Annotated in this window: 61 protein-coding genes and 2 tRNA genes (1 of these 63 running past the window's edge); 25 read left to right on the top strand and 38 right to left on the bottom strand. The window is 36.6% G+C overall.

The window, feature by feature from the left end:
• Nucleotides 1-105: 105 nt before the first annotated feature.
• Nucleotides 106-681 carry a hypothetical protein gene (locus ACRXC1_RS06875; RefSeq protein WP_433657537.1) on the bottom strand — a complete coding sequence of 192 codons (576 nt, stop codon included), beginning with the start codon at nt 679-681 and terminating at the stop codon, nt 106-108.
• Between the two features lie 36 nt (nt 682-717).
• Nucleotides 718-1902 (bottom strand): hypothetical protein, encoded by a 1185-nt coding sequence (locus ACRXC1_RS06870; RefSeq protein WP_433657535.1) that lies wholly within the window; start codon nt 1900-1902, stop codon nt 718-720.
• Nucleotides 1903-2158: 256 nt separating this feature from the next.
• Between ACRXC1_RS06870 and ACRXC1_RS06865 the strand changes: the two genes are divergently transcribed.
• Complete coding sequence (locus tag ACRXC1_RS06865; RefSeq protein WP_433657533.1) at nt 2159-2608, top strand: hypothetical protein; 450 nt, start codon at nt 2159-2161, stop codon at nt 2606-2608.
• 187 nt (nt 2609-2795) lie between these two features.
• On the opposite strand, the gene ACRXC1_RS06860 is transcribed toward ACRXC1_RS06865, so the two are convergent.
• The 6 genes from ACRXC1_RS06860 to ACRXC1_RS06835 all read right to left on the bottom strand — a co-directional run bounded on the left by ACRXC1_RS06860 (nt 2796) and on the right by ACRXC1_RS06835 (nt 8486).
• Entirely contained in the window at nt 2796-3083 is a 288-nt protein-coding gene (locus tag ACRXC1_RS06860; protein ID WP_433657531.1) for a HipA domain-containing protein, read from the bottom strand.
• Between the two features lie 168 nt (nt 3084-3251).
• Nucleotides 3252-4631: a hypothetical protein gene (locus tag ACRXC1_RS06855; protein ID WP_433657529.1), complete on the bottom strand. Its 1380-nt coding sequence runs from the start codon at nt 4629-4631 to the stop codon at nt 3252-3254.
• Between the two features lie 406 nt (nt 4632-5037).
• Nucleotides 5038-6156: a Fic family protein gene (locus ACRXC1_RS06850; protein ID WP_433657527.1), complete on the bottom strand. Its 1119-nt coding sequence runs from the start codon at nt 6154-6156 to the stop codon at nt 5038-5040.
• Between the two features lie 211 nt (nt 6157-6367).
• Nucleotides 6368-7588 carry a S41 family peptidase gene (locus tag ACRXC1_RS06845; protein WP_433657525.1) on the bottom strand — a complete coding sequence of 407 codons (1221 nt, stop codon included), beginning with the start codon at nt 7586-7588 and terminating at the stop codon, nt 6368-6370.
• A 385-nt stretch (nt 7589-7973) separates the two neighbouring features.
• Nucleotides 7974-8050: transfer RNA gene (locus ACRXC1_RS06840), tRNA-Cys, on the bottom strand.
• A gap of 130 nt (nt 8051-8180) precedes the next feature.
• Nucleotides 8181-8486, bottom strand: coding sequence for an HU family DNA-binding protein (locus tag ACRXC1_RS06835; protein WP_021266755.1), 306 nt, complete (start codon nt 8484-8486; stop codon nt 8181-8183).
• 283 nt (nt 8487-8769) lie between these two features.
• Between ACRXC1_RS06835 and ACRXC1_RS06830 the strand changes: the two genes are divergently transcribed.
• The gene (locus tag ACRXC1_RS06830; protein WP_392908046.1) at nt 8770-10479 is read left to right on the top strand and encodes a hypothetical protein; all 1710 of its coding nucleotides are present in this window, start codon (nt 8770-8772) and stop codon (nt 10477-10479) included.
• 3 nt (nt 10480-10482) lie between these two features.
• Here ACRXC1_RS06830 and ACRXC1_RS06825 read toward each other — a convergent pair whose 3' ends face one another.
• The 7 genes from ACRXC1_RS06825 to queA form a co-directional block, all read right to left on the bottom strand.
• Nucleotides 10483-11172 (bottom strand): hypothetical protein, encoded by a 690-nt coding sequence (locus ACRXC1_RS06825; RefSeq protein ID WP_433657523.1) that lies wholly within the window; start codon nt 11170-11172, stop codon nt 10483-10485.
• Nucleotides 11159-12085, bottom strand: a complete 927-nt coding sequence (secF, locus tag ACRXC1_RS06820) for a protein translocase subunit SecF (protein WP_392908042.1) — start codon at nt 12083-12085, stop codon at nt 11159-11161. The genes ACRXC1_RS06825 and secF overlap by 14 nt, the downstream gene beginning before the upstream one ends.
• A gap of 15 nt (nt 12086-12100) precedes the next feature.
• Nucleotides 12101-13810: a protein translocase subunit SecD gene (gene secD / locus ACRXC1_RS06815; RefSeq protein WP_393061142.1), complete on the bottom strand. Its 1710-nt coding sequence runs from the start codon at nt 13808-13810 to the stop codon at nt 12101-12103.
• A gap of 122 nt (nt 13811-13932) precedes the next feature.
• Nucleotides 13933-14256 (bottom strand): twin-arginine translocase TatA/TatE family subunit, encoded by a 324-nt coding sequence (locus tag ACRXC1_RS06810; protein WP_392908037.1) that lies wholly within the window; start codon nt 14254-14256, stop codon nt 13933-13935.
• Nucleotides 14257-14258: 2 nt separating this feature from the next.
• A complete protein-coding gene (gene yajC / locus ACRXC1_RS06805) occupies nt 14259-14594 on the bottom strand; it encodes a preprotein translocase subunit YajC (RefSeq protein WP_433657520.1) in 336 nt (111 codons plus the stop codon).
• A 26-nt stretch (nt 14595-14620) separates the two neighbouring features.
• Nucleotides 14621-15739 (bottom strand): tRNA guanosine(34) transglycosylase Tgt, encoded by a 1119-nt coding sequence (tgt, locus tag ACRXC1_RS06800; protein WP_392860975.1) that lies wholly within the window; start codon nt 15737-15739, stop codon nt 14621-14623.
• A gap of 6 nt (nt 15740-15745) precedes the next feature.
• A complete protein-coding gene (queA, locus tag ACRXC1_RS06795) occupies nt 15746-16801 on the bottom strand; it encodes a tRNA preQ1(34) S-adenosylmethionine ribosyltransferase-isomerase QueA (RefSeq protein WP_392908032.1) in 1056 nt (351 codons plus the stop codon).
• Between the two features lie 123 nt (nt 16802-16924).
• Here queA and ACRXC1_RS06790 point away from each other — a divergent pair, with 123 nt between their 5' ends.
• The 6 genes from ACRXC1_RS06790 (at nt 16925) to ACRXC1_RS06765 (ending at nt 23044) form a co-directional block, all read left to right on the top strand.
• Nucleotides 16925-17965 carry a trypsin-like serine peptidase gene (locus ACRXC1_RS06790; RefSeq protein WP_433657517.1) on the top strand — a complete coding sequence of 347 codons (1041 nt, stop codon included), beginning with the start codon at nt 16925-16927 and terminating at the stop codon, nt 17963-17965.
• On the top strand, nt 17931-18542 hold the full coding sequence (locus tag ACRXC1_RS06785) for a 3'-5' exonuclease (RefSeq protein WP_433657515.1): 612 nt from the start codon (nt 17931-17933) through the stop codon (nt 18540-18542). The genes ACRXC1_RS06790 and ACRXC1_RS06785 overlap by 35 nt, the downstream gene beginning before the upstream one ends.
• A gap of 58 nt (nt 18543-18600) precedes the next feature.
• On the top strand, nt 18601-18873 hold the full coding sequence (locus ACRXC1_RS06780) for a hypothetical protein (RefSeq protein WP_392908025.1): 273 nt from the start codon (nt 18601-18603) through the stop codon (nt 18871-18873).
• Between the two features lie 72 nt (nt 18874-18945).
• Nucleotides 18946-20460 carry a hypothetical protein gene (locus ACRXC1_RS06775; RefSeq protein ID WP_433657513.1) on the top strand — a complete coding sequence of 505 codons (1515 nt, stop codon included), beginning with the start codon at nt 18946-18948 and terminating at the stop codon, nt 20458-20460.
• Between the two features lie 37 nt (nt 20461-20497).
• Nucleotides 20498-21892, top strand: coding sequence for an L-serine ammonia-lyase (locus tag ACRXC1_RS06770; RefSeq protein ID WP_433657511.1), 1395 nt, complete (start codon nt 20498-20500; stop codon nt 21890-21892).
• 111 nt (nt 21893-22003) lie between these two features.
• Nucleotides 22004-23044, top strand: coding sequence for a hypothetical protein (locus ACRXC1_RS06765; protein ID WP_433657509.1), 1041 nt, complete (start codon nt 22004-22006; stop codon nt 23042-23044).
• A 36-nt stretch (nt 23045-23080) separates the two neighbouring features.
• Here ACRXC1_RS06765 and ACRXC1_RS06760 read toward each other — a convergent pair whose 3' ends face one another.
• The 5 genes from ACRXC1_RS06760 to ACRXC1_RS06740 form a co-directional block, all read right to left on the bottom strand.
• Nucleotides 23081-24445 (bottom strand): hypothetical protein, encoded by a 1365-nt coding sequence (locus ACRXC1_RS06760; protein ID WP_433657507.1) that lies wholly within the window; start codon nt 24443-24445, stop codon nt 23081-23083.
• Nucleotides 24432-25094: an ABC transporter ATP-binding protein gene (locus tag ACRXC1_RS06755; RefSeq protein ID WP_433657505.1), complete on the bottom strand. Its 663-nt coding sequence runs from the start codon at nt 25092-25094 to the stop codon at nt 24432-24434. Before ACRXC1_RS06755 ends, ACRXC1_RS06760 begins: the two co-directional genes overlap by 14 nt.
• 101 nt (nt 25095-25195) lie before the next feature.
• Complete coding sequence (locus ACRXC1_RS06750) at nt 25196-25618, bottom strand: thioesterase family protein (RefSeq protein WP_433657503.1); 423 nt, start codon at nt 25616-25618, stop codon at nt 25196-25198.
• Nucleotides 25619-25667: 49 nt separating this feature from the next.
• Complete coding sequence (locus tag ACRXC1_RS06745) at nt 25668-26273, bottom strand: hypothetical protein (protein WP_392908015.1); 606 nt, start codon at nt 26271-26273, stop codon at nt 25668-25670.
• A gap of 152 nt (nt 26274-26425) precedes the next feature.
• Nucleotides 26426-27343 carry an alpha/beta hydrolase fold domain-containing protein gene (locus ACRXC1_RS06740; protein WP_433657501.1) on the bottom strand — a complete coding sequence of 306 codons (918 nt, stop codon included), beginning with the start codon at nt 27341-27343 and terminating at the stop codon, nt 26426-26428.
• Between the two features lie 123 nt (nt 27344-27466).
• On the opposite strand from ACRXC1_RS06740, the gene ACRXC1_RS06735 reads away from it, so the two are divergent.
• From ACRXC1_RS06735 to ACRXC1_RS06705, 7 genes are all read left to right on the top strand, one after another.
• On the top strand, nt 27467-27730 hold the full coding sequence (locus tag ACRXC1_RS06735) for a hypothetical protein (protein ID WP_433657499.1): 264 nt from the start codon (nt 27467-27469) through the stop codon (nt 27728-27730).
• A 107-nt stretch (nt 27731-27837) separates the two neighbouring features.
• On the top strand, nt 27838-28059 hold the full coding sequence (locus ACRXC1_RS06730) for a hypothetical protein (protein ID WP_433657497.1): 222 nt from the start codon (nt 27838-27840) through the stop codon (nt 28057-28059).
• A gap of 32 nt (nt 28060-28091) precedes the next feature.
• Complete coding sequence (locus tag ACRXC1_RS06725; protein ID WP_433657496.1) at nt 28092-28394, top strand: hypothetical protein; 303 nt, start codon at nt 28092-28094, stop codon at nt 28392-28394.
• A gap of 103 nt (nt 28395-28497) precedes the next feature.
• Nucleotides 28498-28974, top strand: a complete 477-nt coding sequence (locus tag ACRXC1_RS06720) for a glutathione peroxidase (RefSeq protein ID WP_433657494.1) — start codon at nt 28498-28500, stop codon at nt 28972-28974.
• Nucleotides 28974-29414 carry a MarR family winged helix-turn-helix transcriptional regulator gene (locus ACRXC1_RS06715; protein WP_392908002.1) on the top strand — a complete coding sequence of 147 codons (441 nt, stop codon included), beginning with the start codon at nt 28974-28976 and terminating at the stop codon, nt 29412-29414. The genes ACRXC1_RS06720 and ACRXC1_RS06715 overlap by 1 nt, the downstream gene beginning before the upstream one ends.
• A complete protein-coding gene (locus ACRXC1_RS06710) occupies nt 29404-30045 on the top strand; it encodes an NAD(P)H-dependent oxidoreductase (protein WP_392907999.1) in 642 nt (213 codons plus the stop codon). The genes ACRXC1_RS06715 and ACRXC1_RS06710 overlap by 11 nt, the downstream gene beginning before the upstream one ends.
• 54 nt (nt 30046-30099) lie before the next feature.
• Nucleotides 30100-30633, top strand: coding sequence for a zinc-dependent peptidase (locus tag ACRXC1_RS06705; RefSeq protein WP_433657491.1), 534 nt, complete (start codon nt 30100-30102; stop codon nt 30631-30633).
• Here the strand turns inward: ACRXC1_RS06705 and ACRXC1_RS06700 are convergent.
• On the bottom strand, nt 30630-31298 hold the full coding sequence (locus tag ACRXC1_RS06700) for a hypothetical protein (protein WP_433657489.1): 669 nt from the start codon (nt 31296-31298) through the stop codon (nt 30630-30632). The genes ACRXC1_RS06705 and ACRXC1_RS06700 overlap by 4 nt on opposite strands.
• 112 nt (nt 31299-31410) lie before the next feature.
• On the opposite strand from ACRXC1_RS06700, the gene ACRXC1_RS06695 reads away from it, so the two are divergent.
• Nucleotides 31411-31495: transfer RNA gene (locus ACRXC1_RS06695), tRNA-Leu, on the top strand.
• A gap of 667 nt (nt 31496-32162) precedes the next feature.
• The gene (locus ACRXC1_RS06690) at nt 32163-32492 is read left to right on the top strand and encodes a hypothetical protein (protein WP_433657487.1); all 330 of its coding nucleotides are present in this window, start codon (nt 32163-32165) and stop codon (nt 32490-32492) included.
• 70 nt (nt 32493-32562) lie between these two features.
• Here ACRXC1_RS06690 and ACRXC1_RS06685 read toward each other — a convergent pair whose 3' ends face one another.
• The 5 genes from ACRXC1_RS06685 to ACRXC1_RS06665 form a co-directional block, all read right to left on the bottom strand.
• The gene (locus ACRXC1_RS06685) at nt 32563-32733 is read right to left on the bottom strand and encodes a hypothetical protein (protein WP_433657485.1); all 171 of its coding nucleotides are present in this window, start codon (nt 32731-32733) and stop codon (nt 32563-32565) included.
• A 10-nt stretch (nt 32734-32743) separates the two neighbouring features.
• Complete coding sequence (locus ACRXC1_RS06680; protein ID WP_433657483.1) at nt 32744-32935, bottom strand: hypothetical protein; 192 nt, start codon at nt 32933-32935, stop codon at nt 32744-32746.
• A gap of 281 nt (nt 32936-33216) precedes the next feature.
• Entirely contained in the window at nt 33217-33909 is a 693-nt protein-coding gene (locus tag ACRXC1_RS06675) for an LrgB family protein (RefSeq protein WP_433657481.1), read from the bottom strand.
• Nucleotides 33906-34325 carry a CidA/LrgA family protein gene (locus tag ACRXC1_RS06670; RefSeq protein WP_433657479.1) on the bottom strand — a complete coding sequence of 140 codons (420 nt, stop codon included), beginning with the start codon at nt 34323-34325 and terminating at the stop codon, nt 33906-33908. The genes ACRXC1_RS06675 and ACRXC1_RS06670 overlap by 4 nt, the downstream gene beginning before the upstream one ends.
• Before the next feature lie 133 nt (nt 34326-34458).
• Nucleotides 34459-34788: a hypothetical protein gene (locus tag ACRXC1_RS06665; protein WP_392907987.1), complete on the bottom strand. Its 330-nt coding sequence runs from the start codon at nt 34786-34788 to the stop codon at nt 34459-34461.
• 245 nt (nt 34789-35033) lie between these two features.
• Here ACRXC1_RS06665 and ACRXC1_RS06660 point away from each other — a divergent pair, with 245 nt between their 5' ends.
• The 3 genes from ACRXC1_RS06660 to ACRXC1_RS06650 all read left to right on the top strand — a co-directional run bounded on the left by ACRXC1_RS06660 (nt 35034) and on the right by ACRXC1_RS06650 (nt 36588).
• Nucleotides 35034-35252: a hypothetical protein gene (locus ACRXC1_RS06660; RefSeq protein WP_199177525.1), complete on the top strand. Its 219-nt coding sequence runs from the start codon at nt 35034-35036 to the stop codon at nt 35250-35252.
• A 105-nt stretch (nt 35253-35357) separates the two neighbouring features.
• Nucleotides 35358-35906: a hypothetical protein gene (locus ACRXC1_RS06655; protein WP_433657476.1), complete on the top strand. Its 549-nt coding sequence runs from the start codon at nt 35358-35360 to the stop codon at nt 35904-35906.
• Between the two features lie 4 nt (nt 35907-35910).
• Nucleotides 35911-36588, top strand: a complete 678-nt coding sequence (locus tag ACRXC1_RS06650) for a Fic family protein (RefSeq protein WP_433657474.1) — start codon at nt 35911-35913, stop codon at nt 36586-36588.
• Here the strand turns inward: ACRXC1_RS06650 and mnmA are convergent.
• The 3 genes from mnmA to ACRXC1_RS06635 are packed head-to-tail and all read right to left on the bottom strand — an operon-like array spanning nt 36577 to nt 40270.
• On the bottom strand, nt 36577-37722 hold the full coding sequence (gene mnmA, locus ACRXC1_RS06645; RefSeq protein WP_433657472.1) for a tRNA 2-thiouridine(34) synthase MnmA: 1146 nt from the start codon (nt 37720-37722) through the stop codon (nt 36577-36579). The two genes, ACRXC1_RS06650 and mnmA, sit on opposite strands and share 12 nt — an antisense overlap.
• A gap of 25 nt (nt 37723-37747) precedes the next feature.
• A complete protein-coding gene (locus ACRXC1_RS06640) occupies nt 37748-38896 on the bottom strand; it encodes a M28 family metallopeptidase (protein WP_433657470.1) in 1149 nt (382 codons plus the stop codon).
• Nucleotides 38897-40270 (bottom strand): hypothetical protein, encoded by a 1374-nt coding sequence (locus ACRXC1_RS06635; protein WP_433657468.1) that lies wholly within the window; start codon nt 40268-40270, stop codon nt 38897-38899.
• A gap of 161 nt (nt 40271-40431) precedes the next feature.
• Here ACRXC1_RS06635 and ACRXC1_RS06630 point away from each other — a divergent pair, with 161 nt between their 5' ends.
• Together ACRXC1_RS06630 and ACRXC1_RS06625 are read left to right on the top strand one after the other, a co-directional pair.
• The gene (locus ACRXC1_RS06630; RefSeq protein WP_433657466.1) at nt 40432-41607 is read left to right on the top strand and encodes a DNA cytosine methyltransferase; all 1176 of its coding nucleotides are present in this window, start codon (nt 40432-40434) and stop codon (nt 41605-41607) included.
• Nucleotides 41594-42631 carry a Ppx/GppA phosphatase family protein gene (locus tag ACRXC1_RS06625; RefSeq protein WP_433657465.1) on the top strand — a complete coding sequence of 346 codons (1038 nt, stop codon included), beginning with the start codon at nt 41594-41596 and terminating at the stop codon, nt 42629-42631. The genes ACRXC1_RS06630 and ACRXC1_RS06625 overlap by 14 nt, the downstream gene beginning before the upstream one ends.
• Before the next feature lie 6 nt (nt 42632-42637).
• Here ACRXC1_RS06625 and ACRXC1_RS06620 read toward each other — a convergent pair whose 3' ends face one another.
• From ACRXC1_RS06620 to ACRXC1_RS06610, 3 genes are all read right to left on the bottom strand, one after another.
• A complete protein-coding gene (locus tag ACRXC1_RS06620) occupies nt 42638-43693 on the bottom strand; it encodes a methyltransferase domain-containing protein (protein ID WP_433657463.1) in 1056 nt (351 codons plus the stop codon).
• Between the two features lie 96 nt (nt 43694-43789).
• Nucleotides 43790-45595 (bottom strand): ABC transporter ATP-binding protein, encoded by a 1806-nt coding sequence (locus tag ACRXC1_RS06615; RefSeq protein ID WP_433657461.1) that lies wholly within the window; start codon nt 45593-45595, stop codon nt 43790-43792.
• Nucleotides 45595-47289 carry an ABC transporter ATP-binding protein gene (locus ACRXC1_RS06610; RefSeq protein ID WP_433657459.1) on the bottom strand — a complete coding sequence of 565 codons (1695 nt, stop codon included), beginning with the start codon at nt 47287-47289 and terminating at the stop codon, nt 45595-45597. Before ACRXC1_RS06610 ends, ACRXC1_RS06615 begins: the two co-directional genes overlap by 1 nt.
• Nucleotides 47290-47319: 30 nt before the next feature.
• Here ACRXC1_RS06610 and ACRXC1_RS06605 point away from each other — a divergent pair, with 30 nt between their 5' ends.
• Nucleotides 47320-47748 (top strand): hypothetical protein, encoded by a 429-nt coding sequence (locus tag ACRXC1_RS06605; RefSeq protein WP_433657457.1) that lies wholly within the window; start codon nt 47320-47322, stop codon nt 47746-47748.
• On the opposite strand, the gene ACRXC1_RS06600 is transcribed toward ACRXC1_RS06605, so the two are convergent.
• From ACRXC1_RS06600 to ACRXC1_RS06575, 6 genes are read right to left on the bottom strand one after another with little or no spacing between them, the layout of a single operon-like run.
• Complete coding sequence (locus ACRXC1_RS06600) at nt 47745-48899, bottom strand: hypothetical protein (protein ID WP_433657455.1); 1155 nt, start codon at nt 48897-48899, stop codon at nt 47745-47747. The two genes, ACRXC1_RS06605 and ACRXC1_RS06600, sit on opposite strands and share 4 nt — an antisense overlap.
• Before the next feature lie 42 nt (nt 48900-48941).
• Entirely contained in the window at nt 48942-49724 is a 783-nt protein-coding gene (locus tag ACRXC1_RS06595; RefSeq protein WP_433657453.1) for an enoyl-ACP reductase FabI, read from the bottom strand.
• Between the two features lie 9 nt (nt 49725-49733).
• A complete protein-coding gene (gene fabZ / locus ACRXC1_RS06590; RefSeq protein ID WP_392907953.1) occupies nt 49734-50144 on the bottom strand; it encodes a 3-hydroxyacyl-ACP dehydratase FabZ in 411 nt (136 codons plus the stop codon).
• Nucleotides 50144-50884: an SDR family oxidoreductase gene (locus ACRXC1_RS06585; RefSeq protein WP_392907950.1), complete on the bottom strand. Its 741-nt coding sequence runs from the start codon at nt 50882-50884 to the stop codon at nt 50144-50146. The genes fabZ and ACRXC1_RS06585 overlap by 1 nt, the downstream gene beginning before the upstream one ends.
• An 18-nt stretch (nt 50885-50902) precedes the next feature.
• Nucleotides 50903-52342 carry a phytoene desaturase family protein gene (locus tag ACRXC1_RS06580; RefSeq protein WP_433657451.1) on the bottom strand — a complete coding sequence of 480 codons (1440 nt, stop codon included), beginning with the start codon at nt 52340-52342 and terminating at the stop codon, nt 50903-50905.
• A 4-nt stretch (nt 52343-52346) separates the two neighbouring features.
• Nucleotides 52347-53501: a DUF7453 family protein gene (locus tag ACRXC1_RS06575; RefSeq protein WP_433657449.1), complete on the bottom strand. Its 1155-nt coding sequence runs from the start codon at nt 53499-53501 to the stop codon at nt 52347-52349.
• A gap of 131 nt (nt 53502-53632) precedes the next feature.
• Between ACRXC1_RS06575 and ACRXC1_RS06570 the strand changes: the two genes are divergently transcribed.
• Together ACRXC1_RS06570 and ACRXC1_RS06565 are read left to right on the top strand one after the other, a co-directional pair.
• On the top strand, nt 53633-55543 hold the full coding sequence (locus ACRXC1_RS06570) for an ABC-F family ATP-binding cassette domain-containing protein (RefSeq protein ID WP_433657447.1): 1911 nt from the start codon (nt 53633-53635) through the stop codon (nt 55541-55543).
• Nucleotides 55544-55779: 236 nt separating this feature from the next.
• On the top strand, nt 55780-57671 hold the 5' portion of the coding sequence (locus ACRXC1_RS06565; RefSeq protein WP_433657445.1) for a tandem-95 repeat protein. It continues 4888 nt past the right edge of the window; the window shows 1892 of its 6780 coding nt (coding positions 1-1892); its start codon is at nt 55780-55782; the stop codon falls past the right edge of the window.

Raw genomic sequence — 57671 nt, 5'->3', positions numbered from 1 at the left:
TTAAACTAAAGGCCAATATAAAGAGGTCATATTAGCAGAGTCAGATGACTTACAGGCGTCTACTGGAAGTTTACTTTATATGTATCGACGCTATTAATTAATAATTCACAGAATAAGAATATATTTTCCAGGTGATCGCTCTTTATATTTTAAAACTTGATGGTTTCTCACATCATCTGGAAGGCAGCCACCTAAAAAATCCTTATCTTGTAAAATCTTTGTTTGATCAATAACAAAAGCATAATCTCTTGCCTGCACAGAACATTCTAATGACTTGTATATTGTTTGTGCTAATAGCGATAAGTCGTCACACCTAATTTGCCTATTTACACTTTTAATTTTTTTATCACTAATTTCTTGATCGCATTTAGAGATTTCAAACGGACCTTCCCCAATACCTTCCTTTGGACATATTATTCGTGGAGCAAGTTTTCCAGACTTTGTAACTAGCACTTGAATATTAGTATTCTTAAGTTTTCCTCTTATTCTAACCATTGATCTTCTATAATACTCTGAGAGCTTATATTCGAAATCTGGAATAATTAACTTACTTACATTTTCAAACATATCCTCACGACATTTATCTGCCATTGTTTTATTAATGACTGGCAACGGAGTTGGCCCTGTCGTACATGAAGATATTACAATTGAGACTAAACCAAATAATATAATCCTCATCATTTAAGATTCCCCTAAAACAAGTATGTATGTACTAATTTACTTATTTTTAAAATACCAATAAGAAATAAACACATCACTACCTTTTTCAACGATAGTATTTACTTCAAGTCCAGTATCAGATGCCCCTGCATATAATTTACTTAAATCATATGGATGGACCTTTACTTCATTACTTGATTTCACAACAACGAAGAGTAACGTTTTCTCAATCACATGATTAAGGTTTAAAGGTATTGATAACCCACCATAGTCACCAGAATTAATCTTTTCATAGATGACCTTAGTTCCCGATTTATAAGTATAAGATTCACCTTGGATAGCAGGTGCTGAATCCAATGTATAATACTTCAACGTTTCGCTATAATCTTTATTCTTAAAAGTAAGCTTATGTAAATCAACAGCTTTACCATTTTTGACCTGTATAAACCTTCCTAACTGATCATCACCATCGATAAATATAAAATAGTTTCCATCAAATAAGTTTCTAACTTCACCATCAATAATTTTTTGAGAAACAGTTGTCCAACGTTCAATCTCTTCTTCAACAAAACTAATATATGCAGTCTTTCCTTCAAAATCTTTCGAAAGCTTGACTCTCCCATCTCCTCTTATATAAGTCATGTAAAGTTCAGATTTATAATCGCCTTCGCGGTAAACAAGCTTTACGTTAGCTTTATTTTCGATGCCGATTAAATCGAAAGTAACTTGATTACTCTGTATACTTACACCAGATTTATCTATCAATTTTTCTTCTAAATAAATTTCGACATTTGCCTTCTTAGTATCTAACGGATACTTTAACTCTATTGTTTCTTTGAATGACCGATTACGAAAGTAGACAACATTTGGAATATCTTTAAAACCATTTTTAAGATTTATTCCAATGTGCTTTTTATAGAAAATATAAGTTCGGCCTAAAACTATTTTATCACCAGTCTTCTTAAATAACTCTACCACATTCCTATCTTTTAAAGTGCTTACTTTAAAAACAGGCTTTTCTACGCTTTGATTATTTATCTTCCAAATTGCAGTTGAACCATCAAAGTACCCATCTCCAAAATATTCACATGTGATATCAGTAGCAGCATCCTCCACATTGCACTCTATAAAAACTTGCTGCAATTCAATTATTTTAGCATCATCAGGACCTTGGGAATTTATCTTGACGTTACCTGCACTAATCGAAGTACAAAAAATCATGAGAAATAGATATAGTTTCATATGTCCTCTCTTCGACATAGTATGACATAAAAATGAATATATTCAGGAACTTATGAATAAAATAAGTTACAAAGTACAACTTACTGAAATATGTAATACCCAATAGAAGAACTCCTACAAAGAAAGGACATGAGCTCTTCAGGAGCCTATCAACAGTGCAAGAGACGACTTGACGAGCTGGGTACATTTTTACAGACTCTAGTTCCTTACAGAGCATCTTAGTATATATTACATGCATATAACCTAAGGAAACGATATGAAAGCACTTGCTATAACTGCATTATTTCTAATGACAATGTCATCATATGCCGCTGTAATCTACTGCGGAAGAACTGACTTTCACATTAAAATCTATACTGATAAAAATGACGATATTTACCACTACGTTGATAATACAGACCTAAATGATCTTAAGTCATACCCATGTCAAGAGTTTAACGAATCTCTTCCATTCTATGACGAAGTTCAAAAAGAATTTATAAAAGCACAAGACAATATCAATGAAGCAACATACGGAAAGTGGTGGAAGGACCTTGATGGTGCAGCCACTGCAGTCAGAAGGCTTGAGAAGAATAAGAGATTCTACTGTGGAAATCCAAGATCAGGTGGACTCTATTTTGCTCGAACGAAACAATATGGTGAAGCACTCTATCTTTACGATATCGAAACAAAGAAATATGCAACATACGATTGTATGAATATCTAAGAAAGTAATTATTTAAAAATTATATTCGGTAATAAAAAAGAAAACCCAGGACAAGCCTGGGTTTTTCTTTTTGAATTTGGAGGATTCGATAGATTCTCCGATATTTCAACAAGTTAAGTGTTCAATCAAGCACATGTAAGCAAAGTCTTACATGATGATTTTTATCAATCTCAACCAACAATAATACTCATGAATTAGCGTGACTGTCATTATTTCCAATTAATAAATTAAAGCAAATCCAATCAATAAATCGAAATGAACTTTCAATTCTTTTTCTCGCAGTTACGTTCTCAAGCATCAGCTTATAAACTGTTGCTAAATCCGGGCCGCCTTCAGATTCATACTTTTCATCACTCGTTATACCAATGGCCTGACAAAAGTCCTGTTGATGAAGTCGCTTCACCTGATCACCATCTTTGTTGCGATCATATCTATTGATTGCACTAAAGGTTTTTCTAAGAAAATTGGAAAACACTACTATACTGTACTTCTTAAAGCTGGAGAGACAAAGCCCCTTGAAGTTTTCAGTCAGGAGGAATTAAAAATGGGAGAACAAGAAATCAAACTAAGAATCCTTGAAGGGATGCTGGTATCCCAATAAGGCTTGCTTGTCTAAAGAGGTAGGTCTACTCCCTCTTTATTATTATATCTTTTTTTGCTTAACGATTTTATTTACAGTTCTGATAAAAGATTTACTGTCTTTGTATTTTACCACCAAATGAAATTTATTATTCTTAAAAAAGTATACATAATCTTTTTTCACTATTTTTTTAACATCCTGATAAATTGATGGATATGCCTTTTTTACAGAGGTTAATGCTTTTTCACTCCAATCCCCTACTACCAATATTAGAGGCATAGACTTGTCTGTATAATCCTCTACCGTATAAGGGTGTGTAAATGGTGTTGAGTAATTCACGCCACTAGTTCTAAATGCATCCCTCAGTATAGGCTCTATCTCCTCTTTCTGTAATCTTCCAATGGTGGAAACCAGAGGCTTATTTAAAAGAGACTCAAACCTTTCATTTATATCAGGAAACCTTTTTTTGAAACTTGATATAGATTTTTGGTAAAAAGCATCATTAAGAGACTTTCCATTCTTAATATAATCTACAACCAGCGGATACATCTCTCTCGCAAACCCCTCAATATAAACATTGTTATACCAACTTTTATCAACTTTTCCGGTAAGTAAATTAAAGACGTACCCGTTTCCAATCGCTGTCGCTAACCCCTCATTTAAATATGTATATGCATGCTTTGCGAATGGGTCACTATGTTCATTGTAAAAGTTTTCCAGCTTTTGAAACTTACTAGCATCTTTATTGGCAAAGAATGAATGACTCATTTCATGAACAATAACACCCATCCTCCCATTAAAGTCTCCATTAACAACGATTGACGCCTCTTCAAACTGGTCAAATGACTGTGCACCACTTGCCTTTGTCCCCTCAGGTAGCAGGTAAATACCAACTGGGAAGTCTAAATCATCATCCCATTCTGCATTATAAAATTTCTTAATAGCCTGAATTGATTTCTTAAACTTTTTGTTCTCTCTTATAAGCCTGTCTGTTCTTTTTTTAAACTTATAAAGGTGTTTTTTATTTTCATTCCAAAATTTTGTGTAAAATGGTTCTATCTCAACTAAGATAGATGTTAATTTTTTCTGATTTTTTATTGTTAACAAACCAGTAACTCTGCTATTGAAGTCACCTATATCTACAGAGTTCATTGACTGCCACAAAATTAATGAATTTATACTTTGTCGTCCCGATTTATAATTTTTCTTATTTAGTGAAAAGCTAGAGAAAAAATATCTGTTTTTTAACTTGTAAAAATCATTTACAAGGACACCTACTTCTTTTTCTTTATCTTTAGGAATCAACTCCCAGTACTCTTTTTTATTTTCACCTAGTAAATCTAAAAACTTTATCAATCCATGTACTTTTGAAATTTTATAATCAATTAAAGCATAAGCATTCATAGTCATTAAGCTAATAAATACAATCATTATCTTTTTCATCAATTCCCCTCTATGCCGTCTCACCTTCTTCAATAATAAACAGCCCTCTTTTCCCTTCTTTTTTTGTAATGTTAGATTTTTCCATCAAGTCAGCGTATAGATGAACATACCTATCAAATACGTCCGTACTTCTATGACCTGTAATCTGTCTAGTTACAATAGGATTTCTAAGTTTTCCTATTAAGTTGGTCGTATATGAATGCCTACACGCATGAAAACCTTTCTTGCAGTGTTTTCTAAACTTTCTCCTGATATCATTATGGTCTTCATAAAAAAGAAACCAATCTTGCTTATTTTTGCTTTCACGTGGACCATGATAGATATCATAAGTCCTATGGAGGATTCGATAGAATCTCCAATATTTCAATAAGTTAATTATTCAATTAAGCACAGATAAGCACTGCCATTACTTTATATTTTCTCGATTGAGACGATAACTTGTCGAGCGACCTGCTCCATCATTTTTTAAAATAAGCCCTTTTTCCAATAAATCTTTTAAGTCTCTCTTTGCACTTTCTGGACTCGTTTTTGCCATAGCGACATACTTTTTATTCGTAAGTCCTCCTTGAAAGTCATCAGGAAGGTTTTCAAGTAATTTCCTCATCACCTTAAGCTGTCTCTCATTTAAGCTCATATCACTAATAACATCAAAGAACTTTGAAATTGAAAGTGATTTATTAATATTTGAAAGAGAAGCATTTATACTTTTGGTAATCGTCTCAAGAAACCAAACTAACCACTGACTTATATCACCTTCACCTTTTTGTGTTTCTTCTAGAATTTCATAATACTTTTTACGATCAATTCTTATTTGTGTAGATAAACTGTAGTAACGATTTTGAGATTGTTCATCCTGAGCAATGGCCATATCAGTTATGCATCTTGAAATACGCCCATTACCATCTTCAAAAGGGTGAATCGTAACAAACCAAAAATGAGCAATCGCTGCTCTTATATAACCATCAAGCGAGAGACTCTCTTCACTGCTAAACCAGTTTAAAAACTTCTGAATTTCTTTATTAACATCGCCTGAAGGAGGTGCCTCATAGTGAATGACTTCACTACCCATACGCCCAGAAATTACACGCATAGGATTCTTACTAATTCTGAATTGTCCTATCTCTTCATTTGTAATAAAAGTTTGTGAATTTAAAAATAAAAGTTTATGCCATTGAAAAAGTCTATTTTTTGTAAGAGGATATCTGAAGTTAATTGTTGCCTCCATAAGCATTTCAACGATACCTTCAGTATGCCTTGATGGTTTTGGTAGGCCTGCGCGTGTGAGCCCAAGTCTTTTGGCCACACTAGATCTAACGTCATTAGGATCTAAAACTTCCCCTTCAATTGAAGATGTTTCGATGACCTCTGAAGCTAGGATCTCTCCTAGATTATTTAAGTTAATTGAACCTACAGCAGAGAGAAGTTGTTGCTGAGTCTGTCTTGCACTTTGAAGATATGGAGTAATTTTAGTGGTATTCCAATTGAAGTTAGGCCAATTCGAATGTTGCCAAATGTAATTTTGCACAGTTACCTCATTTCTGACCTGATTACACACTACATTCGGGTCAATCCTGACCTGATTATACTATTTATTCGGGTCAGAAACAAGACAAAAATAGGGCCATTCACATTTGAATCTAGACTACATTCATTCTCCACTAAATTGTAAAGCATATTCAGGAAAATCTGGAAAAGTAAGTCCAAAATGTCTGCCAAGTAATTTGTCTAGTTTCTTATCAAATTTTATTTTTTAATACGTACTCTAGAGCATCTTCGTCTTTAGGTATTACAATATTTGGTTTCATGCCTATTTTATCTATATTACGATCATCGCTATAAGCATTATATTTTGATGCAATACCAATTAGTAACTTAGAATTTGGAAGAACTAGCTTATTAACATTACCAAAATGATACATTCCTAAAGTATTTTCACCAAGTGTAGTAGCATTAGGGTGTTTGGCAAGGACTTCAAGAGAGCTCTCTCCACTTGAGCGACACTCTTTATCTTGTAAGAGAAATATCTTTCCTTGGTAAGCGTTTTTACCTATAGGGTATTTTGATTGATCCCAAGAGTAAACTTTTGTCTTTTGGTACTTACCATCCAATGCATTTTGTAAGATTTCTTTACGTTCTTTAATAAAGTTCTCAATATAGCTTGGTATCTGTTTATTTTTATGCTCAAAACTATACTTATTCATTAACCAACTATTTTGCGAAAGAGCTAATGTTTCAGGAGTCAATCTGTCGATTGTCTTATCCCACCCCGGCTTTACAACACGATCTTGTAAAATTGATGCGAGCTCAAATCCTTTAGTATCATCTCCACCTTGATTGCCTCTAAGATCAACAACTAGTACATCAGAACTTTTGATAAGATTTTTTGACTGTTCTATAAATCCATTCCATTTTGTATCTTTATGACTTGGATAATAAATAATAGAAATCATTCCAATACGTTTTCCGTTTTTAATAATTGATTTCATATGCCATGGCCGATTATCCTCTTTATAATCATTATAGGCCCAATTTTTCCCAACTCTTCCTTTCCATTCTCTTCGCTTCTGTTGTAGACCACAGTACTTCCCTCTTGCAAGAACATAAAGGTGACCGTCTTGAACAGGCCATAAAGCATCTCCTACAAGTTTACAAAATTGCTTTCCCGATAATTTTTTATAGTCTTTAATCTTATTAAGAGAGCTAACGGCTTGATCAAATTGATCACCAGGAAGGTGATCTTTTGCTCCATACCCATTTTCAAGTGCATATATTAATAAATTTAAATCTTTATGTATTTCTTTCTCATTTAGAAGTTTCTTTGGACTTTGATAATAAATCTCTTTAGTAAATATCAAATCATTTGGTTTAAGTTGAGAAGATGAACATGACGTAAAAGAAATAAATAGGCTAGTGAATAAGATTAACTTACAAGCAGCTACAAAGTATTTTGTAATCATATTAATTCCAATTTATTAGTAAGGTATCATTATAAAAATTCTAGCAAGTGTAAGTATAAATTATACATGAAATAAGAGTGCAAATATAGAGAAGTAAAATAATTCATGCTCCATAAAACAAGAACGCCAAAGACATAAGCCTTGGAGTTTCAATGTGGAGGACGAGACCGGATTTACTCTCTCTCCTTCGCATCCAGCTCGCTCTTAATAAAAGTAGACCGCTAGTTTACAGGGAGTCCGACTCGGCCCATCCATGGGCCTCACTGGATTGTTCGGCTTCATCTGCTCCTGCAGATGCCGCCTCCAAAACTCGGAAAAACATGTTTAAATTCGAGACTCGGACTCAGAAAATAAAAAAGCCAGCTATAAAGCTGGCTTTTTTATTTGGAGGACGAGACCGGATTTGAACCGGTGAAAAACAGTTTTGCAAACTGCCCTATTAGACCACTCTAGCACCCGTCCGCAGAATGATTTTAGATTTCCTATAATATGGATATTTTTTAATAAGTCAATTTAAATGCTTAAAAATATTGACCTGCCACTAATGCGGCAGGCCTATACTTAAGTATTAAAAAAACAGGATGCGTGGCCGTTAAGCTTCGCGGATAACGTACTTGTCTTTACCCTCATCAACCATTTCTCTTAGTTCTTTACCAACTTTGAAAAATGGAACTTTCTTCGGTGGCACTTTCACTACCTTACCAGTCTTTGGGTTACGACCTTCGTACGCTTTATAATTACGATTTGCAAAAGATCCGAAACCTCTGATTTCGATTCTTTCATCATTGAATAAAGCATTGATCATGTCATCAAAACAAATATTAACAACAGTCTCGGCCTGCTTGTGCGTTACATTTGCTTGCTTTTCGATTGCTGCAATTAAATCTGCTTTTGTCATTATAATCTCCTCTCGATATGAGAACTCTTTCGAGCACAAACTCAATCCTATGATTTTTAGTTACCTCACTTATCGTCCAAGTCTCTAAAAACATTAGGAATATTTATTGTGCCACAAAAACTTTACTATCATTATACACTAGATTTTATTTCCTAACAGTATAACTACTTAAAATTACGTCAATTCTCACACAATTTCAATGAAATGTAAGAAATTAACCTAAAATTAAAGAAGTCAACGAAAACTGGCGATTAAGTAAGTAGAAAATTAAGGAAATAGGCCAATGAAGGTAATATATTTAATTGTATTCTTATTTATCACATCTTCCTGTGTTCCACAGGTTGCACGTCCAGATGGGTTCTTTGATGACATCAATAATATCGATACATGTGAAGATCTATTCTTTCTTCTAAACGAAGGAAATGTCTGTGCAAGTTCATGTGGTGAAGGAGAAGTCGTTGCAGACGAATCACAATTAGAAGAAATCCTGGCCGATGAAACACTTGATGATTTTACTCGCGAAAATATTGAAGCCTCTGCAGGTGTTTGTATCACAGCACCCGAAGTAATTGCTCGTCCAAGTGACTCCGTATTTATTGATGACGATTTTTGTATTTGTAAGAATCAAAAAGTTGCCTCGGTAACAAGTGGTGCCTCATGTGCAGCAACTTGCCAAGAAAAGACTGCCACTGTCGCTACTCTATATGGAACAGTAACAGTTGGGCCAAAAATTAAAGACGACGCTAACCTACAAAATCTTTTTGGTTTCTGTAACAATTCAATTGATAACGGTGCCCAAAACCCACCTTCTTGTCAGCTAGTGGCCACAGATATCGACGGACGTCGCTACACGGCCGACCTTAAGACTTATCAAGGAACAAATATTTTTGAAGCAAACCTTGAGGCCACGACAGTAAACTTTGGGGAAGCTTATACTTTCCATATTGAAGAAACTGGAAGTGGCGTTGAGAATGCAAAAAGTGATTACGAGCAGTTCAAATTATTTGAGCCAGGTGATGATGACGAGTACGAAGGTAACCTCAAAATAAAGCTTATCTCACAATATACTTGTATGATTCGCGCGACGGCCACAAGTTCAAACTATGATCCAAGAGATCAGATCTATCTTGATACAGTAAGAAAGCACTTCTATATGCCTGTTGACTACCCGACTCCTTATCTTCCACCGGGTGTTTCAGATACAATCTTTTGTCACGACTATATCAAGACAGGACAAAACGATGATGCTCCACAATTTCCGCGTCTCGAGCTAGTGCCAGATCACTTTTCTCTGTGGGATGTAAACGATGTGCGCTTTATTGCAGATGGAGAAAATCGCAAGGTTGATTTCCTAATTAAGGATCGCATGATTGAAATGGGGGCCAACGTTAGCGGCACAAAAACGTACTTTGCACCTCTTGAAACTTGTGTGGCACCAAATGTTAGCGTTGAAGATGGAGGCTTCCCAGAGGCATGTTCAGGAGCTGAGTCAGGGCTAATTCAATCAGGACTCGCTATGATTCCATTCTTTACAGACAATAGTGGACGTGCAATTTGTCCAGGCTACACTGAATACAATTCATCGAATATTGAATTCAAGGCGCTTGGTGAAATTATTGGAACACCTACTGAAGGTCTCTACTTTGCCAAAGGTCCACGTGAAGTAATTGATCTTGGTGATGGAAATAAGCAAGAGATTAAACCTGCTGACGTTATGTTTATTAGAGAAGGCCAGCTAAAGAAAATCTGGTTTCACTTAACTAATGATGGAATCCATTACAAACCAACAAGTGATACACAATCACAACCTACCTACTTCTACTGGCCAGCTGATGAAGATGCACCATATGTACAAAAGCGTGGTTACCAGAAGCTATATCAAGTGATGCACTCAAGTGAGCTTGCAAGTAGTGGTTACACAACATCAATTCCTACAACAATCAAACCGCTTGATCGTAAGATGGGTTGTATTCCCGTAACCAGTGGTAACTAAAAGTTAGAGAACTCTCTTAATGAAAACATCGACACTTGGATCTAGGTAGTCTTTATAGATAAAATAAAGAACACCGGCTTTTAATCCCGTTGAAAAAACAAAGAAGATTAGCGACTTTACGTAGCGAAAGACAAAGAATTCGTCTTTCTTAATAAATGCACGTTTTAGAAAGAAGCTTATGATGAAAAGAAAGATAACAACACCAAGGGCAAGCTTTAGAACATCCTTATCCTGAGTTAATTCGAATAAGTAAAGCAAGGCCTTATCATCTTTAACAATCCCTACTGCAAAGTTTACAAGCTTATCACTATTAACAAAGAATTGCATGATTGGATTTTGCGTAGCATTTTCACGGATCATCTGGGCAACTTGTGCATCAGGAACATTTTTAAATTGTGCATTAATCATCTTAATAGCACGTCTCATCATCTCAGGGTCGGCCTTACCATTTTTTAGAGCAAGACCTTGAGTTGGCATGGCCACTATATTTGTAGCTTGGCCGCCATTTTTTTTGATCTCTTGGTTAAGAGTCTCTATTGACTCTTGAAGATTTTCGACATCTTGGGAAGAAGTCGTCTTATCACGACTGTCGTAATCTTCGTCACCATACGCAAAAACCCCATGTGTACTCAGAAGTACACACAGGGCAATTAAGTATTTAATAAAATTAATTTCTGAATTAAGCGTTTGCATCTGCAGTTTTCGCCTGCTCCCCTCTAAATTTATCAAATAGAAGTACAACTGGTGCTGCAACGAAGTTAGATGAATAAGTACCAACAACAACACCAAGAGTGATCGCCATAAAGAAATCACGAATAGCAAGACCACCTACAAAGAACATCGTCGCAGATACGAAAAGTGTCGTACCTGAAGTAAGGATTGTTCTTGAAAGTGTTTCGTTAATTGCATTATTGATATGATCTTTAATATCACGTCCAACAAATTTTTGCTCATGCTCACGTACACGGTCATAGACGATAACTGTATCGTTAACCGAGTAACCGATAACCGCAAGAATTGCAGCAACAGTCTGAAGTGTAAACTCTGTTCCTGTTAGAGCAAATACACCTAGAATAATTGTTACGTCATGGAAAAGAGCAACAATTGCACCCGGTGAGTACTTGAAATCGAAACGTAGACCAACATAGATCATAATTGCAAGAAGCGCCCAAAGCATTGCAAGGAAACCAGACTTTCTAAGTTCAGCACCGGCCTTTGGACCAACGATATCAACTTTTCTGATCTCTACACCATCTTGCTGATACTTAGTCGTTAGTGTCTGTGAAACCTTTTCAGTAACTTCGTTTAAGTTACCTTCGTTTGCACTAACTTTAAGTAGGTATTCATTCATTTGAGGCTCACCAATTGTTTGGATTGTAACCCCAGTGAAACCAGCTGACTTCATCTCACGACGAAGTTCATCTAGGTTTTCAGATTTTTGGAACTTAACTTGAATCTCAGCACCACCACGGAAATCTACCCCGTATTTCATTTTAGTACCGATTAGAACAAGTGAAGCAATTACAAGAATTAAAGAGATAAAACCTGCAATTCCAAATTTATTAACAAAATTAAAATTTGTATTACTTTTAATAATTTCAAACATTTTAAACTCCAATCCTTAAATGCTTAAGTCCTGACCTTCTACTTTATTCATATAGAATTCAAAGAAAAGCTTTGAAACAAAGTAAGAAGTGTAAACAGTTGCAAAAATACCAATTAATAATGTAACAGCGAAACCTCTAATTGGACCTGTACCAAAGTTTAGTAGACAGATACCAGCAAGAGCAGTCGTGATGTTTGCATCAATAATTGTCCAGAAAGCAGAGTTGAATCCGTTTTCAACAGCTTTATAAAAGCCGACATTATTTCGTATTTCCTCTCGAATACGCTCATAGATAATGATATTGGCGTCAATGGCCATACCAACAGTAAGAGCGATCCCTGCAATACCAGGAAGAGTTAGAGTTGCTCCAAGACCTACAAGCATTGCCAGAATAATAAGTACGTTTAGCGCTAGTGTTGTAACAGCGAAAACACCAGAAATTCTGTAGTAAACAAGAATGAAACCAAATACTAGAACACAACCAATGATTGCAGCGAATCTTGCCTTATCAATTGAATCGGCACCAAGAGATGGACCAACTGTTCTTTGCTCAAGGAAATCAAGCTGAACAGGAAGAGCACCGGCACGAAGAACAAGAGCTAAGTCTTTTGCTTCTTTAAGTTGCTCATTATAACTTTTACCACCAAGAGAAATCGTCGCGCGTCCACCAGCAATTTTACCATTAATACGTGGAGCTGAATAAACGTTACCATCAAGAGTAATCGCCATTAAACGTCCTACGTTCTCACCAGTAACTTCTGCAAAGATCTTTGCACCACGAGACTTAAAGTTAAGCCCTACTTCTGGGTTGTTATTATTTTGTGGGTTAAATTGAACTCTTGCATCTTCAAGGTCTTCACCAGTAAGGCGTGCAACAGATTCAATTAAGTATGGAACTAATTGAAGGATGTCACCTTTTGCATTAGTTACTCTTTCAAATGCAAGAACATGACCTTTAGGAAGATCAGAAGCTACGATTTCGTTAACCTTTGTCACGTAATCAGAAAATCTCTCACCTTTTTTGTAATCGATTCCTTGCTCTTTTGCTTTTGACACCCAACCTTGAATAGTGATTGGAGCAATTTCAGAATTAACCATCTTAAATTCAAGCTTTGCTGTTTTACCGATAAGCTCTTTTGCTCTTTCGATATCCTTAACACCCGGAAGCTGAACAACAATACGGTCTTTACCTTGAGAGATAATCTCTGGCTCAGTTACACCAAATTCATCAATACGGTTACGGATAACTTCGATTGATCTTTTTACAGATTGATCTTCAATATCTGTCTTAACTTTCTTAGTTAGGGCAACAGAAATTGTACTACCTGTGTCTTTTGTTACTCTTAAAAAACCATTGTATTGGTCGTGAATAATATCCTTTAGTGTCTCAACATCAGTTGATGAACCTAGGATGATTTCTTGGCGTGGGTCTAGTTCATCAGATGAATCTAGGTCACCAATTTCAAAACCGTTACCAGTTTTGTCCTTGAAGCTAAATTCTAAACGGCGTGCGTATCCTTTAACCTCGTCCTTGTAGACCTTTTTGAAGTCAATTCCTAAGATCATGTACAGACCACCTTGAAGGTCTAGTCCTAAGTTGATCTTAGACTTAACTGGAAAATTGTCAGTTTCTTTAAAATTAAATGCAGTAGGTACAATCGAAATACCTGAAATGATCGCTACGATAAGTAGAAATACGAAGCGATACCACCAGCCTCTTCTCATTAGATTCTCCTAATCCTTGGGTTTCTTTTGGTTTTCTCGAATATTTGAGTTAAATAAACTACAAAAATTATATGAGATTAACTACTTAAAAACAATATTAAGAGAATATTAATTTCAAAAACTTACGATTGCTTTGATTTTTCCGACTCAATCACTTGGTCTTTTTCATCTTCAGAATTATCAGAATTGCTAATTTTGGCATCACCTTGCGCTGCAACGCTAGCTTCAGGTGACTCTGTGATTTGTGATGCCACAGATTCCTCTTTGTGAGAATTGGTCTCTGCAGCATCATTGACGTGGTCCATTAAATCATCCTTGGCCTTTTGAAACTCGCGAAGTCCTTTTCCTAAACCTTTTGCAAGTTCAGGTAATTTTTTAGGTCCGATAAAAATCAGAGCAAAAACTAAAACAATAAGTAATTCACCAGCACCAAAGCCACCAAACATGATTACGCCTCTTTTTTATTAGAAAGAATACTTTCTTCAAGTCCACCAAGTTGTGAACGTAGGATTTTAATACGTGTACCTTCAGCAACTTCAAGGTCCACAACTTTTTCAGTCATCCCAACAATTGTACCAAAAATACCTGACTTTGTGTAAACACGGTTACCTTTTTCAAGTGTATCAAGCATTTTCTTTTCTTCTTCCATTTGTTTCTTTTGTGGTCTGAAAACAAGAAAATAAAAAATAGCAACTACAGCAATAATTGGAACAAAGTTCATTGCTGAATTAGCTGGAGCAGCACCACCTTGAGCATAAGCATTAGATATAAAAAGTTGTAACATTTGTTTCTCCTAACTTTTAATTTTATTTATTGGCCTGAGGCCCATTTTCGTGAAGTGTATCTGTTATAAAATTCTTTGTAATAATCGTCAAACCTATCCGCTAGAATCGCTTCGCGTGCATCCTGAGTCATCTTAATCATGAAATAAAGATTGTGATAAGTGATCAAGTTACCAGAAAGAAACTCTCCAGTTGTATAGAGGTGTCTAATATAAGAACGTGAATACGTTTTACAAACTTTACAGTCACAACTTGGATCAGGTGGTAATGTATCTTCTCTAAAGCGAAGGTTCTTAATATTTAATGGCCCATCGTGTGTTAGGAATTGTCCATTACGTGCGTTTCTAGTTGGAAGAACACAATCAAACATATCAATACCTGCTCGAATTCCATTTAGAATATCAAGAGGCTTACCAACACCCATCAGGTATCTTGGTTTTTGATCCGGCATTGTGTGAACAAAGTCATTTAAGAAATCAACCATCTCTTCATTCTTTTCACCAACTGAAAGTCCACCAAGAGCAAGTCCTGGAAAGTCCATTTCTTCAAGACGCTGCATACATTCCGTACGAAGATCTTTATGAAGCCCTCCTTGAACAATACCAAAAAGTTTTTGATAGTCGCGAAGCTTGTAGTCGATACAACGCTTGGCCCATCTAAGTGTTAACTCCATACTTTCGCGAAGAGTTTCCTTCGTTGCAGGAAGTTTTGGACACTCGTCAAAGGCCATCACAATATCAGAGCCTAGGCCCTTTTGAATCTCCATACTTTTCTCAGGAGAAATAAGGTGTTTTGAACCATCAATATGTGAAGAGAAAGTTACACCTTCTTCTGTAATTTTATTAATGTCTGAAAGTGAGAATACTTGAAACCCACCAGAGTCTGTTAGAATTGGACGATCCCAATTCATAAACCCATGAAGTCCACCACCAACTTTTTCAATAAGCTCATGCCCAGGTCTTAGGTATAAGTGGTATGTATTTCCAAGAATGATTTGAGCATTCATCTCATAAAGATCTTCTTGCCACATACACTTAACTGATGCACGAGTTCCAACAGGCATAAAGATTGGTGTTTTAATTTCACCGTGTTCAGTTGTAATTGTAGTTGCGCGGGCCTTGCCGCTATATCCTTCAACTTTTATCATATTCACTTACCTTAAAATTAACATCGCATCACCATATGAAAAGAAACGATATCCCTCTTTAACTGCAATATTATAAATTTCTAATGTTTTTTCACGGCCAATTAGCGCACTCACAAGCATAAGAAGAGTTGACTTTGGCAGGTGAAAATTTGTTATTAAACCGTCGATACTCTTCACATCAACACCAGGGTGCAAGAAGATTGAAGTGTCCTTCATCTCACCAGGAGTATAGTCTTCCACTCCATTTTGCCAAATCGTTTCAAGAGTTCTTAAACTCGTTGTTCCAACAGCAAAACGTTTTTTAGCATTTTTTATTTTTTCAAAATTTACTTTATCAACAAAGTAATTTTCAGAGTGCATTTTGTGATCTTCTAGATTATCAACTTTTACAGGAGCAAAAGTTCCAAGACCGACATGTAAAGTTACTTTTGCAATATCATGCCCTTCACTTTTAATCTGCTCTAGCAGTTCATCTGAAAAGTGAAGCCCCGCAGTTGGAGCAGCAACACTTCCAAGCTCATTTGCAAAAACTGTTTGATAGTCTTTCTTATCTTGATCGTCCGACTCTCCCCCACGAATATAAGGAGGAATTGGAACAAGTGCGTTAGCATTTAAGTAATCAATTAAATCATTACCAACGATAGAAGGGGCAATTAAGAACTCACCTTCAATATTGTCGACGATAGAAATTGTCAGACCATTGGCAAAGATATACTTGTCGCCGGCCTTCTTCTTTCCACGGGCCTTAACAAGAGCGCGATAGTGACCGGCCTCATTTGGCTCAACAGTTAAAAAGAAAACCTCTGCATTACCACCACTTTCTTTGTGACCTTTTAGTCGACATGGGAATACCTTACTCTGATTAAGGACCAGAGTTGTCTCACTTGGGAGAAAATTAATCAGTTCACTAAATTTATGATGTGAGATCGTATCAGTTTCACAATTGTAAACTAATAATCTTGAGTGATGACGTCCTTCAATTGGGCGCTCTGCAATCTGCTCTTTAGGCAAGTCGTAATCGTATGACGATAGCTGTAAATCCACATTATTTAATTGGTTCATAGGTCCCGATAGTAGCGTGAAATTAGGTAATCGTCATCATGTAAGTTTTTCAAATCACAACTTTCTTATATTCAAAAGTAAAGAAAACTGCAAAAACTTACAAAAAGTAAAAGAGAGGGAAAATTGAAGTTAAATCTTACGCAAATCGCATTATTTTCAGCACTAATTTCAACAAATTCGATGGCCATCAATAAAATTATTTATGGAAGTGACAATCGAGTTGAAGTACATGAATCAAATAAAGAATTTCTAGTTGATAGTGTTGCAGCAATGGTTCCAGCTTACGCTTTTTTAAAAGACGAGAAAGGAAAAGTTGCTGATACAAAGCTTCTAAGATTTCCTACTTTAAAATATCATAGAGGTTACCCTACATGTAATGACATGAGATTTAGAGATCAGCCTACAATCGCAAGCTGTAGCGGATTTTTAATTGGAAAAAATCTTCTAATGACGGCCGGACACTGTATGATCCGTGGCGGAACAGAAGTATCTGACCAAGTGACTTCGGCCTGTAATGATAATAAGTGGGTTTTTAATTACAACTCTACTTCTATAAATAAAGATGGACACTTAGAGATTCAAAAAAGCGAAGTTTATGGATGTAAGCGCGTTGTTGCTGCATCATACACAGGAACTCTTGATTACGCTGTAATCGAACTTGATCGCGAAGCGTCTGATAAGAAACCTTTAACACTGAATCATAAAACAAGTGCAACTAAAAAAGGTACAGATATTTATGTAGCAGGTTACCCATCGGGGTTGCCATTAAAGGTTGCAGCAGGTGCAAAAATTGTATCAAATCCAATTTATAGCAAAGAGTTTATAACAGACCTCGACACATTTGGTGGAAACTCAGGCTCAGCTGTTTTTAACAATAAAGATGAAGTCATTGGAATTTTAGTTGCAGGTGATATCGATTATACCTTTGACTTTAAAAGAGGTTGCTATAAAGTAAATGTGTGTAAGAAGCAAGGTGGGAAGTGTGATAGTCAATCATCTCCACTTGGTGGACGAGGTGAAACAGTTACAAAAGTTGCCTCTGCTTACACGGATTACAAATTAAAAGAAGCTCTAGGGCCTTATATCTTTGAAGAAGACGCTGATAGCGAAGAAGAAGTGGAAGAAGTCATTGAAGAATACGAAGAAGAATACGAAGAATATTAAAGCAAGAATCACCAAAGAAGAAATCAACTCTTTCGAGATGATTGATTACACGGGCCAGATTTATCTTATTGATACAGAACAAAAGGCCCAAGATATTGCTAAGAGATTTCAAGAATTAAATCAAAAATACATCGTTACTGGCCTTGATACTGAATCAAGGCCATCTTTTAAAAAGACAGATAACTTTCGCATAAGCCTTATTCAAGTTTCATTTGAAGAAGAATGCTTCCTTTTTCGTTTAAATAAGATTCAGTGCCCAGATTACCTAGTGGATTACTTAGAAGACGAGAAGCTTATTAAGACAGGAGTTGCGGTAAAGGACGATTGTCGTGATCTTAAAAAGCAATATCATATCAATGCTAAAGGTGTTGTCGATGTTCAGGATCTCGCTAAGGCCCAAGGCTATATCACTCTTGGCCTGCAATCCCTTACAGGAATTCTTTTAGAGAAGAAGATCTCCAAAAAAGCAAAGCTTACAAATTGGGAAAATAATAAATTAACTGATGCCCAGATTCGTTATGCTGCAACTGACGCCTGGATTTCATTAAAACTTTATCAGGCCTTAGAAACCAAATAAGAATTTCTTTTCATAGTCTTTCATCAAAGATTCATGATTTTTGATCATGATAGTTTGTATGAAGGTCCTAAGTATATTGACTATATTGCTCCTCACATCTGGTATATATGCACAGAAATCAAAAAATCAGAGCGGTGCATACCGCATGGATAGCTTTGGAACAACCAATCCATATGAAGAAGCTGCAATTCCTGATGAGCGGAAAATTCGTCAACCTTCCTCTGAAGAAATCTATAAATACAAGTATGAATTGGAACAAAATCCCAAGTGGCAGGATATCGAAGAGAATTGTGGGGATCGATGCATCTATCCAGACTCTCGTGGTAAATAATTTCAGCAACTTAAACTAGGTAAATTATTTCCTAAATAAATTGTAACTCATTCATTCTATAATTTAACCAGAATGAATGTTGTTAAGTGCGCAATAATATTAACTTTCCTTGGGCTTACTCTCACCTCTTGTTCAGGAGGAGCAGAGGGTGCATCAGGAATTCAGGCAGCTCCTGTTGGACAGGCTGCGCCAACTGCTATCTCAACAGCACAAGCTATCATTACAGGCGCTCTACCTCAAAATTCACCGGCCATTTCTTGGACCAATCCAGCAAGCCTAGATCATATTGAATATGCTCTTGGGACTTCAGCAGGTGGCACAGAGCATACGGCCTGGACGGATATTGGAGTTGTCACAAATTACACTCACACAGGCCTTATCGGTCTTACTGAATGTCAAGCTTACTACCCTTCTGTCCGCGCAGTAAGTGCGACAGCGCAAATCTCAACAACACTAACAAGCACGAGTTTCTACTGGGATAACACTTCCCCTGCAGGCTTAGGCGTGCCAGATGTCTCTGCAGATGATGCCACGGCAAGCTCATCAACGACGACAACCTGGGGAGCAGCAACAGATAACTGTGTTCTTGATCACTATGAAATAGCTATTGGGACAAGTGCAGGAGCAACAGATGTACAAACTTGGATCGATATTGGAAACGTCACATCTTATAAAATTCAAGATGGCGTAAATGGCGCAAGCTTCACCCTTACAGAAGCAACAAATTATTACATAACTCTAAAGGCCGTCGATGAGGCCGGATTCGAAATAATTCAAAACTCAGGAGCATTCCAAGTTTTTAACCCGGCCACGTCTTTACCAAATATGGTAGCGCGTTTAGATGCGAGTGATCTTAGTTCAATCTTAGATAGCGGAGGCCTTGATGCTTCAAATGGTGCCTTCAATGGTTCTGTTGAAGACTGGCTTGATACATCAGCAAGTGCCAACACTCATCACTTCTACCAAAACGGCGCAGCTCCAACATTTGATTCCTTTGATAATCACGTTGTCTTTAATGGAACAAGTCAATATCTAACAGTTGCAAACCATGCTGAGTTAAATACGGCCACTACTGATCAGAGAAATATAACGGCCTCTTTTGAAACCTCCGCTGATGTGACAAATCTTCAGATCATTTACGAAGAAGGCGGCGCTAGCCGTGGAATGAATATTTATATCCAAGGCGGAAATCTCTACTGTGGCTTTTGGAATATTAATAACGACGGCGATGGAAGCCAGCCTTTTACCTCAGTGAGTGCACCTATTTCAACAAATACCGTTTACCACGTAACATGGGTATTTGATTACACCAATTACGCTGGAGCAGCTGGGCCTGACGGAGACCTCACTTGCTATGTCAACGGAAGTTCTATCGGATCAACAGTCTCAACCTCCCTTTTATATGCCCACTCAGGGGCCATCTCTCTTGGTTCATACCTAAACGATAGCTACACTCACACAGGCAACTTGAGTGGCAATGGAGGCTATTTTAATGGTGATGTCATGGAGTTAATGCTCTTTAACGATCCGCCAGATGCAGCAACTGTGAACACAATTCATACATACCTTGAAGATAAGTGGAACTAGGCTAGCTCAAATCATAATCATCTGATATAAATCCCTCATGAATTTAAGTGTTTTTGATATCTACTCAATTGGAATTGGGCCAAGTAGCTCCCACACAGTTGGACCTATGAGGGCCGCTAAAGAATTTCTGGATAAGCTTGTTTCGATGGGCCTTTATGAAGAGACTAATATTGTCTCGACTGCACTCTATGGCTCCCTTGCTCTCACAGGAAAAGGACATGGTACAGACAAGGCAGTAATCCTAGGTCTTAGTGGCCACACACCAGAAGATATCTGTCCTGATCAAATTGATCGCATCCTAGATTCTGCACATGACCAACAAAAGCTCACATTTTTTGAAGGCAAAGAAAACGCAAAGACGATTTCATATATTCCACGTGAACATATCTTATTTCACCGAAAGCAAACGCTAGACTTCCATTCAAATGGAATGTGCTTTCAAGCAATCGATAAAGATGGCAAAGAGTTATTTAAGAAAGTCTACTTTTCAATTGGAGGTGGCTTTATTGTTGCTGAAGGTGAGAATAATGACGGCGATATTTTTTCTCAGCACACTAGCAAAGTAAAGTATCCATTCACATGTGGCGATGAACTTTTAGCCACGGCCAATGAAAGTGGTATTTCAATTTGTGAGCTGATTAAGACAAACGAAACAACATGGCGAAGTGAAGAAGAAATAAACAGCGGCCTACAAGCTATTTGGCAAGCAATGGACAATTGTATCAGTAGGGGCCTAAAAGCAGAAGGTCAACTCCCAGGTGGCCTAAAAGTTAATAAGCGCGCAAAGAAATTACACGAAGCTCTTTTAAAGAAAGACTGTGAAAAGAATCTTGATCCTCTAGCAATTATGGATTGGGTAAATCTTTTTGCTATATCAGTAAACGAAGAAAATGCATCTGGTGGAAAAGTTGTGACGGCACCAACAAATGGTGCAGCAGGAATCATTCCAGCAGTTATCAAATACTATCTAAAGTTTGTAAAAGACGCTTCAATTGATAAGGTTGTCGACTTCCTCTTAGTCGCAGGCTGTGTTGGAATTCTTTATAAGAAGAATGCATCAATTTCAGGAGCTGAAGTTGGCTGCCAAGGTGAAGTTGGAGTTGCTTGTTCAATGGCCGCTGCAGGACTTGCACAAGTTCTTGGTGGTACAAACGAACAAATTGAAAACGCCGCAGAAATCGCAATGGAGCACAACTTAGGACTTACTTGTGATCCTATTGGTGGCCTTGTTCAAATTCCATGTATTGAGCGAAATGCCATGGGTGCCGTAAAAGCAATCAATGCTGCAAGAATGGCCATGCGTGGAGACGGCAGTCATTTTGTGAGCCTTGATAAAGTTATCAAAACCATGAAGGAAACAGGCGCCGATATGCAAACGAAGTACAAGGAAACAAGTCGCGGAGGACTCGCTGTTAACGTCACAGAGTGTTAATTCAGCTAGTTAGACAGGTTACTTCTTTCACACGTCAAGATAAACACTTTCATTTTAGTGACTCACATCATACAAAGACCTACTTTTATATAGAAAATTTGGGAGAGAGTCATGAAAAAGTTCTTAATTCCTCTAATGCTACTTACGCTATTTACTGGTTGTAAGGAAGTTAAAGAGGCCATCAAAATGCCACAAAAAATGGATAAGCTTGGTGAGACGACTGATGGTATGAGTGATACAACATCACAACTATACTCACAGCTTCGTTCTGCACAGTCTTCAGTTGAAAGACGTGATGCCTTTGCTCTTATTCTTAATGATAATATTGAAATGGGTCAAAAACTTACAAATGCAGCAAAATTCTTTATGGCATTTGAGTACAACCTTTATACAGGAATTAAGCCTTACGATAATTTAGAAATTCGTGACATGCTTTTCTATGATGCAGTTGAAGAATTTTACAAGAATATGGCCTCTGTTTATGAAACAGATATCAAGGGTGAATTCAACGTTAAAAAAGCAATGAAGAAAGGTAAGATGACTCCAATTCACACTGGAAAGTGGTCACTTAAAAAACGTAACTATGAGCAATCTTTCTATGCTGTAGCTGCGGCCCTTCACAAGGTTCACCACCGTCAAACATTCAATGCAAAAAACAATGGTTTTGCAGAAATGTCGATGTACACACTTATGAAAGATGCACTAATTAAAGACTCTCAAGGTGCAACTCTAAGTAAGTCTGAAGAGTATATCGTTGCAGGACACAACCGTGAAATTTCAATTGCTCTTTTAAAAGCGCGTATTGATATCATCCTTGCACTAGCAATTAACGACTCAATGGATGCAGACGAAGCATCATTTTGGCCAGGACTTCTTCACGTTGTTTCAGGTGGAAAACTTGGAAAGCTTGAACTTCCTTCAACGTTTGAAACTTCAAATGCAGCGACTATGCACGAAGCAAACAAGAAGATTGAAGAAGCACTAAAGTGTTATGACTTCCTACTATCAATTGGTGTTAAGCATGAGATTGATAGCAAAGTTAAAAATATTTTTGATAATGTCGACCTACCAGAGCTAGATAATATCCAAGCACAAAATGATAATATTCAAGAGTACAGAGAATATATTCAACAAATTCAAAAAATAGATTAATTCAAATATAAGAAAAGGCCTCGATTGAGGCCTTTTTTATTTCAGATATGCTTTATTTAAAATATCTCTCATCGCTTTCTTACACTCATGTTCACTTGAACTTCCTAAAGTATTAAGAACGTCTCTTTTGTCCTTATCACTTTTAATTAAATCAGAATCTAGTATAGATGCAATAGACCTTCCCTTGCATTCATTTGCGGCCATCAAAAGATTATCACTAAGAGTATGATCTTCGATTTGGTAATCATTATTCTTTAAGAGATAAGTTAGAAACTTCTGATTATTCATGGTCACCATAAACTTTAATAAACTTCCTGAGAGACACTTTTTGTCTTCGTATAATTGACAAATAAAACGATCATATTCAGAAACTTTACTTGGAAGAAGATGAAGGATAATATCCTTTCGATCAAACCTTGTCGCAAAGTCAAAAACAACTTTTTCATTCAGCCATTCGAACTGCTTATCATCAGGCATTCCACTATCATAATATTTAATAAACTTACTTGAATCTTTATCTTTTAAAAGTGTTATGAATTTAGCTTCTTTAATAAATCCAAATCCAGAATAAACGATATATGATTTATAATTTATGTGATTAAAGCTTGAGGTAAAATAGAAAAGTAAAATAGCACCTATCCCAAAACTTGATGTGAGCTTTAAATTAAGAATCAGCTGCTTCTTTAAATTTGTTTGTAATAAGCGAAAATTCTTATGTTCGTTATATGGCCTATCATCTTTATAAACTCTGAAAAAAGTATGAATGATAAAAAGACTTAAAAATAGAGGAATAATCCAAACTGCAAAATCTTCAGAAACAAAAACACCTAGGAGAAGAATCGAAATCCCAATAAATATAAAATTTAGAATTAAAAAAGGAATATTAGTTAATGAAACTAGAGGATTTCTAAAAAGTCGATTAAATTGATGTCGCTCTTGAAAGGCAAAAGTTCTTACATTAAATGAATTAACAAAAAAAATAAATAAAAAGATAGTAGATAATATAACCTTTTCCTCATTCATATCACCTTGATCAGGACTGAATAAAAGAAAATAGGTCATGTAAAGACCTGCTATGATGCTATAAAAATAAGAGAAGATAAATCCAAAAGCTTGAAGCAACATTTTGTGAAACAGACTAATTGGAAGTGTTAAATTGTATAGACTCCCCGTCAACTTATACGGCGATTTTATGGTCTGAGAGCGACTCTTATTTAAAACAATCGAAATCATAATAACTGAAAATGCAGTAATTGGTAGAATATTTAGTTCAAATTTTAAATAAACAATCCAAGATAAAAGAAGACAAAGAAAAAAGAATAGAGTTTTAAGAAAAAAGACATTCTTATTCTCTTTGATATTATTTAAAATAAGATTTCTAAGAACACTATGCTGCTTCATAATCGACAATCCCATGAGACTTAATTGTAAGAACTCTATTGCTATTTAATGTCGTATCTTCAGGTATATTTGTTGCCATTACAACACTTCGGCCTGTTGCACATTCCTTTACTAAGATTTCACCTAGCTTCTTACGTGCCTTTCGATCCAGTACTGCGGTAATCTCATCAATTAAGATAAGAGGTGTACCAGATGCGATGGCCGCAATGATTTGCACACGAACCTTCATTCCAGTAGAAAGCTCATGAATACACTTATCACGATCAAGCTCAAAATCGGCTAGGAGACTTTTTTCTTTTTCAATATCATAATCAGGATAAAGAATTTGGTAATTATCTAAAATGAAACCAACACGAGAGTTTTCATCAAAATCAAAATCATGTGAGTTAAAAAACATTTTCTTGAAGATCTTTGAACGATTATGCGTTGGGGCCATATCAAAAACATTAACATGACCATTTAGAGGATTATAGACACCTAGAACAAGGTTGATAAGAGTACTTTTACCTGAACCATTCTTTCCAAGTAAAATGACAAATTCACCGGCGCCAACTTTTAAGGAAACATTCTTAAAGATAACTTCGCCATCAGGGAAAGTATAATCCAAGTTCTTAAGCTCAACTAATGGACTATTTAAATTAGCGTCCATATCCCCTCCATTCAATTATAAATAATAATTGTACTGGTGGTTCAAGCAGATACAAAAATCAGCTAATTAGCATGGAATGACTTCCTCAAATTGTAGGCACTCTATTTCTTAAAATGGTCAAGAAAGGCCTGAGGAGCCTTGGCAAGCTTGCGCTCTTCATAGTCAAAGAAAACGAGGCCATTTTTAGCGTAAGCGATAAGACGATCGCCACATGTGAACTTATAAAGAAGGTCATAGCCGTATTCACTAATATCTTCGACAAACATTTCAACTTCTAAAACATCCCCATGGAAAGCTTCTCCGCGGTACATATAAGCGGCGTCAGCTTGAATAAGAGATTTCCCAAAGCAATTAAGCTCATCATGGCCAAGGGACTTTAGAAAGCGCAGACGCCCTTCATGACAAAGTGTTGCCACAGCATCATTGCCCATATGATTTCCATAGTTGACGAAGTTAATAGTTAGCTCGATTTTTGTTTTAAAATCAGCTTCTCTTTGAGGTGTCGATAGTTTTATACGTGCCATGGATAAATTTTAACGAATTAAACTTACTCACACAAGATATAAGAATTCATTATTGAGCAGAAGAAATATTAAGGCCCTTCTTCTTATATAGAAACTTTACTAGCAGCTCATGACGATTATTAACAACCATAGCTTTAATAAGAATATCATCATTGAGCCATCTAAAGTCTCGATCAAGAGGCATCCCTTTATCATAATAAGCTAAAAAATCTTCTGGACGATTTTTGATAAAAACAAAGGCATAGACAGGTTTGGCCATATGAAAGTAAGACAACAGCTGTTGCGTATTTGCAGAAGAATAGCGGATATACCTAAGCATCGAAAGGCAGAAGAAGGAAATAATTAGAGATAAACAACAGATCATAAAACTTCTTTCAAACCATTTCTTAAATGAGGTTTTCGGAAATAGTAACTCACCAAAAAGTTCTTCAGATTCATTAGAGAAACGATGTTGATAAATCAATAAAGAAGCAACAAGGATGAAGCTTATATTTGGAACATAGGGAATATAATCAAATAGGATTATTAATATTAAAATCGTTAGTAAGATGAAAAAAAATAGCGAAAATAGAGTAATTAATTTTAGAAGGCCCTGTAGAGAATATAACTCTCCAATTGCTAAGTTACGCCTGTAAAACCCCCATTGAGTCTTCATAAAACCTCTCACAAGTAAGATTTTATCGCTACTCAACAAATGTTCTAAATACACCTATTTATCGTGGTTCTGATCATTTTTAAAGGAAGAATATGACCTATTTAGTGGCCATATCCATATCAGCTATTTATTATAGATTAGACAACAGGAATCTACGAACTAACGATTTCATTAAAGATATATTCCTTCGCGTACTTAAATAGTTCCTCGTTTTCAAGAACATGATTGGACCATGCATGAAAGCCATGTGAAAACTCTTTGAACGTCACACTCACTCCTTCTCTAAGTAACTTCTCATAGAACATTAAGCTATCATCATAGAGAACATCATACTTAGCAGCATAGATATAAGTCTTTGGTAATGTATCAAGTTCATTGCTATAGAGTGGAAAAATTGCAGGGTCCTGCATATGAACTTCTCTATTGGAAATTGCGTAATCCAAAAGCTTTAAGAGCATTGATTTTGATAATCCACTCTCTTCCCCACTTTCGTATCTGTTAGCAGAGGCCGTCTCAAAGTCACTTTGATAGTGACCTGTTAGAAGATGAAGATCAGTAATTTCAAAGCTCTTATCACCCAGGTGATTATTGGCCAGGCTAAGTAAAGTCGCAAGGTTTGCACCAGCAGAGACACCTGTTAGCGTGAATGTCTTAACACCTTTTAGATGAAGATCATTTAAAAGAGCTAGGCACCAATTTGTAATCTCAGGAATGCTAGACTCTGGAGATAATGGGTAATCTGGGCAGATGATATATGAAGACTCATTATGCTCGTTAAAGAGTGCTTGGCAGAATTGAGCACTAGTATACTCATGACCTGTTACATAGCCACCAGAGTGAAGGTGAATGATACAGTGAGACTTAGGCTCCCCCCATACTAAGCAAGTCTGATTATTGAGCTTTTGAACAGAGCATTTAACAAGGGCCTTATACTCACCTTCAATAAGATCCATCGCCCTTCTAAGCTCATCAAGAGTGATTCGAGAAAAGCGTTTTATACCAACATCAAAGAATGACTGCATTGATGAAAGTCGCTTCTTATGAATGAATTCAGTAATTGATTTAGACAATGTGTAACCCATTACATTTACACGGAAAAGTATTTATTAAATAAAGTATATAAATAAAATTCCGATAGTTAAAATTAGTAAAACTATATTCGTTATTTTAATAAAATAAAGGTAACAAGGCCAATGAAAGCATTCTCTTTAATTGTTCTAATCTGTATATTTATGGCCTCATATAGTTATGGTTATATCATTGTCGATAGTGAAATCCAGACACAAACGCCTACTTACGATACACAAGCAGAACTCTTCAAAGTTGATGATGATGGAATGGGCCCAGTCATCCCAAAAGAAATTGAACAAAGTCGATTTCCATCAAGTATTCCGAGCGAAGATGAAAACGGTCATATTCAAGATAGTGATGAGAAATATAAGAGACCTTACAAGTAAAAAAACTATCAAACAATATCCACAATAATTACATAAAAAATCCAAAGTACAGTTTCATAATCAAACCAAAGAGCTTTTAAAGCTATAACACAAAAAAGAGGTAAGATATGAAACTAATTCCCATGACATTAATTGTTGTCCTACTGGCTACGCCTGCGTTTGCACGCAAAGATAAGCAGAAGAAAATGTCTGAGAAATCAGAAACTCATCGAATGATGAAAAAAGATAAGAAAACAAAGATGAAGCAACATAGAGATCGTATGCCAGCTTCTAAAGAAGGTAAGAAAGGTGTCTCATTAACTGACACTCACTTTCTCATATACGAATAAGAGTATTTTGATAGAGAGGAAAGAGGTTTAAGATGAAAGTCCTCACATATATCTTGATTACATTAACTCTCCTTGCATTCAGCATGGAGGTTTACGGTGAGCGCTATACGGCCATTATAGACGAAAATGACCCATCAGTTCAGAGGCTAATTCACGGTGAAGAGGAACGAGCAAGTCAAGAACGTAACCAGTCACGTGAAGAAAAAATGGAAGAAAAGAAGATGGAGCGAACACCAGCTTCACAAGATCAGGCCCAAGAGCAAGATGAATATAGAGTGAATGAGTACATGGAAAGACATGCCAGACCTCCTCTATTTGATCGTAAGTATAAATAAGATATTGAATTTATTTCGATATCTTATTTTTTACAATTATATTGCACACAACATAATTTTGTAATATATAATACTCATATAAACTAATCTCGGGAGATTATGTATGAGCATCTATGATTATAAAGCAGTCGATATTAGAGGTAATGAAAGGTCTCTTTCTGAATTTAAAGGAAAGAGTCTCCTTATTGTAAATACTGCTAGTAAGTGTGGGTTTACTCCGCAATATGAAGGACTACAAAAGCTTTATGATAAATATCAAGGCAAATTAGAGATATTGGCCTTTCCATGTAATCAGTTTGGAAAACAAGAGCCTGGAAGTTCAGAAGATATTCAATCATTTTGTGATCTAACATTTAAAACGTCATTTCCACTTTTTGAAAAAATTGATGTTAATGGAGATACCACTCACCCTCTTTACCAATATCTTAAAGACGAGTTGCCTGGGCTACTTGGCAGCAAAAAAATCAAATGGAATTTCACAAAATTTCTCATTGATAGCGAAGGTAAACCAGTTAAGAGATATGCACCAATTGATAAGCCTGAAAGCTTAGAAAAAGATATTGAAAAGAGTTTTAAATAATGAGTGATGAGCTTCTATTAATCGATAATCAAGTATGTTTTAGTCTCTACAGACTTAGTAAGTTAATTACAAGCCAGTATAGGCCATATCTTGATGAGATTAACCTCACCTACCCACAATACCTTGTCATGCTTGCCTTATGGGAGACAGACAAAGTGAATATGTCTCAACTCGGTGAAAAACTTTCTCTTGATAATGGAACTTTAACTCCTTTAATTAAGCGCCTTATTGAAAAAGGTATGGTTGAGAAGAAACGTTGTCTTGAGGATGAAAGAATTGTCTATATCACAACCACGACTAGTGGAAAGAAGTTAAAGAAAAAAGCAAAAACAATCCCGCAGAAGCTTCTTTGTTCAAATAATGTTGATCTTAAAGAGATTCAAAAATTAAAAGCTGAAGCAGATAAAATTTATAACCAATGGAGTACACATGAAAAATGAAGAAATTATAAAAGCACTAAATTGGCGTTACGCTACAAAGATTTTTGATAAAACGAAAAAGATATCAGATGAAGACCTACACGTTTTAAATGAGTCTTTAAGACTTGCGGCCAGTTCATTTGGATTACAGCCTTGGAAATTTATTTTAGTAAATGACCAGGCAACACGCGAAAAACTAAGAGAACATTCTTGGGGACAATCTCAAGTGACAGACGCTTCTCACTACGTCGTTCTAGCTTACCTAACAGAACTTGATGAAGAGTACGTTGAGAAATTTGTGCAATCAATTGCTGAGCAAAGAAATGTAGAGCGTGAGAGCTTACAGGGCTATTTTGACGTAATGAAAGGAGCGCTTATTGATGGGCCACGCTCAAAAACTATCCCAGAATGGTCGCAACGCCAAACATATATTGCCATGGGGCAACTTTTAATGACAGCGGCAATTCAAGGCATTGATACATGTGCAATCGAAGGGATCGTTCCTGAAGAGTACGACAAAATTCTAGGATTAGAAGGTACAAAGTACAAAACTCTTGGAACAGTAGCTCTTGGTTACAGATCAGATGAAGACAAGTACAAGGATCTTGAAAAAGTCCGCTTTAGTTTCGATGAAGTATTTAAAGTAATCTAAAATATTAATAGGCGGTCAATTTTATTGGCCGCTTTTTTATGTTATGGTGACAGTATGATTGTCATTCCTATTCTTTTATTTTTTATACTCCTATTTGGTTACTTCTTCTATAAGCATTACTCTCATAAGGTAAGAAGAAATCTTTTGAAAAAGAAATATGAGCAAAACAGATTATTGTGGAATGATTTTCTTACATCGCAGGCTTCTCTATTTAGTGAGCTTACGACACCAGACAAAGATAAGTTATTAAATTCGATCTTAGTTTTCTACAGTGAGAAAAATTGGCACGAATCAATCGAAGAAGAGCAACGTATTCTGACTTCATACTATGCGTGCCTACCTATCTTTAAAAGGAAAACAAATTACTACCCAAGCATAAAGTTCATCGATAAGACGTGGCCATTTGAAAAATGGTTGAAGTTCAATGAGAAGCAATTTGAAATTGATTTTGGAAAGCTGGCCCTAAAAGAGATGAATGGTGATTTTTCTAAACTCTCTTTGATGTACTTTGAAAGGGCACAAGAGCTTGAGAATTCAAAACCTATAGTCTACGAAAACCTTAACAAATTTTATCGTTTAAGAGACTAGTAAAAGTCAGCATCATTTGAACTATAAGGGTGTATTCTCTTATAATCTTCACCCTGCTCAATGTGGGCCTTTATATTAATCAAGTTCCACTTGAAGGTATTGGTAACACTTCTCTTTGTTATGAAGTTAAAGATTTGTTCCCAAAAGAAGAACTCAAATTTAGAGGGTGGACTCTCAAGCTCAAGACGCCTAATGTAGCCAGAGCGAAAAGTTAGAGACGTCTTATTTTCATCAAGCTTCTTATAAAATTGCTCCACAAGAAACTCACCTTTCTCATCGTAATTCATGAAATCCATAAACTCATTGAAGTTATAGGCCCTAATTTGCTTATAGTACTCACCATGAGATTTCGTGACTTTTGTGGTCGTCTCATCCCAAAAAGTACCATTTTCACTTTCTCTTCGATAGCAACGACGAGTGAAGCCAATATCGCTTTCTTTTAAATTTGCATTCCATGGGCAATCAGATATCGGGCAAGAAACAATCTTGTAGAAATAAGTCGACCACTGGCGGGCATTTTCATTTTTTGAGTTATAATTCCACACAACATCAATTGGAGCATTGATCTCAACTGTAAACTCAGCGTATTCAGAAGGCCTCGTGTACTCACCAGCCCCTGCTGTAAAAGAAAGTGCCACTAGCACCAACGTTAATAAAACTTTCATTAATCAAGCTTAAGACCTAATGCCACAACGAGTCAATATCCAGCAAGATTTTTCATTGCCAATTAATTTCTAAGTGATTAATATATCTAAAGAATTCAAGTGATTTCAATGTGCCTAGGTGGTGAAATTGGTAAACACGCACGGTTGAGGGCCGTGTGCTTTCGAGCTTGCTGGTTCAAGTCCAGTTCTAGGCACCATTTCAAAAACAAAATCCAAATATCATTTTTTAATAGATAACTTGCTTAGTTAAAAGCAAGCCGTAGGCGTGCTGGTTTAGCGCCAGGATGGCGTGTATGCCGACGGAGGCAGGAGCCGAGAGTCGGCCAAGTCCGATGCGTACTTGCCAACTAACCGAAAGCCGCACCTTCAGTTAGCTTTCTTGAGTCACATCCATCTGTTCGCCAAAGCTTGCCCTTAGGCAACCTTTGTTCGCACGATGTTAAAAGCAAGCGTAGCTTGATGGTTTAGCGCCAGGATGGCGTGTATGCCGACGCAGGCAGGAGCCGAGAGTCGGCCAAGTCCGATGCGTACTTGCCAACTAACCGAAAGCCGCACCTTCGGTTAGCTTTCTCGGATATATAAAGCAATGGTTGTGCCAACTGGGTTTTTAAATAATTTAAGGTGTTTAGCCAATTTCAAGGTAAGAAAACTATCGCAGAAACTATTGCCTGCGATACTTAAAATATCGCGGCCGTGCGATAGTTTTTTCTCAATATTGATGTAAAGTACTGAAAAACTAGGTTGCTGTTAGAAAACTAACACCCCTTAAAAAGTTTTCCATGAGAAACAAAATAGTCATTATAGATGGCAATATATGAGTATATTAAATTAGAAAACCATTAGTTTTTTGAATAGGAGAACAATATGAAAAAATTATTACTAGGAATGACTTTATTGGTTTCAATGTCATCATTTGCAGGATCATTTCAGACACATGATACAGGCTTGTTACAAGAGACAGTTGTTTTACATGCCCAGATAGATGGAAATGAAATTGCATTAATTGGAAAGAACCGCAAGGGAGATAAAAGTGTTTGTATTATCAAGTCGGATATTTTGGAAGATGTTAATCTTGACCCAATGACAGTAGCAACACAACTTCGCCATGGAAAATCTACGATCAAATGTACCAAAGAAATTGGTTCAAACAGGTTTACCGTAGATTCTAAAAGTGATTTGTTCATTTTTATCTAGTAACATGACCAATGCTTGGTCGACAAAGATAAGAAATTAAACTAAGGCCCGTCATTTTCGACGGGCTTTGTTATTTGTTGTAGCCTGTTAGCATTCTAGAGTATTCGCCGTATTTAGTTAGACCTTTCTTATGAGAATCTACTGCTTTGCTGGCCATATCTTTAACTGTGAAACCATGATCTGCTAAGGCTAGAATAGAGAGAATAATCATTCCCTTAAATAAATCATTAATTATACCCATAAAAGTCCTCCTAAAGCTTATTTTCAGCTCTTAAACGTCTCAAATACCAATCTATAGTATTAATTGGACGTCCAAAGTGACAAGCTAGCTGCTTGTAGCTATAAGCTTTTTCTTTTCTTAAAAATACCAATTCAACGAGGTCAATTTTAGGTCGTCTCCAAACAATCCCATATTCCTCAGAAATAGTATTTGGTTCGACCATTATCTCTTGGAGGGCACCATTTCAAAAACAAATTCCAAATATCATTTTTTAATAGATAACTTTCTTAGTTAAAAGCAAGCCGTAGGCGTGCTGGTTTTGGAGGCGTCAATTGCCACGATGGCAAATTGACGCCAAACAAATTCGAGAGGTCAGGAGACCCCGAAGAATAGAAACATGATGGCGTGTATGCCGACGCAGGCAGGAGCCGAGAGTCGGCCAAGTCCGATGCGTACTTGCCAACTAACCGAAGGCCGCACCTTCGACCAGATTTTTTTGTATCTCTACAACCAATACGTAACAATTCCAGCAATAATTGAAGTTAAAATTCCAGCTAGTGCCATCGATAAAGAGGAAACACCACCGCTTGTTTCTGACTTTTGAAATGCACTAACAGTTCCAAGAGCGTGAGCACAAGTTCCCATTGCGGTTCCAACTGCTCTTTCATTACGGATATGAAAAAAATGAAGTAGCTTCCATGAGAAAGAACTACCTAGAATCCCGGTAATGATAACAACTGCAATCGTTATCGAAGGATCTCCATGAAGTTGCTTAGATACTTCAATCGCTATAGGAGTTGTAACTGACTTAGGAATAACAGACATAATGCTTTTAAATGAAGCTCCAAAAATCCAAGCAATAACACCTGCTGAAATCATGCTGACAAGTGATCCAATAAAAATAATGAAACAAAGTTTTCTTCTATGACCTTTTAATTTCTGGGCCTCTTTAAACATTGGAACGCCAAGAGCAACAGTAAATGGCCCTAAAAGAAAAGAGTATAATGAGCATCCTTTTTCATAATCTTCGTATGAAATATTGAAAAGTTGGATGACGGCAAAAATCAAAATTGATGGGACAATTAAAAGATTTAACCAAGCATAACGCTTTCTAAGTTTAAAAACGATACAATAACAGATGAGAGTCAGCCCAAGCGAAACAAAGGTTAAAGAAGTAATATTTGAAAAAATATTCATTTCTCCCCCTTTTTATCTACAAGGAGATGCTCCCCCAATATTCCTGTAACTAGTGATACGATCAAGTAGCTAATCAAAACAGAAATTAGTAAGGCCACTCCATCACTTTTTAACTGACCTGATATTTTAGGCAAAACAACCAGTAAAGGGATAAAAAGCAGAGTCATATGCTTAACCATAAATTGCGCCGTACTATCTACTAATTTAAGCGGAATAACTTTGAAAATGAGAGCAAAAAAGATCAAAAGTAACCCCAATACCGCAGATGGAATTGGAACACCAAGATGATTTAGTAAAACGCCAAAGTAATAAAATAAAGTGATGAGAATAAGACCTAAAATAACAACTACCTTAAAACTATAAACGAGTTTGATACTCCTCCGTGTCTTGAAGCAAGTCAATAGAAAAACGGCCAATCCGTTTCTAGGCACCATTTCCAAAAAAATTCAATGTGCTAGAGACTTATACTACGGCCGGCCGGTGAATATCTGAATTTTGAAACAGCAATGAGCTATTGCCTCAGAAATAATATCTAGCTCAATAACGTCTTTAGACTTTTCTTTTAGCAGTTCCAATATCATCAAGATAAAATTTTAGACGCTGCTCAATTTCTTCAAGGGCCGCAAGACGAATTTCGATGGCCGTATTGCAAGAGCGGCGAGTTTTGATTGATTCAATCCCTTCTTTCGATGGGATATTCATAACGGGTCTTTTTTCTTTTTGTTGCTCTAAAGCTACCTGTTCTTCAAATTCTTCAATTAGCTTATTTAGAGGTGTAGGAGCTTTAGCAGTACGATCTTCTACAGGAAAGTGCTTTGATGCTGGAAACATCACTAGAACATCGTTTTCTGATTTTGTGTTTGATTCAATTTGTTTCATTAATTTCAATTCCTCATAATAAGCATTTATAGCGTTTAATTGTCGTCGCTATTTATAAAGCATAACCTAGGCCAAGATTTTTTGGGATAACCCATGTAAATTTGGAAGGTTACAAAAATTGAACGTCAATTATTTGGTCGGCCAGGGTGTTCGTTAGACAAATTAACCTCACAATATCAAATACTTAGTCGTATTTTATTTAGTCGCCAACTTGCGAGATATCATGAGCGTGGTACAATATTGGAGTGAAAAGAATCAACTGTATGCAATGCAAATATTATTTTAGCACTTGGGACAAGGATGCACCTCGCGGATGTCGTAAATTTAATATGAAATCGACAAATATGCCTTATATCCTCGTTCGCCAATCTAGTGGCTCAGATTGCAGCTTCTTTGAACAAAAAGAACATTTGAAGAAGAAAAAGAGTAAATTAGACGATCTTAATGACCCAAGCCTTTGGTAAAATCACCTATATCTTTTTAGTATAATAATTATCCTATAATACTATTTCTAATATAAATAAAAACATCATATATAAGCCTCATCAATCAAGTATGTGAGGTGTAAAATGAAAAAAGAGATTCTATTAACATCATTAATTATGATGAACCCAGTTGCAAATCTTCAGGCCAAGGAAATTACTGAGGTCAGAGCGCAAATGCTATCAAAGTATGAAACATTAGCAAATTTATCATTTGTGTCTAGTGAATCTTTCGACGGTCATTATTGGACTTATAATCAAGATCTTAATGATGCAACAAAACACTATCGCAAATTCAAATGGAGAATCGAAATTAGAGACAACAGTGATGAGACAATGACTCATACTGAAGATGAATTAAAAATGGAATACTTTTTAGTATTGAACAAAGAATTTGAAGACGGATACATTGAAAGTTCTGAAAATGAATATCGTGTTGATCGTTTAACTGACAAAGTTTTTAAACTTTACAACTGTGATTCAACACTTAATTGCCAAAGCGAGCACGCAAACACTGAGATGATTCTTGAAAATATTGGAGACCAAAAAATTCTTTTAATTAAGAATCTTCAATATGTATTCTCACAATTTGAATATAAAGATGTGTTCTTTGTGCAAGTTAATAAGAACAAATAAAAGAATGAATTCCAAAGAAATATTAGAATATTTACAAAATCCCCTTGATCAAAATCAAGGGGGTGTTTTTAAAGAAGTAATTCGAGAAATCGAACAGCTCGAGCTTCGTTTAATAAAAACGCCTACGGCAAACTGGCCAAAGCTTGCGCACTCACGCCTACTCTCTTCCAATACAGCATCAAAGCGCCTGGACAACAGTTTGAAGCGATGGGATAAGGCCAACCAATTTATCAGTAGTGAAATTCAAAATGAATCTCAATTGAGTTTTGATATCATCCAAAAAATTAATTCTATCTTAAATGCAAAGAATGTAGAAACGAGAACATCACCAATTTTTGGTGGTGGTATTGAATTTATCAAACCACAATACTTAGAAGAGGCCAAGAACAACTTAATCAACCTTATCTTAGAAAATAATGAAATGTACTTTTACGAAAAGGCCTTTCACCTCTATCAATGGATCGTAAGTCTTCATTTCTTTGAAAATGGAAATGGAAGATGTGCAAGACTTTGTGCAGACTATATACTCATGCAAAACGGAAAACTCCCAATATGCTTTCAATCGAGTGCACGCTCCCATGTAGCGCAAATGCTTGATGATAGAAAAGTAAACAAAGAAGAGAAATATCTAAGTTTCTTAAAAGCGATTAAACGAAGTTATGAAATCGTCTTAGACCTGTGAGTCTGGAAGCTCTATACCTTGTTCATAATAGGTTGGGCCAGCTTCTTTAATCATTCCACCACCAAGACACACTTCCTCACCTTCTAAACTAGTATAGAAGACAATAGATTGGCGTTTAGCAATGGCACGTTGAGGAATATCAAAGTCAACTCTAACAAAGTCATCAGAGACTTCAGTGATTGTACAATCTTGATCTTTTTGACGGTAGCGAATCTTTGCCTTTAGCTTCATTCCCACTTCAGGCTTAAATTCCTCATCAACCCATGACAGATCTGTGGCCGTTAGGTAGTCAGCATATAAAGCACCATGTTTTTCACCGCGCTCTACGATAACAACATTTCTTTCAGTGTCTTTACCTACAACAAACCAAGGCTCACCTGGCCCCCCAAGGCCAAGGCCCTTTCTTTGGCCAATTGTATAGAAGGCACTACCGCTGTGGCGACCGACAACAGTTCCATCAAGAAGTTCAAAGTCCCCTTCTTTGATATGGATATAATTTGATAAGAAGTTTTTGAAATTTCTCTCACCAATAAAACAGATTCCTGTTGAATCTTTTTTATCGTGAGTAATTAGGTCGTACTTCTTTGCAATTTCTCTAACCTCAGGCTTTTCAATTGCACCAACTGGAAAGAGTACCTTATCAAGTACTTTAGATTTGATTGTATATAAGAAATAAGTTTGATCCTTATTATTATCAATGCCTTTGATAAGCTTTGATTTTCCATCAATTTTCTTTGTCTGGCAGTAGTGCCCTGTCGCTAGATAATCTGCACCAAGCTCCATGGCCTTATTAAAGAAGACCTTAAATTTGATTTCACGATTACAAAGAATATCTGGATTTGGAGTAAAACCTTGTTCGTACTCTTCTAGAAAATTTGCAAAGACGTTATCACGGTACTCTTTAACAAAGTCTACCGAGTAGTATGGGATATCAAGCTTTTCGCAAACAGCAATAACATCTTCAAATTCTAGTGATGCCTTACAATTACCATTCTCGTCTTCTTCTTCCCAATTTTTCATGAACATGCCAATGACGTTGTAGCCCTGCTCTTTTAATAAAGCAGCACACACAGAAGAATCCACTCCTCCGCTCATTCCGACAATGACTGTTTTTCCGTTACCTACATTTTCCATGTGCCTTATTTAGCACATTTACGCACTAGAGGTCTAGTGCCCATGAAGCAATGGACATGGCAATATTATTGGTGGCGTGATGTAAAGTCTTAATATTGAGTGAGTTCACATGGTCCGCAGGTGTGTGGATGCGAGTTGCATTTGAATCACTCTCCCAATTTTGGGTAAAGACAACACTAGGGATATTAAACTTCTGAAATGACGTATTATCACCATAGACAAAATCATAAGGACTTACCTTGAAGTCCACTCGGAAAGTTCCTTCAGAAGACTTGGCATAGAACCTTTGGGCGATAGACTTTTCGGCCTTGTGAAGGCCAGAGCTTGCAGGAGAATAATAGAGCTTCATATTTCCAAGCTTCTGCTCCTTATCTTGAGTCATTGTATCGTAACCAAGCATAACGAGTTCAACATAAGAATAGATGCGAATTCCTTTCTCTAGATTAAGATTCTTTACATAATCATATGAACCTAAGAAACCATTCTCACCATAATCAAAGAAGACCACGCGAACAGTTTTTTCAAGATCAAGTTCTGCAAGGATATTAATTAAACTTAAGGCAGCAACAACCCCTGAAGCATTATTATCGGCACCTGGCTGGCGTCCTTTGTTTACGACCTTAAAATTCTTTAAGTCATAAGCAGCAGTATCGTAATGAGCACCAATAATAATGACCTCATTTGGATTCTTTATCCCCTTCTTTTCCCAGACGATATTGTAACCATTTGTGGACTTAAGCCCATCGACTTGCTGAACTCTCTCATTAGTAAGCCTTTGCCACTTCTTTAAATTAGCGGCACTCAATTTATCTTTTGATGCGGCCAGGTCCTTCCTAAAAAGTTCTTTCGCATACTCAATATCTGGAACAAACTTTACTGTTTTAAGAGAAGTATTATTTTTTCGTACATTACTTTCGATATAACTAACAATATAATCCTGTGCCGTTTTGTGTCCACTAGTGCCTACAAAACGATTCGGCCTTGTTTCCTTAACAAAACTATTAATAAGGGTTTCAATGTCTTTTTCAGAATTTTTTGAAACTGCATAATAAAGAGAGCGTAATTTCTTTGGCGATCTTTTACTTTTAGAAAGTTTATATGTGTCTTTAAAATTTTTAAATTCTTTAGCTGTCACAGAAAGTGACATTGATAATGCGATAATTAAATACTTCATTTAAAACCCTAATTCTCTTTTCTTTGGACGAGATTGTGCTTCTTCGTTAGCTTCTTTTTGTTTCTTATTTAGTGGTAGACGGTAGAATTCACCTTCGATGAATTGCCCTGTTTGAAAAATTCTTGCGTGTCCTATAACCTTAGCACTCGGCCCATTCTTTGTTAGAAAAATGAAATGATCACCTCTAAAATGGATACCTGAGGACTTATCATCAAGGTCGAAATAAATATTGCCATTATTTAAAAGAAAAAGATTCCCTTTATAAACCTCACCTGATGAACTAATACGACAGAAGCACTCTACTGGTTTTGAAGTGTCCACAACTTCGTAATTCACAAAGTGATTCCCAACAATACGCTCAAATGTTAATTCTTTTGCCTTTGCGACGTAGATAAAGCCACGAGACATATTAATTGATACAACTTTACTATCAGGGGCCTTAGGCTTGTTATCGAAAGTCTTATACTGAGTTTGTCCCAAATAATATTGATGCTGGCCTTTATGTTCGCCGACGACACTATCATCATCGTGAAGATAAATTGTATTTTCTTTTATAAAGCTTGGTGCAATATAGCGATCAGTTAATTCTATAATCTCTTCGCTTGCATAGGCCTTGGCCCTTAAACTGGCCTTCCTATCATGTTCGGCCCGACTAATGGTTTTGGAATCAACAAGCTGTCCGATTTTATCAACCTCAGAGGTCTTCAAATCAGCTAAGGGTAAAATTAAATGCGACATTAATTCATCATTAGCTTCTATCAATAAGTGACAGTCATTCTTAATAGGATCATTTGGGGCACTTAAAACAAAGCGATTTTGAACAGGGATTACCTTACAGTAATGCCCGGTTGCGATCTTTGTCGCCTTTAGAACAGAAAGCTTTGAATAAAGGGTTTCCAAAACAAGTGTGGCCTTATCGATTGTTGGGTTGACCCAAACACCCGCAACGCGGCCTTCAAGTAATTTTGAAATAACTCGTTCCTCAAAAGCGCTTGAGGCACTTGTCACATAAAATGGAATACCAATTAAGCGACAAATATCGCGAATTCTTTCTTCTGATTCACTGGCCCATGGTGCAAAAATATTATTTATTTTTTTTAGCCACGTGATTTTCTCATAGTGTCTGAAGGCCTCAAGTTGCTCTTCATCACCACGTAACTCCTCTGGTAATTGTCCCTCTGGAGTTAATTTAGCTTTAAATTGCTCCACTAGTGCTTCGTCTTCACTCGTTATACGCTCAAAAAATGAGATATTTACGCCAATACATTCATGTCCCTGCTTTTTTAAAAGCAGTGCGGTAACGGCCGAGTCAATACCGCCATCCATTCCGACGATAATCCTCTCTTTCTTCATTTGTTTTTTAGCGAATTGCATAATTAAATTATAAGTGATTTTGAAAATTTAAACAGGGTAAATTTAATTTTATCGATAACTTTATCCCACTAAAAGCCTCATATATTCATTGACATAACTCAACGCAAAATCAGATAATATTCATTCACGACGCAATAACACACGAGGACACAACACAGATTATGAAAACGAGTAAGGGTAATAGTAAAAGAAGCAAGAAGCTAAAATTTATTGATATCTTTTCAGGTGCAGGAGGATTCTCTTGTGGACTTGAGATGGCAGGCTTTGAATGTGTCATGGGAATTGACTTTAACAAGCATGCTATGGACACATTTGCACTTAATCACAAGAAAGCTTTCCCGTATTGTGGTGATATCTCAAAATTAACGAATAAGAAGATTAAAGAAGTTCTTGGTGATACTGAAGTAAATCTAGTTGTTGGAGGTCCTCCATGCCAAGGCTTTTCGACAGTTGGCCCGGGTAACCCTGATGATATTAGAAATAAGTTATTTCTTGAGTTCGTAAGAGTCGTTAAGCTAACGAATCCTGAATTTGTCGTTATTGAAAACGTAACTGGTCTTCTTGCAAAGAAGAATGAGTCCACTCTAAAAGCAATCTTTAAGAAATTTAACTCTCTAGGTTACAATTTAGATGTAAAAGTAATGAGTTCTCAAAATTATGGTGTACCAGAAAAGAGACGCCGTACAATTTTCATTGGTAGCCGTATCAATGAGAAAGTTGAATTTCCAAAAATTACACACGATACAATTATTGCAAAAACTTATCGTCCACCAGTAACTGTTGGTGAGGCCCTAGGTGATATCGAAACAAAGAATGGTGAAATTTTAAATCATGACCTTGATAGTGCAAAAATTAAATCTAAACTAGATTTAAAGCGCATTAAACGTATTCCAGAAGGAAAAGGTATTCGTTACGAAAAAGATGAAAAGATGTACCTTACCCCGTCTTTAAAACTAGGTGTCGACTGGAAGACAATGCGCGAAGGTCGTTTTAGACAAACAAAGTACCAGAGACTTGATTCAAAGAGTGTATCGCCAACAATCATGACTCACCGTCATAGCTACTACCACCCTACAGAGCATCGCTATCTTACTCAAAGGGAAGCAGCAAAGATTCAAAGTTTTCCAAATCACTTTGAATTCTGTGGACCAATCTCTGCTCAATGGAGACAAATCGGTAATGCTGTTCCACCACTTATGGGTAAGGCAATCGGTAGTGCAATTAAGAAAATGCACAATGCATACCTAAAAACAGCTGTAGACGGAAAAGTAAAAAAGAAAACAAAAGTTAAGTCTATAATTGATGATGTCCGAGGAGGAGCATTTGTCTATCGCTAGAATCTCGACATTATTATTACTTCTATTAACCCTTTCTTGTGCAAGTCATACAGAGTCAGTAAAACTTGAGACAACAAGTTGTCACACAAAGAGAGCGGCCATCGACCTTGGCTCAGGATCGACTAAATTAGTAGTTGGTCTAGTTGATACATGTCGTGGCATGGTAGAAGGAATTCTTTTTGAGGCACAAAGAGCTGTTCCTCTCAAAGATCAACTACAAGCATCAGATGACAATGAATTTAATGAAGAAATGCAAAATCGTCTAAGAGATGTTTTTGACGAATTCAAATACCTTGCTAAGAGTGAAGGTGCAAATGATATTAGGGCCGTGGCCACATCTGCATTTCGTACAGCGGACAATGGTGGTGACGTAGCTGATCTATTAAAAGAGCAAACAGGTGTTGACCTTGAAATTATCTCTCAAGAGCAAGAGGCCAAGTTTGCATATTCAGCAGCACTTTCAAAACTTAAGTCAATGAATGTTTCCCAAAATCCACCAATTGCAATTTGGGATATTGGTGGTGGAAGTATGCAAATCACAAAGCCAGTTGATGAAAAAGGTGAAAAGACACAAGTTGCACTTCTGAAAGTAGCATCTGTGACTTTTAAAAACCTAGTTCTTAAAGAGTTTTATCCAAAAGGAACAAAGACACCAAACCCATTAAAAGAAGAGCGTGCCCTTAAGGCCATGGACCTTGCAAGAGTTACAGCAAAAGATCAACTGACTGACTTTGGAAACTTAAAAGATTATCAGGTTTATGGTGTTGGTGGCGTTCACTACTTCAGTATCGGTGGACAATTCAAAAAAGCAAATCGTGTCTACAACCAATCAACACTACTAGCAAAGCTTCTTGAAAGAGCAAAGCTAACTGACAAAGAGATTAACAGCAAGTATGCATCAACAGATGTGACAAATATGGCACTTGTTCTAGGCTTCATGCAGACACTTAAGGTTGATGAAGTTAAGCCTATCAAAGTTAATATGGCCCATGGGCTTCTTATCAATCCAGCTTTCTGGAATTAATTACTTTCAATTTGATTTAAATATACAAAGGTTACCTTCATCGACAATAGTCGGTGAGGGCCAGCCATTCTCATCGGCCAAATTATTTAGCCAGATATTCGCATTCCCTTTTGTCACAATAGTCACTTCTTGTTGACGACTTATTTCTAAAATTTGCTTCAAAACATATTCATATGTTTCTTTAGAGAATGGGTCATAAAGATAGTAAATATCAGCGACAGGAATTGAAAAAGACTTAAGTGAAAGATCTTGAACTTTGAAGACTAAATTCTCTTCTAGCCCTAGTTCCTCACAAGCATTATTAGAAACCTCAACACGGTGAGGGACATATTCGTATCCGACAAAGTTTAGATCAGGTCTAACAAGAGAACAAACTAATCCAACACGGCCATAGCCAGAGCCAAGATCTACAATAGAGCTGCCTTTAGCGGCGTCAATTTGATCGAGAGCGAGTAAAATAGTGGAATAACCAGATTGAACACCAACTCCGGCCCTTTGATAGAGGCGTTCATTTGTTTCATGATCATATTCCATTTCTTGATCCAGATTATAATTTAGATCGAAAATATCATCGAGATTATCAAAAGTCCGATACAGATTTGGCCCTTGGTGCCCCATCTCTTGGGTGCGTCCCTCTTGATCCTTTTCTTCTTTGATAAAGAAATTACTCATTGTATTTAAAGAGTGGATAAGAAATTCTTTCTGTTCTGGTCCTGTTTTATTAGTGATTGATTCTAGGATTTGAGTTTCTATCCTTTTAGAGCGTTTCTTTATATCTTTTAACTTATTTGGTCCACTACCCACAAGGAAGTCACTAAGGAATGAGACGGCCTCTAATTCATCATCGAAAAATGGTGAGATGAAATTTTCATAAGATGTCACTTGGCTACTTTTCTTATCTTCTTGTTTTTGCAGCCAAAGTTCATCTTTAAGAAAATCCATTACCGTCACTAAGAAAGCAGAGTTTGTGTAGAGACAAGCAAGTTGAAGAGGTGAAAACTTAGTGGTGTCACCTTTTTTACCTTCTAGTAAATTTAAGAACATTAATTCAGATATACTCATCTTATCTCCATGGTGTTTAACTAAAACGATCATGGTTGCTAAGCATGAGCCTATTAAATTATTTAGATCATAGCTTTATAATGGCCCTAAGTAAAATTAGAGGCCATTATTAGAATTAGTCGCTTGTGTTAGGTTATAAAAAATCCCCTTTTGAAGCATTAGATTGTCTGGAGTATCGAATTCTGCAAGTCTTCCATCTTTGAAAACAAGAATCCTATCACATTCTTTAATTGTATCGAGCCTGTGGGCAATAAAAAACGATGTCTTACCTTCCATCACATTATGAATCCCATCATGAAGAATCTTTTCAAAATATGGATCAACATGTGCCGTGGCCTCATCTAAGATGAGAATATTAGGATTTTGTAAACAAACACGCGTAAGAGAAATGACTTGCTTCTCACCTGCAGAAAGATTTGATCCACCATCTTTTAAGACACTATCTAAGGTTAGCTTTGAGTAACTCATTACCTTACTCATTCCAGTCTTATCACAAATTGAAAGGATATCTTTATCTGTGAGATCAGGATTTACAGAGAGATTTTCTCTAAGAGTTCCATCAAAGATAATAACATCTTGTGAAACAATTCCAATCTGATCACGATAGTGATCAATATCTAAATCCTTGAGGTTTTGACCATCAATTAGAACCTCACCTCTTTGGTAATCATAAAGACGAGATAGAACAGCAACAGCAGTAGTCTTTCCAGAACCAGTTGGGCCGACAATCCCAATCTTTTCACCCTTGTGAATTTTAAATGAAATATCATTTAAGGCCGTACTGATTTCATTATAGCCCATGATAACGTTTTTAAACTCAATTTCCCCATTAATCTTGTGATGTCTATTATCATGCTGATCAAAGACTTCTCTTTCTGTTTCAACTTCAATAAAGTTTGCAACTCGATTCACACTTGTAAAGGCCGTAATGATATTGGCCATCTCTCTAAAAAGAGAAAGCACTGGCCAGAAGAACCTCTCACAATAGCGCATAAGAGCAATAAAAAGAGCAAGAGTAAGCGTGCCATCTAAGTAAGCATTCCCACCAAACCAAACTAAAATTAGAAGAGGAAGTCCACATAGAAAAGACAACATTGGCATAGTCAGGGCGTAGTATGAATTTGCACTTAATTGGACAACCTGTTGTTCATTAACCGCTGATTTGAAATTATCATAAGACCAATCCTCAACGCCGAAAGAGCGGATAACATGAATTCCATCAATATATTCGGAAAGCTTTGAGTTAATATTTGATGAATACTTACTAATGGCCCTATTAAGAGACCCAATCTTATCGCGAGTAACAATTAGAAAGATAACTGCTGGGATCATCCCAGAGATAACCATTAGACCAATTTTAAAATCAGTAATGAGCATTGCTGTTGCTGATGAAATAATCATAAGAACAGAGATGGCCAGGCGACCAAGAGAGCTTGTAAAAAACTTCTCGATCCCTTCCACATCATGAGTCATTCTCGTAACAATACGTCCCTGAGGCCATGAGTCAAAGAATTTAAGTGGTAAGTGAGATAGTTTTTGAAAAAGACGATCTCTAATCTTTAAGATCACAAAACTTGTTTGCACAATTAAATAACGGCGGCCCACGTAGTGAATAAGAACACCTCCTAGCTCAAGAGCTAAAACATAGAAGGCCCATTTCTTGGCAAGTTCCCAATTTGACTTCGCAAGCCCTTCACCAACTAATACCCCAAGAGCATGACCAGATAGCATTGAAAAAACAGTGAATGTAATAAGCATGAGAATCGACACTAAAATTTTTAGACGATGCCCTTTAGCAAACTTAAACAAAAAGGCCGTTGTCTTTAAGGCCGAATGTCCTTGTTCTTTGTGCTTTGATTCATCTTGATCATCTTGTGCTAAGAATTGTTTTGCATCACTCATTACTTGGCCCCTGCTTCGATACGATCTAAATTAATTACCTTCTCGCAATACTTTAGCGTTGATTGTCTGTGAGCAACCCAAACAAGAGTTGACTCTGGCAGGTATTTATTAATATTTGATAAAATAGTTTCTTCAGTGACAGTATCGACTGCTGATAAACAGTCATCTAAGAGTAAAATCTCTGGCCTTCTCACAAGAGCTCGAGCAAGAGTTAGTCTCTGTTTTTGACCACCAGAGAGGTTTACACCCCACTCTCCAAGTTGTGTATCAAGGCCATCATCAAAACCTTCAATATCACTTTTAAGACCTGCAATCTCTAAAACTTGCCACAGAACTTCATCTTCATACTCTCGATCCATCAGAATATTGTTACGAATAGAGTCAGCAAAGAGAAATGATTTTTGATGAACCATGGTAATATGAGATCTTAAGAATTTGTGGCCATACTCCTTAAAAGGACGGCCGAAGAAAGTCACTTCCCCTCTAATATCTCGTTCAAGTCCACTTAGGATATTTAAAAGCGTCGTTTTTCCAGTACCAATCTGACCGATAATACCGATACGCATACCACGTTTCACTTCAAGGTTGATATTTGAAAGAATATCATTTCCTTCATCATACTTAAAACTCAAGTCCTTAAGATTAAAAACGGTATCACCAGTTAGTTCATGGTCAACTTTCTTATCGAGTAAGTACTCTTCTTTTAAATGAGTATAGATTTCAGCAAGACGTCTTAGAGATGTAAAAGACTTTCTCCAATCTGAAATAATATAACCAAGTTCCATAAGTGGATCTTGTAAAAGGAGAACAAGACCTTGGATAGCAACAAACTCCCCAACTGTTATCTCACCCTTCATTAGTATACTAAAACCGTAAGTAAATAGAATGATATAGGTTGCAAATGATGCAAGTCCAGAAGAAGGAATATAGAGCATCGAAGTGTTATTTGCCTCTAGTCGCATTTTACGATACTTCTGAGCACCAGCGAACAAACGCTTGTACCAAAAGAATGCTGTATTTCCTAATTTCTGTAGCCTGACTGTTGAGATGGCCTTTGAAGTTTCATCATTAAAATAAGACAGATAATCCTGTGCCACATCGTAGCGTTCCATTTCAATTGTTGAAATATAGCGAACAAGAATTGGAACGATTAATAGAGCTAATACAGATATTATAGTGATCTGTATATTGATCATAAAGAGAGAAATAACAGTAAATAAACCTAAAAAGAGTACATCTGCAGCACCCACAAGCGTGAAGCCAAAAACAAAGCGGGCCTGTCCAACATCACTATTGGCAGCACTCATAAGAATTCCCTTAGGATATTTATTAACTAGTGTGTCCATAGAAAAATATTGGGCATTTTGCCAAATGTCGTCTTTTAAGAAACCACCAGCATGATGTGTTTGTCTTCCTAAGAAGATACGCCAACCAACACGGCCAAAGTAGAGCATAACCCTAGAAAGTAAAACAACTGAGAATATATAGAAGAATTTATGCCTTAAATCATCGCCGGTAATAAAATAATCAATTGTCCAAGAAGGCATGGTTTTATTCGTAAAGAAGTCAACGACATCCCCCATGGCCCGTGAGTAAAATACCTGACAAATATTACAAACTACTATTGAGATAATTCCTAGAAAGTAAGCTGATTTTTTGCGGCGTAAGTAATTCAACCAAATTTTATAGTGCATAGTCATTGCAAAATATTATATGATTTAAAAATGAAATTTCATATTCTTTTATTGTTAATATTTTCTGTCACGTCACCTGTCTACGCCGAGCTTGCAGAGTTTGACTCAGGACCAGGTAACGCAAAAATATTTAGGATTGATGCACTTGAAAATTACGTCAAAAAAATCAGAGAAGAAATAAGTCGCGTCGAAACAGGTATGGATGACAAAATGGGCAAGGAGCTTAAGTCTCTTAAGGCACAGCTTGAAGAACTTAAGAATAAAGAAACTAATATGGACGGCCTCAAGGTTATCGAAGATCGCTTAAATAAACTGGAACTAAAACATGCTGATGATGTGAAGAAGATGCAGGCCGATTTTAGAAACCTACAGCAAAATATCGATCAATCACTTCTAGATTTATCAAATAAGATCCTGCAGCGTATACAAGTCTTTGAAAAGTATCTTCAAAAACCTTAGTGTGAACAGTACCTATATTCATTTTCAGATATTTTTAACTTCTTAGCGATCGTTGGCTGAGTTAAATAAAGTGAAGTCAATCTTCTCTTATTAGATATGTAAGATGAGCCCTTTCTTAACTCTTTGTCTAGGCAAAGTTCACTCCTTAAGTTATCGACATCAATACCACTATGGGCCACAACTTCAGCACTAAACCAGTCTGCAAAAACCTCATCTAGTTGATCTCGTTGTTTTCCTGGAAGTGGATAGAGAGAACGATTACATGTTGGGTTTGCTAAGAGGTTGTCACTAACTTCTTTAGTTAATACTTTATTTTGAACTAAGAAATTAAGTTGTGAATCATCTCTATACTTGGCACCAGCACTTGTTGAATTTCTTAAACATTTTTGAATAGATTCAAAAGGATTCTTACTCTTATAAAAACCAGAGTAACGACAACTATCAAATGAGTGGGCGATTTCGTGGGCCATTAGACTTACTAAAGTTGCACGATACTTAGCAAAAGCAAAATTTAAACCTTCAAGTCCGATATTAATTTCATTAGTTTTTGGATCATAGGAAAAACCCCACTCTAAGAAATCGCGGGGAGCTTGCGCGACCTTAGTACCAGAGACCTTCTTTGGTACAAAGATTTTAATTGTCTTCACCTTCTCTTCAATTTCTTTAAGCGCCTTAGATTTACCAAGTTGAATTTTTAAAACAGAAAGAGCACTCTTTTTAGCGCGCTTAAAACTATCTTCAAGGAGGGCAATTTTTTTCTTCGTGTATAAATTAGTGAATACAGCTGAAAGTTCTTTATCAAGTAAATCCTGAATAACTTTCGGGCGATCTTTGAATGTGCCAGAAGAAAGAACGATATTTTCGATATAGTAGAGACGCCATTGTTTTGCGACATTGACAGGGTCGTTAATATCAAGCTTTCTACGCTTAATCCAACTCGTTACAACAGGGCTTTTTTTAGCAATTAAACTTCCCAGCGCCTCATCAGCAACAGCGGCAATTGGCCTAGAGTTGGCCAGATCGACTTTAAGCTTTGCAATTTCATTATAAATAGATTCATCTTTGTCAAAACTGACTTTTTTACAATATGAGTTGTATGTAGGATTTGCAAAGAGACTTATTGAAAAAAAAATGGGGAATAGAAACTTCATTCCCCTATTATAGCTTAAAATAATTAAATGGATTGTATGGACTTATTTACCGGAAACGACCGATTGATCAAAGTGGTTGGAACGCATTCCACAGTCGACTAAAATACCTGCAGCGTTAACACCGCTTGAAGCACTAGATAATAAGAACGCTACCGTATTGGCCACTTCTTGTGTTTTGAGAGCTTCCTTTCTCATCGTAAGCTTTTCAGCAAAGATATAATTATCAATATAACCAGGAATCCCAGCGGACGCTGAAGTCTTTAAAGGTCCTGAACAAACACTATTAAAACGCACACGTGAAAACTCACTAAAGCTTTTCGCCAAGTAAGAACAAGTCGTCTCAAGCATTGACTTAATAGGTCCCATATAACCATATGATGTGGCCTTTGTGTCCGAAATTGAAATAGTCACAACAGAAGCATCTTGCTCAAAAAGAGCTGACAATTCATTTGATAATTGAACCAGTGAAAATGAAGATATTTGCGTCGCTTGAGCAAAGTCTTCCCAAGAAGTCTCATGAAAAGGCTTAGGGTCTGCTAGGTTCGCAAATGCAATTGAATGTAGCATTCCATCTAGCTTTACTTCATCTTTTTTAAGATCAAGTGCGAGCGCCTTAATTTGATCTTCTTTAGTTACATCAACAAGGTAGCTTTTCGATTCTGGAAAAAGTTTTGAAAGCTTTGCTTGATGATCCTCACTTTGAACAGTGAACACACACTTTCCACCATTTTCGATGATTGTTTTTGCACTGAAATAGGCAACACTTTTCTTATTTGCAACACCAGTGATTAGAAATAATTTATTTTCAAAATTTAAAAAACTCACTTTATACCTTTATACTTTTGCACATGTAAATTCGATTGAAAGAACGCTCTTACCTGCAACCTTCGTTCTTCCCTTAAAATAGAATGCGTTTGAGATTTGTTCAGTAAGTTCAACTTCCATCACTAACTCATCACCAGGTCGAACCATATTTTTGAATTTTGCATTTGATACTTTTGCAACGACACCAAGTCCACCATCAGCTCCTGCGGCCATTAGACATGCCCCCGATTGAAATAGTGCTTCCTGCAAAAGAACACCTGGCATAATTGGATTTCCTGGAAAGTGCCCCTTAAAGAAGTCTTCTTCTCCGGTTACTTGATAAGTCGTCACAATCTTATTACCTTCCCTTTCAATGATTTTATCAACAAATAGAAAAGGCTCTCTTTGAGGGATTAGATCTTTTACATTAAGTTCACTCATTACAGCCCACCAGTTACTTCAAGTGATGCACCTGTAATATATGCAGCTTCTTTAGATGCTAGAAATTGTACTGCATGTGCAACTTCAGAAACCTTTCCAAATCTTTTTAGAGGAACTTGCTTCTTGTATTCTTTAACCTGCTCAGCAGGAAGATCTGCAATCAGCTCAGTTTCAATAAAGCCAGGACATACGTTATTAATCGTAATCCCTTTCTTACCAACTTCCTTAGAAATTGATTTACTCATGGCAATTTGACCTGCTTTAGAAGCAGCGTAATTAGCTTGACCTGGTAGACCAAGACTTCCACCAACAGAGCTCATATTAACGATTCGGCCATATCTCTTTGAAAGAAAGTGATTCACTGCTCTTTTTGTCATTAAAAATGTACCAGTTAAGTTAATATCAAGAACACGTGCCCAGTCTTCATCTGGCATGATTGGAGAAAGGTTATCAAGTCTTATACCTGAGTTATTTACAAGAATATGAATTTGCTCGAATTGCTCATTCATACGATTCCAAAAAGCTTCAACTTCTGTCGCATTTGAAACATCAAAGGCCTCAAGAAACAGATTTTCGCCTAACTCACCTAACTCTGCTTTAAATGCATTAGCAGCGTCGTGGTTACCAGCATAAGTAGCGATAACTCGAGCTCCACTTTTTAAGAAAGCTTCAGTGATTCCACGGCCAATTCCACGAGTTCCACCAGTAACAATTGCAACCTGATCTTTAAAATCAAACATATTCATTCCTTTTATTTTTTAATTTTCGCTAGATTTATCTAAGTAAGTATTTAAGTCATGCCCTACGATTACACCGTAGTTTGCGGCCCCAAGCCAGCCAGACATAATAATTCCAACAGAGCCTGCATGAAAAAGGCCCTTTATTTCATTTGGAAGTTCTTTAGAAACAGCGAGTCCTTCAAACTTTGTTCCAAATGAAGATCCAAAGTGATGGTGAGTATACTTCTCAACGGTACGAGGAGAGGATACATTTACATGCTCAACCTTGTCCTTAAAGCCAGGAACGAGCTTTTCCATTGTATCAAGAGCATTCTGCGCAAGATATTCTTTGCGCTCTTTATACTCTTCATCACTTAAGTGCATCCAATCCTCATAGCGAGCATTGATACTCGAAACGACAGCATATTTTTGTTTCATATGCTTTCTCATATCTGGATAGTAGATAGAAAAAGTTTGTGAGTACGCCTTAGGTGAAAGAAGTAGGTCTGTATCAAATTTATCAGAGCTTGAGTAAAAGATCAGCTCGCCAATATTTGGAATCGACTCTCCTTCTTTGAGCCCCATAAAGACCTGACATGAAGATGAGTTAACTCTTACGGCCTTTGCTTCTTTAGCAAATTTTTCAGAATAATTCGCATTTGGAGTCATCTTAAAGATTGTATTATAAAGGGCAGAGTTAGAAAGTACTGACTTTGATAAAACCTTTTCTTCTCCAATACGTACACCTTTTGCCACATTATCTTCAACTAAGATTTCATCTACTTTTGCATGAAGTTTGATATCAACTCCGTTGGCAAGAAGTTCATCTTTCATCATCCCAATAAGCTTATCCGTTCCACCTCTAAAGATATAAGCACCTTTATTCATGAAATTAGAAAAAACAATTCCAAATGTGATGGCCTCATCTTCAAGTGTTGAACCATTAGCGTAAGCAATAGGCTCAAGTAGGAAGCGAACTACATCATTTCTGCCAGAAAAGTATTTTTCGAATAATTGGCCATTTGTCATGGCCTCATCATCGTAAAAGTTCATTGCACGAAGTTCGTTGAAGAAACCCACAACATATTCACGATCAAGTTTAAATTTCTCGACCATAATATTGATATAATCTTCTTTCGTAAAATCAGTATCAATTTCAAATTGTGGATTGATAAATCGAATTTTGTCCACACGCTCAATACAGTCAGCAATATCTTTTGACCAGTATCGACGACAAGTCTTAATCATCCCAACAGGAAAGCCGTGAAGAGAGATGTCAAAAATATGTCTTTCACCTTCATTTGTTGGACGTCTAAACCAAGTAGCAAAGCCACCTAATTTATTATGGGCCTCAAGCAGAAGTACACTTCTTCCATCTTTGGCCAGTTTATTAGCTGCCGTCATACCAGCAAGCCCTGAGCCTACGATGATGACGTCATAAAATTTAGTAATCGGATCTTTCTTTTTCAGTAATGCCATTTTCTTATAACTTTTTCTTTAATACCATTGTTGATAATTTTTGAGTTTTTGGATTAATTACATAAACAATAAATGCAACTGTACCATTGTCATTGATACGTGGAGCGTGAACAAATGGAGATGTCGTTGCATCAACAACCTCGTAATCAACACCATTAATAGAAAGTGCATCACCTTCACCAATTAGTTTTGACCACTGTCCGTTTGTATATGTAAAGATTGCAGCAACACCTGTTTTATCATATCCGCGGATAATAATGTCACCCTTATCATTCATAGCTGGAGCGAAGCCATCAAATTTAGAAATCGTCTCACCTAATGAAAGAATTGGTTTAATAATTCCATTTGTCGAAGCAAAGAGTTTTACTCCTTCATTTGTTTGCGCCCAAACTGCAATATCACCCTTCTTGTTTACAGTGTATTGATTTTGAATTGCTTTAATTTTTGATGACGGTTGTCCATCGCTATCTTGCATAACGATTTGACGACTACCTTTTTTAATATTGTAAAGGTAGAGACGATCCGGTTGGGATTCAGCAGTAGACTTCCCCATTCTAACTTTTGTTAGTACATAATTCCCTGCCGTTACAGGAGAGAAGATATAACCCATCTCTTTTGTAAAGCTAGTGAAAACATCTTTTTGGCCATCAAGGTTCTTGATCACAACTTTTGCTTTACTAGTTCCAAAAGAATGACGGTAAATTAAAGTGTCTTCGCTATTCATGGCCACACCTGAAACACCAGTATACATCCCTTCAAAGTTTTCATGCTCTAAACGCTTACCTGTTTCAAGGTTGATTGTGTAAATACCAGTGTGTTCGTAACCATTATTAGGAGCAAAAACAACATGATCTTGTCCTGTCGCTCCATCATTGAAAAGATAGAACTCACTAATGGCCTCGTCACCGTTTCCAGCAAAAAGCTTTACATTGTCACTTTGATCTCCACAAAGAATTCCATATTTAGAAATTCCATTATCTGCACCACTTAAAGAAAAACAAACCTTCCCAGAGTTCTCTAATCTTAGAGAAGTACTAATCCAAAAAGTTTGATCTGGAAGATTAAGGTTTAACTCACCACTACTTGCTAATAATTCGTAATTTGCTTGTGCATTTAGTAAGCCAAAAGCGGCCAATGCTATTTTAAATAAATTTCTCATAATATTTACCCCGAAATAAGTGAAAGTGTGTGTTATTAAAGGCATTATCATACCTAAGAGGCTTCATTTCGGCTAGAAAATGGACGAGAATTTTTTGGGCCAAATGGCTAAAAATAGGTTAGATTTGATCTATGTCGATCCTTTGTAACGTAAAAAACATCAATCTTGCCTTTGGGCAGAAAGTCATTTTTAATAACGCACAATTCTATATTGAGCATGGTGATAAAATTGGCCTCATTGGGCTAAATGGAATGGGAAAATCTTCGCTACTAAAAATTATTAACGAAGAGTTAGTACCAGATTCATCAACACCCCCATTTACATTTGAAAAGGCCACTAAAGCACAAGGCCCGACTCTCGAATTTAATGTTTTTAAAGTCGACCAAAATTTCACAATCCCAAATGACGATATCACTATTGCTGAATATTTTTATTTTCAATATCGTGATCTAAAAAAACTCAATGACGAATTACTTGCTCTAGACTTATCAACAGATAAAGGACTTGAGAGACAAAACGAAATCATGGAAGAGCTTGAGCATAAAAACTACTGGGAGCTCAAAAATAATTACGAAAGTTATATCAAATCATTTGGCCTTAATAATCTTCACGCAAAAGTAAAAGGCCTTTCAGGTGGAGAGCAGAAAAAGATTCAACTAAGTCTTGGATTAACGGCAAAAGAAAATCTCATTCTTTGGGATGAGCCAACAAACCACTTAGACTTTGAAACGATCGAACAATTTGAAGATGAGATTATGAAGTCGAATAAGACTCACGTAATCATCTCCCACGATAGATACTTGCTTTCAAAAGTGACGACAAAAATTTTTCATATCCATGCTGGAGTTGTTTCCCCTTTTAAGGGAACGTACGCTGAATACCTTGAGTTCACGGCAGCACAGGAAGAGCTAAGGATTAACTCTTTAACAAAGTTGAAGAACTCCCTACGCAGAGAGACTGCGTGGATGCGCCAAGGGATCAAGGCCCGTGGAACACGCTCAAAGAAGCGTGTTGAGAACTTTAACGACCTATCTAAAGCTGTTCAAAAATTAAAGGATCAGGCACGCAGTCAGCTTGATCTGGCCATGAATGATAGCAATCGAAAGACAAAGCAGCTTGTCCAATTCAAAGACGTTTCTTTTGGTTTTCAAAATCATGCCCCATTATTTGAAGGGCTCAATCTTTCAGTATTCAAAGGCGATAAAATTGGTGTTCTTGGAGAAAACGGGGTTGGTAAGTCAACTCTGATGAAATTAGTTGCTGAACGCCTCACAAACACAAGTGGAATAATCAAAAGGGCCGATGACTTAAAAGTTTGTCTATTTTCGCAAAAGAGAGATGAGTTTGATTTAACAAAATCTCCGTATGATCTACTCGGTGAAGGTGAAGATTTTATACATTTCAAAAATGGCCGCTCAATCCATGTAGCAAGTTATTTTCAAAACTTCCTCTTTGATCGCGGTGAACTCTATCGTCCTCTTTCAAGCTTTTCAGGTGGTGAGCTTAATCGACTTCAATTAGCGCTAAACTTGAAGAATGAGGCAGATATTTGGATCTTTGATGAACCAACAAACGACCTTGATATTGAGTCGATTGAAATCTTAGAACAAAAGCTCTCCGAGTTCCAAGGAACTGTCATTATCATTTCTCACGATAGATCGTTCTTAGAAAATATAACAAATCGTGTATGGCTAATTGAAAATCAATCTGTCACTAAGTTCTCAAGTGGTTTCACATTTGTCCGTCCTTACCTTGAGGCGCGTGAAATTGAAAAAAGTCTTGAGAAGCAGCAAAGCGAGGAAGAAGTTAGGCCACAAGCTGTTGAAGAAGTGAAAGTCGAGACAAAACCAAAGGTTGATACTGATAAAATTGAAGCCGAAATCATGGATATTGAAGATCAAATTGCTAAAATTGACGAACTACTTTCTCGTTTTGATTACTCAAATATGGATGATGAAAAGAACCAATTAATCGCAGGACTTAATCAAAAAAAGAGTGTTCTCAACGAAAAGATTGAAGAACTTTTTGAGTTATTATCTTAAATAGTTACCAACTGCCATATAAGCTTGGCTATTTCCTAGAGGAAATGGCCAGAATACCTACCTAAACTACTGAATTCTTTACTATTTCAATACTCTGTTATTATAAAAAATACTTAAAAAGTATGTAATATTTCCGATAAGAACTTGAAGAATAAAAGTGGTACGTAAACAGGATAGGAACAAGTTTGAAACTTAAGGCAATATCGGCCATCGCCATATTATCGCTGGTCTTACTATTGACGAATAAAAATTCAAATGACGAAAGTCTAGTTAGCTCTAACGACCTAAATCACACAAATTCTATTGAAGAAAATAAGCAAAAAAATCCCAAACGTACACCGGCCTCCACGTCAGTAAACTCAAAAAAGAAAATCTTCAGACCAAAGAATACTGCAGCTGTTAACAAGTCCGCAGATAACGATCATACGTCACCGGCCTATATTAACAATAATTACCCTAGTGACTCTACTCACTCGACAGGAGATCTTAATTCTAGTGATAGACCTGTAAACGTAACAGAAGACGCGACTCCAGCATACTCGGGTTCTAACTCCCCAAGCTCTTCTCATTTCTCCCCCCCTGAACCAACGAGAGATTTGAGTAGCAATAAAAATATTGGTCAAGAGTCAACGGCTTCATCGGGTTCAAGCTTTTATTACCAAACAACAGTACAATCACAAGAAGAGTCGACTTCAACGTCAGGCCAAAGTTCTAAGTCCTCATCTTCTTCTAAATCTGATCCATACATTCCTCCAACACCAAGACTACAGGGGTTTGTGCCACCATTAAATGGTGTTATTACACATACAAACTTCCTTTCTCGTCAATTTAGTGCCTATGCAGCAACGACTTGTCCTGATCCAAAAGTTGCAGTCTTTGATACAGTGACGATGTCAATATTAGAAGACAATCCAATAGATTTAGAGACTATTGAAACTTCGACACAATTTGAATTCAATATTAATGATCTTGATTTAGATTTAACGGCACCAGCTCGATACAAGATCAAGCTTCTAGGTTGTGATATCGAACTCGAAAAAATTGTCACTAGTTTCTATAAGAATCAAAATATTACAGCAGCTACAACAATACTTGCGCAACTTCCTGCAACTAGTGTTGATTTCTCTACAGATGCGAACTTCACTAAGAAATTAGAAGAAGCTGAAGAGGCCTTATCAAAATCTCTTGATGAGAATCTGACTAATCTTGAAGATGCCTATACACAAATTGAAAGTGATAGCGATATACAAAATACATTTAACGAACTAACTGATGGTGAAAGTCTTGAAGTCCTAAAAAGCTCGAAGCCAAAAATCAAGCAAATTATAACGCCAACTTTTATGGATGAGGGTGTTTCCGCTTCATACTCAGCGCTTGCAGATCACTGGGATTCGACTTATCAAATTGCCTACGAATGGTTTGTTGATGGTGTATCGACAGGTACAGGAAATGCTTGGAGCTACACTCCTCCATCAAATACTCTACCAAAGGCAACAATCACACTTAAAGTTGGTAAAAAACAAAGTGCTAATGACCGCGTTGATACAAACTTCCCTTTTCATGAAAAGAGTTATGAAATTGATATTAATCAAGTGAATGACGCTCCTACCTTGGTAACACCACAAACAATTAGTGCAACAGAAGATTCAAACTTAGATTTTAGTTTAACGGAAGGTGTTGACCCAGACTCATTCTCGCTAACTTATTCAATTGAAACGCAACCAACTAATGGGTCTCTAAACTGTAGTGCTGGTACTACTAGTTGTACATATACTCCAAATCTTAATTTCACAGGCATTGATAGCTTTACATATAAAGCAAATGATTCCGAGCTTGATTCAAATATTGCTACCGTTAACATTAATGTAGCAAATATAAATGATAGGCCAACAATTGCAGCAAATGAAACTTTTAGCGTGGCAGAGGACACAGTTTTAAACTTCAACCTCACTGACTCAAGTGATATAGACAATACTAGTGCTGAGTTAAGCTATAAATTAATCACGCCCCCTTCAAATGGGACCCTATCAAATTGTTTCACAACAGGTACTTATACTTCGGACTTAAGTTGTACTTATACACCAAGTGCAAACTATAACGGAACAGATACATTTACCTATATCGTAAA

The sequence above is a fragment of the Halobacteriovorax sp. GFR8 genome, assembly GCF_050955245.1.
Lineage (GTDB): Bacteria > Bdellovibrionota > Bacteriovoracia > Bacteriovoracales > Bacteriovoracaceae > Halobacteriovorax_A.
Note: the sequence above shows the minus strand (reverse complement) of the source record. Positions and strands in the feature narration are given on the sequence as shown.

Coding starts and splice junctions, on each gene's coding strand:
- ACRXC1_RS06875 (WP_433657537.1), bottom strand. CDS start 681: ATGATGAGGATTATATTATTTGGTTTAGTCTCAATTGTAATATCTTCA.
- ACRXC1_RS06870 (WP_433657535.1), bottom strand. CDS start 1,902: ATGAAACTATATCTATTTCTCATGATTTTTTGTACTTCGATTAGTGCA.
- ACRXC1_RS06865 (WP_433657533.1), top strand. CDS start 2,159: ATGAAAGCACTTGCTATAACTGCATTATTTCTAATGACAATGTCATCA.
- ACRXC1_RS06855 (WP_433657529.1), bottom strand. CDS start 4,631: ATGAAAAAGATAATGATTGTATTTATTAGCTTAATGACTATGAATGCT.
- ACRXC1_RS06845 (WP_433657525.1), bottom strand. CDS start 7,588: ATGATTACAAAATACTTTGTAGCTGCTTGTAAGTTAATCTTATTCACT.
- ACRXC1_RS06835 (WP_021266755.1), bottom strand. CDS start 8,486: ATGACAAAAGCAGATTTAATTGCAGCAATCGAAAAGCAAGCAAATGTA.
- ACRXC1_RS06830 (WP_392908046.1), top strand. CDS start 8,770: ATGAAGGTAATATATTTAATTGTATTCTTATTTATCACATCTTCCTGT.
- ACRXC1_RS06825 (WP_433657523.1), bottom strand. CDS start 11,172: ATGCAAACGCTTAATTCAGAAATTAATTTTATTAAATACTTAATTGCC.
- secF (WP_392908042.1), bottom strand. CDS start 12,085: ATGTTTGAAATTATTAAAAGTAATACAAATTTTAATTTTGTTAATAAA.
- secD (WP_393061142.1), bottom strand. CDS start 13,810: ATGAGAAGAGGCTGGTGGTATCGCTTCGTATTTCTACTTATCGTAGCG.
- ACRXC1_RS06810 (WP_392908037.1), bottom strand. CDS start 14,256: ATGTTTGGTGGCTTTGGTGCTGGTGAATTACTTATTGTTTTAGTTTTT.
- yajC (WP_433657520.1), bottom strand. CDS start 14,594: ATGTTACAACTTTTTATATCTAATGCTTATGCTCAAGGTGGTGCTGCT.
- tgt (WP_392860975.1), bottom strand. CDS start 15,739: ATGATAAAAGTTGAAGGATATAGCGGCAAGGCCCGCGCAACTACAATT.
- queA (WP_392908032.1), bottom strand. CDS start 16,801: ATGAACCAATTAAATAATGTGGATTTACAGCTATCGTCATACGATTAC.
- ACRXC1_RS06780 (WP_392908025.1), top strand. CDS start 18,601: ATGAAGGTCCTAAGTATATTGACTATATTGCTCCTCACATCTGGTATA.
- ACRXC1_RS06775 (WP_433657513.1), top strand. CDS start 18,946: ATGAATGTTGTTAAGTGCGCAATAATATTAACTTTCCTTGGGCTTACT.
- ACRXC1_RS06770 (WP_433657511.1), top strand. CDS start 20,498: ATGAATTTAAGTGTTTTTGATATCTACTCAATTGGAATTGGGCCAAGT.
- ACRXC1_RS06765 (WP_433657509.1), top strand. CDS start 22,004: ATGAAAAAGTTCTTAATTCCTCTAATGCTACTTACGCTATTTACTGGT.
- ACRXC1_RS06760 (WP_433657507.1), bottom strand. CDS start 24,445: ATGAAGCAGCATAGTGTTCTTAGAAATCTTATTTTAAATAATATCAAA.
- ACRXC1_RS06755 (WP_433657505.1), bottom strand. CDS start 25,094: ATGGACGCTAATTTAAATAGTCCATTAGTTGAGCTTAAGAACTTGGAT.
- ACRXC1_RS06750 (WP_433657503.1), bottom strand. CDS start 25,618: ATGGCACGTATAAAACTATCGACACCTCAAAGAGAAGCTGATTTTAAA.
- ACRXC1_RS06745 (WP_392908015.1), bottom strand. CDS start 26,273: ATGAAGACTCAATGGGGGTTTTACAGGCGTAACTTAGCAATTGGAGAG.
- ACRXC1_RS06735 (WP_433657499.1), top strand. CDS start 27,467: ATGAAAGCATTCTCTTTAATTGTTCTAATCTGTATATTTATGGCCTCA.
- ACRXC1_RS06730 (WP_433657497.1), top strand. CDS start 27,838: ATGAAACTAATTCCCATGACATTAATTGTTGTCCTACTGGCTACGCCT.
- ACRXC1_RS06725 (WP_433657496.1), top strand. CDS start 28,092: ATGAAAGTCCTCACATATATCTTGATTACATTAACTCTCCTTGCATTC.
- ACRXC1_RS06720 (WP_433657494.1), top strand. CDS start 28,498: ATGAGCATCTATGATTATAAAGCAGTCGATATTAGAGGTAATGAAAGG.
- ACRXC1_RS06715 (WP_392908002.1), top strand. CDS start 28,974: ATGAGTGATGAGCTTCTATTAATCGATAATCAAGTATGTTTTAGTCTC.
- ACRXC1_RS06710 (WP_392907999.1), top strand. CDS start 29,404: ATGAAAAATGAAGAAATTATAAAAGCACTAAATTGGCGTTACGCTACA.
- ACRXC1_RS06705 (WP_433657491.1), top strand. CDS start 30,100: ATGATTGTCATTCCTATTCTTTTATTTTTTATACTCCTATTTGGTTAC.
- ACRXC1_RS06700 (WP_433657489.1), bottom strand. CDS start 31,298: ATGAAAGTTTTATTAACGTTGGTGCTAGTGGCACTTTCTTTTACAGCA.
- ACRXC1_RS06690 (WP_433657487.1), top strand. CDS start 32,163: ATGAAAAAATTATTACTAGGAATGACTTTATTGGTTTCAATGTCATCA.
- ACRXC1_RS06685 (WP_433657485.1), bottom strand. CDS start 32,733: ATGGGTATAATTAATGATTTATTTAAGGGAATGATTATTCTCTCTATT.
- ACRXC1_RS06680 (WP_433657483.1), bottom strand. CDS start 32,935: ATGGTCGAACCAAATACTATTTCTGAGGAATATGGGATTGTTTGGAGA.
- ACRXC1_RS06675 (WP_433657481.1), bottom strand. CDS start 33,909: ATGAATATTTTTTCAAATATTACTTCTTTAACCTTTGTTTCGCTTGGG.
- ACRXC1_RS06665 (WP_392907987.1), bottom strand. CDS start 34,788: ATGAAACAAATTGAATCAAACACAAAATCAGAAAACGATGTTCTAGTG.
- ACRXC1_RS06655 (WP_433657476.1), top strand. CDS start 35,358: ATGAAAAAAGAGATTCTATTAACATCATTAATTATGATGAACCCAGTT.
- ACRXC1_RS06650 (WP_433657474.1), top strand. CDS start 35,911: ATGAATTCCAAAGAAATATTAGAATATTTACAAAATCCCCTTGATCAA.
- mnmA (WP_433657472.1), bottom strand. CDS start 37,722: ATGGAAAATGTAGGTAACGGAAAAACAGTCATTGTCGGAATGAGCGGA.
- ACRXC1_RS06640 (WP_433657470.1), bottom strand. CDS start 38,896: ATGAAGTATTTAATTATCGCATTATCAATGTCACTTTCTGTGACAGCT.
- ACRXC1_RS06635 (WP_433657468.1), bottom strand. CDS start 40,270: ATGCAATTCGCTAAAAAACAAATGAAGAAAGAGAGGATTATCGTCGGA.
- ACRXC1_RS06630 (WP_433657466.1), top strand. CDS start 40,432: ATGAAAACGAGTAAGGGTAATAGTAAAAGAAGCAAGAAGCTAAAATTT.
- ACRXC1_RS06620 (WP_433657463.1), bottom strand. CDS start 43,693: ATGAGTATATCTGAATTAATGTTCTTAAATTTACTAGAAGGTAAAAAA.
- ACRXC1_RS06615 (WP_433657461.1), bottom strand. CDS start 45,595: ATGAGTGATGCAAAACAATTCTTAGCACAAGATGATCAAGATGAATCA.
- ACRXC1_RS06610 (WP_433657459.1), bottom strand. CDS start 47,289: ATGCACTATAAAATTTGGTTGAATTACTTACGCCGCAAAAAATCAGCT.
- ACRXC1_RS06605 (WP_433657457.1), top strand. CDS start 47,320: ATGAAATTTCATATTCTTTTATTGTTAATATTTTCTGTCACGTCACCT.
- ACRXC1_RS06600 (WP_433657455.1), bottom strand. CDS start 48,899: ATGAAGTTTCTATTCCCCATTTTTTTTTCAATAAGTCTCTTTGCAAAT.
- fabZ (WP_392907953.1), bottom strand. CDS start 50,144: ATGAGTGAACTTAATGTAAAAGATCTAATCCCTCAAAGAGAGCCTTTT.
- ACRXC1_RS06585 (WP_392907950.1), bottom strand. CDS start 50,884: ATGTTTGATTTTAAAGATCAGGTTGCAATTGTTACTGGTGGAACTCGT.
- ACRXC1_RS06580 (WP_433657451.1), bottom strand. CDS start 52,342: ATGGCATTACTGAAAAAGAAAGATCCGATTACTAAATTTTATGACGTC.
- ACRXC1_RS06575 (WP_433657449.1), bottom strand. CDS start 53,501: ATGAGAAATTTATTTAAAATAGCATTGGCCGCTTTTGGCTTACTAAAT.
- ACRXC1_RS06570 (WP_433657447.1), top strand. CDS start 53,633: ATGTCGATCCTTTGTAACGTAAAAAACATCAATCTTGCCTTTGGGCAG.